Below are 52,181 nucleotides of genomic sequence, written 5' to 3'. Positions count from 1 at the left end.
TAAGACCCCTTAAAGATGATAAGGTTGATAGGTCCGGTGTGGAAGTACCGTAAGGTATGGAGCTGACGGATACTAATCGGTCGAGGGCTTAACCTAATTGCTTTTCTTGCTGCTAGTTTTGAAGGTACAAAGATTCCTTCAAAATCTTAATATAAAGTAGGCATGTTTAAAGAAGTTCGACTAAAATCCGTCACGTCCATGTGACAACGTCGAATGACTTGCATCCTGCAAGCCTGGTGATGACGGCGGAGGGGATACACTCGTTCCCATCCCGAACACGATCGTTAAGCCCTCCAGCGCCGATGGTACTTGGACCGAAGGGTCCTGGGAGAGTAGGACGTTGCCAGGCAATAAAAAAAGCTAACCACATGGTTAGCTTTTTTTATTGGCTTTGTTAAAAGATAAGAAAGAGTAACTTTCTTGCACTTCTCATTTAAGGGTTTGTATATTCCATAAACAGCGACCTTCAGAAGTGCCCTTCTCTCCGTAATCTTTATTCATAGAAGGGCACGGATGACGGAGCGCGATGAAATATTCAAACCTTTTCTTAAATTTTAATGTTCACTTCATTTTAACGAATGGATTTGTTACTTAAAGGGGGAGGAATTTCTTATCTACTCATAGAATAATATATTTAGAAGATCGAAATATTTCAACAAGGGGGAAGAGAAATGATTGCAATTGTAAATGCTACAATTAACACCATTACACAAGGAATCGTTGATCAAGGAGGAATAATATTAATAGAAGAAGGGAAAATAAAGGCTATTGGTCAAGGTATTGAGATACCAAAAGATGCTCAAGTTATAGATGCACAAGGTCAATGGGTAACACCAGGTTTGATTGATGCACATACGCATTTAGGGGTATATGAAGAAACAATTGGATGGGCTGGAGCCGATGTCAATGAAATGACAGATCCTGCCACTCCCCATGTTCGTGCATTGGATGCAATTAATCCATTAGAGCAAGGTTTTAAGGATGCCATTCAAGGTGGTGTTACTACTGTTCAAATTATGCCTGGTAGTGCAAATGTGATTGGTGGAGAAATGTCAATTGTAAAAACCTATGGTCGTATCGTTGATGAAATGATAGTCAAGAAAACCTCAGGTCTTAAAATTGCTTTTGGTGAGAATCCAAAAAGGGTGTACGGAGAGAAAAAACAAATACCATCCACAAGAATGGGCACAGCAGCAGTATTAAGAGATCATCTAATAAAGGCAAAAAATTATTTAAAAAAAATTGAACTAGGTATGGAAGACTCCTCAAAAGCACCTGATATCGATCTTAAAATGGAAACCTTAGTTAAAGTATTAAAGAAAGAGATTCCTGTTAGAGCCCATGCTCACCGTGCAGATGATATCATGACAGCAATTCGCATTTCCAAGGAATTTAATATAAATCTAACATTAGAACATTGCACAGAAGGTCATAAAATTGCAGACATCATAGCTGAAAATGGATATAAAGCTGCGGTAGGTCCAACACTTAGCAACCGTTCTAAGATTGAATTAGGAGATAAAGGCTGGCACACATTAGTCTCATTAGACAAAGCCGGTGTTCCTGTTTCTATAATTACCGATCACCCCGTCATTCCAATAGAATATCTCATCGTTAGCGCTGCCATCGCTGTGAGAGAAGGATTAAATGAAGAAACAGCTTGGAAGGCAATTACTATTAATCCTGCAAAACATATGGGTATTGAGGATCGAGTAGGTTCCCTGGAAGTCGGAAAAGACGCAGATATAGTTCTCTGGTCAGGTAACCCTTTTGATTATCGGACAAAAGTATTGATGACTATAATAGATGGAAGAATTGTTTATCAACACGAATAAGAAATGATACACAGGAGGACTACATATGGAATATGTCAATCTAGGAAGAGCAGGTGTAAAAGTGTCACGCCTTGCTCTAGGTACAATGGTATATGGTGATTGGGGAATTGGAGAAAATGAATCGATTGAGCTGATCCACAAAGCGATGGATGCTGGAATTAACTTTATTGATACAGCAGATATTTATGGAGGAGGAACATCAGAAGAAATCGTTGGTAAAGCCATTCGCCATAAAAGAGATGAAGTGATTTTAGCGACAAAATTTAAAATTAGAACAGATGAAGGTCCAAATGGACAAGGGGCAAGTCGTTTTCGAATTATGAAACAAGTAGAGCTAAGCCTAAAACGACTTGGTACAGATTATATAGATTTATATCAAATTCATCGTCCTGATCCAACGACACCAATCGATGAGACCTTACGCGCTTTAGATGATTTAGTTCGTCAAGGAAAAGTCCGTTATATTGGTTGTTCCAATTTTGATGCATGGCGAATCGTAGAAAGTTTATGGGTTAGTGACAAAATGAATCTAGAAAGGTTTGTTTCCAATCAACCTTCTTATAGTTTGCTTGATCGATACATCGAACAGGAGATTTTGCCTGTCAGTGAAAAATATGGACTAGCCACATTATGTTATTCTCCACTAGCAGGAGGATGGCTTACTGGAAAATATGCAAAAGGGAACCATTTACCAGAGGATAGTCGTGGTGCTAAACATCAATGGAATTTAGAGTCTAAGGAAAACAAAGAGAAATTAGAAAAAGTAGAAAAGCTAAGTTTCATTGCAAACAAAGAAAATATTTCTTTAACTCAACTAGCCATTGCTTGGTTATTACATCAGGGACCATCAGTTATCCCGATTATTGGAGCAAAAACATCAGAACAACTAAGAGAGAATATTAGTGCTCTTGAAGTCAAATTGTCAGAGGATACACTAAAGGAAATTGATCAAGTCGTTCCATCCCCCTATTTCGACTTTTCTAAATAATAAATAAGCAAAGTAATAAAGTTGGCATGTAATTGATTCTCTTTAACCCGAATGAGTGATGTTCGGGTTTTTTTCTTTCAAATCAGATTCGCTGAAAAGATAGAAAAATGCTATAGTAATTTTTGTGCAATTTATTTAAAAATTTTTTATAGAGGTGAGTTTTATGAGAATTGGTTGGATTGGCTTAGGAAATATGGGAGTTCCTATGGCGACAAATCTTAAGAAGGCTGGATATGAACTATTCGTGTATAATCGTAGTAAAGAAAAAGCACAACCACTTTTAGAAATGGGAGCGACTTTTAAAGAAAGTCCTAAAGAAATCGCTGCTTCAGTGGATGTTTTAATCACGATGGTTGCGGATGATGAAGCTGTGAAAGATGTGTATACGCGAGAAGATGGAGTGTTGGCTGGTTTAAAAGAGGGGCAAATTGCCATAGATATGAGTACGATTTCACCTGAAACTTCAAAAACAATTGCCGCTTTGTGTAAGGAAAAAGGGGTAGAAATGCTTGATGCTCCAGTTTCAGGTAGTGTTGCACCGGCAAAAGAAGGGACACTTGTGGTACTTGTAGGCGGAGATGCTGAAACGTATGAAAAAGTGAAACCTATTTTTGATATTGTAGGAAAGGCTTCTTTCCTTTTGGGAGGGAATGGGGCTGGAAGTAACGCAAAACTAGCGATCAATAGTATGTTAGGAATCTATATTCAAGGACTTGCCGAAACCGTTTTATTTGCGGAAAAGGCGGGGATTCCAAGGGAAACGATGCTTGAAATTGTAAAATTAAGTGCTGTAGGTTCCCCAATTGTAAATATTAAAACACCAAGTATTATCCAAGATTATTATCCAGCAGCTTTTGCCTTAAAACATGCCACAAAAGATTTACGACTCGCAATGGATCGAGCAAAAGAGATGGATCTTTCTTTCCCACTCATTGAAAAGGCAGCCAATACATATGAGGATGCCCTAAATGCAGGAAATGGTGAACTTGATTTAATGGCTATACTTTCCTACCTTGCAAAAAAATAATAACATATCCAAATTAGAGCTTAACTATATTTGAACAGGAATATGGTTAAGCTTTTTTAATGAAATAAAAATCGAACAATAACTATTAAATTATATTTAATGTTCGTTTTTATCTTGACGAATGATGTATTGATTGTTAAACTAAATATCAACAGAATATAACTCGTATAATATCAGGAATATGGCCCGAAAGTCTCTACCTAGTAACCGTAAATTACTAGACTACGAGTGAAAGTGAACCTAGGGATCTGCATTTAGAAATGTAAAGACCGAGTGGTTCAAACATGTCTTATGACCATGTTACACCGAAGGGATAAAAGCCCAGGCGGGTAGGTTTCTCTCGTTTTTATTTTGGAAATCTACCCATTTGGGCTTTTTTCTGTTAAAAAAGTTGTAAATGTAAACATGTAACTAGGAAATTAATTAATAATAGTAAATAAAATTAATATGAATGAAAGGATGGCACGAAAAATGGATTTAAATCCACAGGTTGGAATAATAATGGGTAGTCGTTCTGATTGGGACACAATGATTAACACAGCTCAAATTTTGGAAGAATTTGGGGTATCTTATGAGAAAAAGATAGTTTCAGCCCATCGGACTCCAGATCGCCTCTATAAATATGCAGAAGAGGCTGAAAAAAGGGGGTTAAAGGTAATTATTGCAGGAGCAGGTGGAGCTGCTCATTTACCTGGAATGGTAGCAGCAAAGACAATAGTTCCAGTTTTAGGAGTGCCTGTTAAAACTTCAACTTTAAACGGACTCGATTCACTTCTTTCAATAGTTCAAATGCCAGGCGGTATTCCGGTTGGTACACTAGCAATTGGTCAAGCTGGAGCTAAAAATGCTGGTTTACTAGCAGTTTCAATGTTAGCTGTTTATGATAAATCCCTGTCAGAAAAACTGCATAAATTTAGACAAAAACAAGCGGAGGAGGCAATAGTTGAACCGTGGGAAGCTTAGTTCTACCGGGAGCATCAATTGGTATCATTGGTGGGGGTCAATTGGGGAAAATGCTTTCCATTGCTGCTCAATCTTTGGGTTATAAAGTAACAATTTGGAGTGAGGAAGAGGATTGTCCTGCCTGTCGAGTAACAACTTCTGCTGTTATTGGGAAATACACGGATAAAAAAAAGCTATTACAATTTATTGAATTAGTAGATATAGCTACAGTTGAAACAGAACATATACCACTTGACACACTACAAGAAGTTGAAAAAAGTATTCCATTATACCCCAATTCTAATATTATCGGAACTGCCCAAAATCGTAAAAAAGAAAAACTGTGGTTGAAAAATAAGGAATTTCCAGTAGCACCATTTCAATTAATAACTTCAATTGATGATGTAATTGAATTCAAACAAAAACACAATGAGGATATTGTTGTTAAAACAATTACAGGTGGATATGATGGTAAGGGGCAGTTACTGATTACGGGCAATGTATTGAAAGAAATAGAAATAGAACAAATTAAAAAATGGCTTTCTTCAGGGAATGATCTTATTGCAGAGGTTTGGCTTCCTATCAAGGCTGAATTATCCGTAATTGCTGCTAGAAATAAGAATGGTTTTATTCCTTTTCCTGTTGTAGAAAACCAACATCGGCATCACATATTGCATCGTACAATAGCTCCTGCAAGACTTGAAAAAGAGGTAACTTCAGAAGCCATTAAATTAACAGAACAGGTTATGGAACAAATGGATTATAGAGGATTATTATGTGTTGAATTTTTTTATGACAAGAATGGTCATCTATATATAAATGAATTGGCACCACGTCCCCATAATTCTGGACATCATACATTAGAGGCTACTATAACGAGTCAATTTGAACAAACAATCCGTGCTATTTGCGGATTACCTTTAGGAGATACCAGACTAATAACACCTTGCGTTATGACAAATCTGTTGGGAGATTTATGGCATGATCATTTTAAGATAGAGAACATATTAAAAGAACCTTCTACCAAATTGCATTTATATGGAAAAAAAGAAGCACGGCTTAAAAGAAAAATGGGGCATTATACTACTTTGGCTGATACACTTGATGAAGCTTTAGCAATAGCAGAAAAAATATATCTCTCTCTTACAGACTAACAAAGAAAAAATGGCTTAATTTAAAATAAAAGATATTTTTGGAGGGTAAGTATGATTGAACGTTATTCAAGACCGGAAATGCAGGCAATATGGACTGAAGAAAATAAGTATCGCGCTTGGTTAGAAGTTGAAATTTTAGCCGCAGAAGCTTGGGCTGAGTTAGGAGAAATCCCAAAAGAAGATGTTATCAAAATCCGTAAAAATGCCAAAATCAATATCGATCGAATTCATGAAATTGAAATGGATACCAAACATGATGTTGTGGCATTTACAAGAGCAGTCGCTGAAACATTAGGCCCTGAATCAAAATGGGTTCATTATGGCTTAACTTCAACCGATGTCGTTGATACTGCGTTAGGATATTTGCTTAAACAAGCCAACCAAATCTTATTAAAAGACATAGAAAATTTTCTGCAAGTGTTAAAAGAAAAAGCGATAGAACATAAATATACCGTCATGATGGGGCGAACCCATGGCGTTCATGCTGAACCAACAACCTTTGGACTTAAGATGGCCCTATGGTATAGTGAAATGAAGCGAAACTTGGAACGGTTTAAACAGGCAATGGATGAGGTTGGTTATGGGAAAATTTCTGGCGCAGTGGGTACATTTGCGAATATCCCTCCTTTTATTGAGGAGTATGTGTGTAAAAAATTAGGCTTGAAACCTGCACCGATTTCGACCCAAACCTTGCAGCGTGATCGTCATGCGGAATATATGGCGACACTAGCTTTGATTGCTACATCATTAGAGAAGTTCGCTACGGAAATCAGAGGATTACAAAAGTCAGAGACAAGGGAAGTAGAGGAATTCTTTAGCAAAGGACAAAAAGGATCATCGGCAATGCCGCATAAACGAAATCCGGTTGGTTCAGAGAATATCAGCGGGTTAGCACGGGTTTTACGAGGCTATATGGTTTCCGCTTATGAAAATGTCTCATTATGGCATGAACGTGATATATCCCATTCATCGGTCGAACGAATTATTCTTCCCGACGCGACAACATTGTTAAATTATATGCTTCGCCGTTTTAGCAATATCGTGAAAAATCTCACTGTTTTCCCTGAGAATATGAAACGAAACATGGAAAGAACTTTTGGTTTGATCTATTCACAACGGGTTTTACTTAGCTTAATCAATAAAGGATTAAAAAGAGAAGAAGCTTATGATCTCGTACAAAGAAAGGCGATGCAATCCTGGGAAGAACAAAAATCTTTTAAAGAATTACTGAAAGAGGAAAAAAACATCCAAAATCTTTTAACAGAAGAAGAACTGAATGAATGCTTCGACTATCATTACCATCTGAAAAATGTAGACTTCCTTTTTAAACGTGTTGGTATAGGAGAATAGATTGTTCTTAAAAAGAGGGAAGCGATTTAGGGGAGAAACTCTGATCGTTCTCCTCTTTCAAATAAAAAAATGTGAGAGGAGAATTTATATGGAGAAGAAAGAATTGGTCTATGAGGGAAAAGCAAAAAAAATTTTTTATACGGATCACGAAAACTACTATTGGGTTGAATATAAAGATGATGCAACTGCTTTTAATGGTGAAAAACGGGGAACTATTGTAGGAAAAGGAGAGCTAAACAATCGAATTAGTTCCATCTTTTTCACACTATTAGCAGAACAAGGGATTGAAAACCATTTTGTAAAGTTATTGTCTCCTACAGAGCAATTAGTAAGGAAGGTAAGGATCATTCCTATCGAAGTTGTCATCCGCAATCTTGCCGCTGGCTCCCTTGCCAAACGTCTTGGTTTGGAAGAAGGAACACCACTCCGTCACCCAGTTATTGAATTTTATTATAAAGATGATGAGCTAGGAGATCCAATGATCAACTCCTCCCATATCTCTGTCCTTCAACTTGCTACGCAAGAACAATTAGAAGAAATGAAAACGATCAGTCTTCGTGTCAACCAAATCTTAACCCGCTATCTAGAAAAAAGAGAAGTCCTTCTTGTCGATTTCAAATTGGAGTATGGCATAACACCAGATGCAAAGTTATTACTAGCCGATGAAATCTCTCCTGATACCTGTCGTTTCTGGGATGCAAACTCCAAAGAAAAGCTGGATAAAGATCGATTCCGTCGTGATTTAGGGAATGTCGAAGAAGCTTATCAAGAAATTTTAAAACGATTAGGGGGAGAGGTTCATGTTTAATGCCAAAGTGTACATTACCTTAAAAAACGGAATTTTAGATCCCCAAGGGAAGGCGGTAAAAGGTGCATTACAATCATTAGGTTATGATGAAGTGAATGATGTCCGTATCGGTAAATTTATTGAATTACAGTTGAATACAGGTCAGAGAGAAGTTGCCGAGGAACGAATCAAAGAAATGTGTGAGAAACTATTAGCCAATCTAGTGATTGAAGATTACCAATATCAACTAGAAGAGGTGGCCGTATGAAGTTTGCAGTGGTTGTCTTTCCTGGCTCTAATTGTGATATTGATTGTTACCATGCCATTGAAGATGTGATCGACGGTGAAGTAGATTATATCTGGCATCAACAAGTAGACTTAAGTGGTTATGATTGTATTGTTCTACCAGGTGGTTTTTCTTATGGGGATTATCTAAGGTCTGGAGCCATTGCTAGATTTGCACCAATCATGAAACATGTAGAGAAAGCGGCAGCAGAAGGCAAATTAGTCATTGGGATTTGTAATGGATTTCAAATCTTACTTGAAGCAGGATTACTTCCAGGTGCGATGAAAAAGAATGAAAATCTACAATTTATTTGCTCGATAGAGACGATTACTGTTGAAAACAATCAAACACCTTTCACCTTAGAATACCACTTAGGAGAAGAGATCAAGATTCCAATTGCCCATGGGGAAGGAAACTATTATTGTGATCAACAAACGTTAAAAGAATTACAAGAGAATAATCAAATTGTCTTTCGCTATAAAGATAATCCTAACGGCTCTATTGATGATATTGCGGGGATTTGCAACAAACAAGGCAATGTTTTGGGGATGATGCCTCATCCTGAACGGGCTGTCTCTAAACTTCTTGGTTCTGAAGATGGAAAGAGATTATTCCAATCTATTCTTAGCTATTGGAGGGAGAAAAAGAGTGAATCAAGAACCTACAGCAGTGCAAGTATTTAACGAAAAAGTTTACCTTGAATTAGGATTGTCGGATAGGGAATATGAGAGAATAGTTCAGTTAATAGGTAGAAAACCTAATTTTCTTGAAACAGGATTATTTAGTGTAATGTGGTCAGAACATTGTAGTTATAAAACTTCTAAACCTGTGTTAAAAAAGTTTCCAACCCAAGGGAAACATGTACTTCAAGGTCCTGGGGAAGGGGCAGGAATTATTGATATTGGCGACCAACAAGCAGTGGTCTTTAAAATAGAAAGTCATAACCATCCATCTGCCATTGAACCTTACCAAGGGGCGGCAACAGGAGTGGGTGGAATCATCCGTGATGTTTTTTCGATGGGAGCAAGACCGATTGCCTTATTAAATTCATTGCGTTTTGGACCTTTGGAGGATGAAAAAGTAAAATATTTATTTCGACAAGTCGTTGCAGGAATAGCGAATTATGGCAATAGCATGGGGATTCCTACCGTTGGTGGAGAAGTTGTTTTTGAAGAAGCATATCAAGGGAATCCACTGGTCAATGCCATGTGTGTTGGTTTGTTAAATCATAATCAAATTAAAAAAGGTGTAGCTACAGGAATCGGTAATTCTGTGATGTATGTTGGCGCAAGTACAGGCAGGGATGGAATTCATGGCGCTACATTTGCATCTGTTGAGTTAAGTGAACAATCTGAATCCAAGAAGTCCTCTGTTCAAGTAGGCGACCCTTTTATGGAAAAGCTTCTATTAGAAGCGACTTTAGAACTAATAGATTTAGATATTATAGAAGGAATTCAAGATATGGGAGCTGCTGGACTCACAAGTTCTAGTACAGAAATGGCCAGTAAAGCTGGAAATGGAATGGAACTAGATCTTTCAAAGGTACCAAGGCGAGAACCAAATATGACTCCTTATGAGATTATGCTTTCTGAATCCCAAGAAAGGATGCTAGTCGTTGTAAAGAAAGGAAAAGAGGAAGAGGTAAAAAAAGTATTCGCAAAATGGGGATTGCACTCTGTTGTAATAGGTAAAGTTACAAATGATGGGATGTACCGTATTTTTGACCAAGGTGAGGTTGTCGCAGAACTTCCTGTAAAAGCTCTTGTAGATGAAGCTCCAGTCTATCATATGCCGTCAGAAGAACCAGCCTATTATCGTCGCTTTCAAAGTATGGGTAATGGAATGGATTTAACGCAATACGAATATCTTCCTGATACTCAACAAATTTTACTAGATTTATTAGCAAATCCAACTATTGCTGATAAAGAATGGGTTTATCGCCAATATGATCATATGGTAAGAACCAGTACGGCTGTTACTCCAGGGAGCGATGCAGCCGTGATTACGATCAGAGGAACGAAAAAGGCCTTAGCTATCACAACTGATGGAAATGGTAGATATATCTATTTAGATCCTAAGGTAGGAGGGGCAATTGCAGTTGCTGAAGCTGCAAGAAATCTTGTTTGTTCTGGGGCAGAGCCTTTAGCAATTACAGATGGTCTTAATTTTGGCAATCCAGAAAAGCCAGAAATCTTTTGGCAATTTGAACAAGCGGCAAAAGGAATGAGTGAAGCTTGTCAAATCTTAAATACTCCAGTTATTGGTGGGAATGTGAGCTTTTATAATGAACGGAATGGGAAAGCAATATACCCTACACCTATTATTGGCATGGTAGGACTTATTCGTGATACAGATTATATTACAACTCAAGGTTTTAAGCAAATAGGCGACCAAATTTTATTGCTCGGTGATACCTATGATGAGTTGATGGGGACAGAGTTTCAAAAGTTAATCTCAGGCAAAGTAGAAGGAAGGCCGCCAACCATCGATTTAGAAAAAGAAAAAAAGGTGCATGAAGTTGTACTTCGAGCGATTCGCGAGGGAGTCGTTCATTCTGCTCATGATGTAAGTGATGGGGGGCTAGCAGTGGCATTAGCTGAATCTTCTATTTCAGGAAACCTTGGTGCCTCCATTACTTTAACGGATGAATTAGGGCCGACTTCCTTTTTATTTAGTGAGAGCCAATCTCGCGTTATTTTGTCGGTTTCGTCGAATGATGTGGAAAAGGTAAGAAATATTGCCCTGGAAATAGGCGTTTCTTGTCAGTTGATTGGTGAAGTTGTCTTAAACCAATTTGAAGTATCCTATAACGACAAGAAGATCATCTCTTTATCGACAGCAGAGATAAAAAAAGTATGGAAGGAGGCCATTCCGTGTTTGATGAAACCCTCCTCGACAAAATGAGTGAAGAATGTGGCGTTTTTGGAGTTTACCATCATACAGAAACACCTCAATTGATTTATTATGGCTTACAAGCACTACAACATCGTGGCCAAGAAAGTGCAGGAATTGTGAGCTCTAACCATGAGTTTTTTACCTATCACCATGGTATGGGGTTAGTGACCGAAGTTTTTCATCAGCAAGAGATAAATCGTTTGAATGGAATGATGGGAATAGGTCATGTGCGTTATTCGACAACAGGGGAAAGCAAGCTGCAAAATGCTCAGCCCCTAGTATTTAAATATCGAAATGGGGAAATAGCGATTGCAACGAATGGCAATCTAACCAATGCCATGCAAATTCGAAACCAATTAGAAAGACAAGGTTCCATTTTCCAGACAACAAGTGATACAGAAGTGATTGCCCATTTAATCGCAAAATCAATGTATGACGATATTGAACAAGCGGTTAAGGAAGCTTTAAGCGTTATTAAAGGGGCGTATGCTTTACTGATTATGACGAACGATAAACTAATCGCTGCCCTTGATTCGAATGGATTAAGACCTCTTTCGTTAGGAAAATTAGAGCATAGCTATCTATTATCTTCAGAAACCTGTGCTTTTGATACAATAGGTGCAACAACGATACGAGATATTGAACCAGGAGAAATGCTGGTATTTGACAAAAACGGGATTCGTTCGGAACATTTTACTGTTCAAACGAGAAGAGCGATTTGTAGCTTTGAATATATTTATTTTGCTCGTCCTGATAGCGATATTGGTGGAATCAACGTTCATTTAGCAAGAAAAAGATTGGGGAAAAAGTTAGCAGAAGAACATCCTGTTGAAGCAGATGTGGTAACGGGTGTTCCTGATTCTAGTATTTCCGCAGCGATCGGTTATGCAGAAGCTTCTGGTATTCCTTACGAATTAGGCTTAATTAAAAATCGCTATATTGCTAGAACATTTATTCAACCAAGTCAAGAATTACGAGAAAAAGGAGTAAAGATGAAGCTTAGTGCTGTTCGTAAGGTAGTCGATGGGAAAAGAGTCGTGATGATTGACGATTCTATCGTTCGTGGTACGACAAGTAAACGAATTGTTCAATTGTTAAAAGAAGCTGGGGCCAAAGAGGTACATGTCCGAATTAGTTCACCTCCTGTTAAAAACCCTTGTTATTATGGTATTGATACTTCCTCTCGTGAAGAGTTGATTGCTGCAGCAAAAACCATTGAAGAAATGAAGGACTTCATCGGTGCAGATTCTCTCGCCTTTTTAAGTATGTCTGGCATGCTTGAAGCGATTGGTAGACAAGGAGACGACGTGAACCATGGCTATTGTGTCGCTTGTTTTAATGCTGAGTACCCAACAGAAGTCTATCAAAGTCAGCAAAGTAAAACGGATAAAGTGAGATGGGGGATAGAAGATGAACCAATCTTATAAAAAAGCCGGGGTAGATATTGAGGCAGGGAATGAAACGGTAGAAAGAATTAAGTATCATGCAAAAAGAACATTTCGCCCTGAAGTGATATCTGGTATTGGAGGATTTGCTGGGCTTTTTGAATTGCAACATCGATATAAAAACCCTGTTTTGGTTTCAGGTGCTGATGGGGTAGGAACCAAGTTGAAGATTGCCTTTACAATGGAGCGTCATGATACGATTGGAATTGATTTAGTTGCCATGTGTGTGAACGATATTCTTGTACAAGGAGCTGAGCCTTTATTCTTTCTTGATTATCTAGCAACGGCAAAACTTGAACCTAAAAAAGCTGAGGAGATTATCAAAGGGATTTCAATAGGTTGTCTAGAGGCAGGTTGCGCATTACTAGGAGGAGAAACAGCGGAAATGCCTGGAATGTATCAACAAGAGGAATATGATTTAGCAGGTTTTGCTGTTGGTGTGGTCGAAAAGGACAAAATCATCGATGGTTCTAAAATTGAAGAGGGTGATGTGATCATTGGTTTTGCATCTAATGGTCTGCATAGTAATGGGTTCTCTCTTGTTCGTTATTTATTTTTTGAACAATATCATTTTCACTTAGATGAGATGATCTCTGAACTTGGTTGTTCCTTAGGAGATGAATTATTAAAACCAACGCGTATCTATGTTCAATCAGTATTACAAATCATGAAACAAGTTCAAATTAAGGGTATGGCCCATATTACTGGTGGAGGATTGTTGGAGAATGTTCCTCGGGTCTTACCAGCTGGATTACAGGCAAATCTGCAACTGAAGAGTTGGCCAATTCTACCGATTTTTACTCTCTTACAAAAACTGGGTGAACTTGATCATCAGGAATCATTTCGCACCTTTAATATGGGGATTGGTTTTGTATTGATTATAGACCAGAAGGATAAAGAAAAAGTCTTAGATCTAGCAAAACAATATGGGGAAACAGCTTATGTAATCGGGGAGATCACGAAAGGGGATCAAGGAGTTGTCTTATTGGAGGAAGGGCGATGAGCACAAAAAAGATAGCTGTCTTTGCTTCAGGGAATGGTTCCAATTTTCAAAGCTTAGTTGATGCAGAAAAAAAAGGGAAACTAGCTGGCCGTATTCAACTATTAGTGTCTGATAAACCAGAAGCTTATGTAATAAAAAGGGCAAAAGATGAAGGAATTCCGGTTTTTGCTTTTCAACCAAAAGATTATGAGAATAAGCAAGCCTTTGAGACTGTCCTTGTGGAAATCCTTAAGGGATTGGAAATTAATTTAATTGTCTTAGCAGGTTATATGAGGCTGATTGGACCAACTTTACTGCAAGCTTTTCCCAACCAAATCATCAATCTCCATCCTTCCCTTTTACCATCGTTTCCAGGTAAGGCAGCGATCGAACAAGCCTTTCATTATGGAGTAAAATATACAGGAGTAACGATCCACTTTGTTGATGAAGGAATGGACACAGGACCAATTATTCAGCAACAGATCGTTCCGATTGAGGAAAAAGATACAATCGAAACCTTAACAGAAAAAATCCATCAAATAGAACATGTGTTATTGCTGCAAACGGTTAACTTGATTTTAAAGGAACAAGTGGTATGGAAGAAAAAGAGTATGAAAGAGAAAGGAGTAAAGAAAGATAATGAGTCAGAAAAGAGCCATCCTTAGTGTGTCAGATAAAACAGGAATCATAGAATTTGCGAAGGGTTTAATCGAGTTAGGTTATGAAATCATTTCAACAGGAGGGACCAAAAAAGTTCTTGAGCAAGAGGGCATTTCCGTCATTTCCATTTCAGAGATCACTGGATTTCCTGAAATTCTTGATGGGCGTGTAAAAACTTTACATCCGAACGTTTTTGCAGGACTATTAGCGATAAGAGCAAATGAAGATCACCTCAAACAACTACAAGAGCAACATGTAGACCTGATCGATCTTGTTGTTGTAAATCTTTATCCGTTCAAAGAAACTATTTCCAAACCTGGTGTTACATTTGAAGAAGCGATCGAAAACATTGATATAGGTGGACCTTCTATGCTTCGTGCTGCAGCAAAAAATTATCAAGATGTTGCAGTGATCGTCGACCCTGCTGATTATCAAGCAGTAATTGAAGAATTAAAACAGGAGCAAATGTTATCTTTGGCGGCAAAAAAGAAGTTAGCTGCCAAAGTGTTTAGGCATACAGCAGCATATGATGCGTTAATTGCCCAATATTGGAATGATCAATTGGAAGAGGTTTTCCCAGAAAAGCTAACTCTAACCTATGAAAAGGTTCAAGAGCTTCGTTATGGGGAAAATCCTCATCAAAAAGCCAGCTTTTATCGGGAAGCTATATCTAAACAAGGACTCGCTTATGCAAAACAATTACATGGAAAAGAGCTCTCTTACAATAATATCCAAGATACGAATGCAGCATGGGAGATCATTAAAGAGTTTAAACAGCCTGCAGTGGTTGCTGTTAAACACATGAATCCCTGTGGCGTAGGAGTTGGAAAAAACTTATCTGAAGCTTTTACAAGAGCCTATGAAGCGGATCCTGTTTCAATTTTTGGTGGGATTGTCGCAACAAATCAGATGGTTGATGAGGATACAGCAAGTCGTCTTAAAGAAATTTTCCTCGAAGTGATTATTGCGCCTGGCTTTACTGAACAGGCTCTCGAACTACTAACGAAAAAGAAAAACATTCGCCTATTAGAGCTTGTAGAAGGAGAAGGTGCATCTTCTAAAAAGGTAGTATCAGTTTTAGGTGGTTTATTAGTACAGGATCAAGATAAAAAACAAATAAATGCTGAAGAATTAAAAGTAGTAACAAAAAGAAAACCAACTACTGAGGAGCTTGAGCAGCTACAATTTGCTTGGAAGGTTGTAAAGCATGTTAAATCAAATGCAATTGTCCTAGCAAATGGTCAACAGACAGTAGGTATCGGAGCAGGGCAAATGAATCGTGTTGGTGCAGCAAAAATTGCAATTGAACAAGCTGGTGAACTAGCAAAGGGAGCAGTAATGGCTTCTGATGCCTTTTTCCCAATGCCAGATACAGTAGAAGAGGCAGCAAAAGCGGGAATTACAGCAATTATTCAACCAGGTGGCTCTATTCGTGATGAAGATTCGATTATTGAAGCAGATAAACATGGCATTGCGATGGTCTTTACTAGTATTCGCCATTTCAAGCATTAAGAAAAGGGGAATATGGATATGAATATTTTAGTAGTAGGCCAAGGGGGAAGAGAACACGCAATTGTTAAATCCCTAAAAAAAAGTCCAAAAGTTAATCAAGTGTATTGTGCTCCGGGTAATGGTGGAATTGCACAAGATGCAATTTGCTTACCGATTGCTGAAAATGATTTTGAAAAATTAATAACGGCAGTTAGAGAGTATAAGATTGATCTAACAGTTGTAGGACCTGAGCAGCCTTTAATTGAAGGAATCGTCGACGTATTTCAAGAACAAGGCCTCCCGATCATTGGTCCAACTAAAGCAGCAGCTCAAATTGAGGGAAGCAAATCGTTCGCAAAGCAATTAATGGGAAAATATCGAATTCCTACTGGTAATTATCAAGTATTCTATACATCAAAAGAGGCAATCGATTATGTAAAACAACAGGGAGTGCCAGTAGTGATTAAAGCAGATGGGATTGCAGCAGGAAAAGGAGTAGTTGTGGCCCATCAATTAGAAGAGGCGATATCAGCTATTAATAGTATCATGGAAGATAAAATTTTTGGTGATGCTGGTCAATCAGTTGTGATTGAAGAGTTTCTATCAGGAGAAGAATTAACCGTTATGGCCTTTGTAGATGCTAACAGTATCGCTGTAATGGAGCCTGCTCAAGATCATAAGCCTGTTTATGATGAAGACAAAGGTCCAAATACTGGTGGAATGGGTGCTTATTCACCTGTTCCTCATATGAAGGAATCCTTGTTAAACGAAGTATATGATCAAATTTTATTACCAACTGTCGAAGCTATGAAACAAGAAGGAATACCTTTTACAGGTATTTTGTATGCTGGATTAATGATCACAAATGAAGGTCCAATGGTTATAGAATTTAATGCAAGGTTTGGTGATCCTGAAACACAGGTTGTTCTACCTAGATTAGAAACCGATTTAGTTGAAGTTCTATTAGCGATAAGAGATAAACGGTTAAATGAAATGCACTTAGAATGGAAAAAAGAAGCAGCGGTTAGTGTTGTAATGGTTTCAGCAGGTTATCCAAAGGAATATAAAAAAGGTATGCCAATAATAGAGCATGCTATGCCATCAAAAACACAGGTTTTTTATGCAGGTGCTAAGCTCCTAGAGGAACAATTAGTTACAGCTGGAGGTAGAGTTCTTGCCGTAACTGGATTAGGTACAACAATAGAAGAAGCACAAAGAAGAGCTTATCAGGGAGTTAACAACATTAACTTTGAAGGTGCACATTATAGAAGAGATATTGCAAATAAAACAATTAATCGAATAGCTAATTCGTAGCTAAATTATAAATTGTTTATTAGTCAGAAAAAAATAAGTACAATTTGCGGGTGTCAATGAATTAGTTCAATTGACACCCTTTTTCGCTAGCATTACATAAATATAGTCATAATTTTCAGTTAATATCTTTTCGTAAATTTGAGCTAAAAAGTTTTTAAGGTTGTGACTTTTTTCACAGAAATAATGTTGTAAACAAGGTATAGTAATAACTGCAGGGTAAAAGAAATGTACACAATGTTAATGCAGGGAGATGAAAAGAAAATGAGTATGTTTTGTTATCAATGTCAAGAGACATCTAAGAATGTAGGCTGTACAGTTGTTGGTGTCTGTGGTAAGACACCTGAAGTTACTAACCTTCAAGACTTATTAATTTATGTATTAAAAGGAATCTCTATTTATGCAGAAAAAGCTAAGCAAGTAGGTATAAATGATGCAGAGACAGGTTTATTTATTGCTAAAAATCTATTTTCAACCATTACAAACGTAAACTTTGATCCAGTTTACTTTGAAACTAAGATCAAGGAAGCATTAGCTCTTCGTGAAAAAGTTAAAACAAGCTTCTTAGCAGCATATAAAGAGAAGTATGGAACGGAATTTAATGAAGAATTACCTGAAATGGCTACATGGTATAGTGACAATGTAGAGGATTTCTACAAAAAGGGAGAAGTAGTAGGGGTACTAGCAACAGCAAACGAAGATATACGTTCATTAAGAGAATTATTAATATATGGATTAAAAGGTATTTCAGCATATATAGAACACGCTTTTGTTTTAGATGAACAAAATGATGAAATATTTAGCTTCTTACATAAAGGTTTAGCTGCAACAACAGATGATAGTCTTTCAGCTGACGATTTAGTTGGCATTATTATGGATGCTGGTGCTACTGCAGTTAAAGCTATGGAAATGCTTGATAGAGCTAATACAGGCACATATGGCCATCCAGAACCAACCCAGATTAATATCGGTGTTAGAAATCGTCCTGGTATTCTAATCAGTGGACATGACTTAAAAGATTTAGAAGAATTATTAGAGCAATCTAAGGATAAAGGTATAGACGTATATACTCATGGTGAAATGCTACCTGCTAATGCTTATCCTTTCTTCAAAAAATATGATCACTTTGTTGGAAACTACGGTAATTCCTGGTGGGAGCAAAACCGTGAATTTGAATCCTTCAATGGACCTATTCTAATGACTACAAACTGTTTAGTTCCACCAAAAGCTTCTTACCAAGACAGAGTTTATACAACAGGAGTAGTTGGATTCCCAGGCTTAAATCATATTGAAGATCGTAAACCTGGTGAGCAAAAGGACTTCTCAAAAATTATTGAGCATGCTCTAAAATGTGAGCCTCCAACTGAAATTGAAAATGGTACAATTCCTGGTGGATTTGCACGTAATGCTGTCCTAAGTGTAGCAGATAAAGTAGTAGACGCTGTACAATCAGGTGCTATTAATCGATTCGTTGTTATGGCTGGTTGTGAAGGAAGACATAAAACAAGGGATTACTACAAGGATATGGCAAGAGAATTACCAAATGATACGGTCATATTAACAGCTGGTTGTGCAAAATATCGCTACAATAAATTAGATCTTGGCGATATTGGTGGCATTCCAAGAATATTAGATGCTGGTCAATGTAATGACTCCTATTCCTTAGTAGTTATTGCACAAAAATTAGTAGAAGCTCTTGGTGTTGAAGATATTAATGACCTTCCATTATCATATACCATCGCTTGGTATGAGCAAAAAGCTGTTGCTGTATTATTAGCATTATTATACTTAGGAGTAAAAGGAATTCGCTTAGGGCCAACATTACCAGCATTCATTTCTCCTAATGTATTAAAAGTATTAGTAGAAAAATTTGACATCAAACCAATTGGAACTGTTAAGGATGACTTAGAGGCAATTCTAGCTGGTAAATAATAAAATATGTAAAGTATAAAAGACGAAGGGGTATTGCAGATTTACTGCTAATACACCTTCTTTTTTTGTGAAATTTAATTTACATAAAATAGATCATCTGTTTTTCAATTAAATATTGGAGGAAAATAATTTAAAAAATAGAAATAGGTAAAGGATAAATATAAGTGAAAAAGTAAAAAGGGTGATCAGATGAAAAGATTCACGGCAATAATAGTGCTATTAATGTTTGTAGTTCAGATTGTAGGGTGTAGTAATCAGGCAACAGTTAAAGTAATAAATGAAGAAAAACAGATAGAAAATAAAACAAAGTCTACAGAAATAGAAAAAGAAGAAGTATGGGCATCTAAATATACTGCACCATTAACTGGGTTACATGTTGACAATGAAGTTAAAGAAAGAATTATTGGTGTTATGGTAAATAATCATCCAAAAGCAAGACCACAAAGTGGTTTGATAGAAGCAGATATGGTATATGAGATCCTTGCTGAAGGAATGATTACCCGGTTTGTAGCATTTTATCAAAGCAAGGCACCAAAAGTAGTTGGTCCTGTAAGAAGTATACGTCCCTATTATATCGATTTAATCAATGGCTTTGATGGTTTAATCGTACATGCTGGAGCAAGTGAAGCCGCTTATGCGATTCTACAAAGGGATAACCTACCTGATTTAGATGAAATTAAAAACTCAGGTCCTGCCTTTTGGAGAGTCGATTTTAGGAAAATGCCCCACAACTTATATACAAGTATAGATAAAATTAGAACTTTTGCAGAAAAGAAAGGATACCGTTCGGAAGGATACATTCCAACCATTCCATTTCTAAAGGAAGATGAAATCGTAACAGGTACGCCTGCAAAAGAAATTAATATTGAATACTATTCAAAATATATCGTTGGTTATCAATATGATGAAACAAAAAAACAATATAACCGTTATATAAATGGACAACCACATACAGATTTAGAAACAGAAGAACAATTAACAGCAAAGAATTTATTAGTGATACGAGCAGAACATAAAATTTTAGATAATGAAGGTAGAAGAAGTATTAACTTATATGGACCAGGTAAAGGGTATTTGTTTCAAAATGGTGCTATGAAAGAAATCACTTGGGAAAGAAAAGATGGTGTTATTAGGGCTTATGTTGATGGAAAGGAACAAGGATTACTTCCTGGTCAAACCTGGACGATTGTTGTACAGAACAGCACTCCTGTCTCTTACCAGTAGACATTTCATCGTTTTAACGCGAAAATACAAGACTTGGTACGTCTAACATGTATCCGATTACATTTTTTTGTTTAATGCAAAAAAGTCTACTGGTATGACTATATTTTTTTAAATAAATATGGTACTCTATTGACGAGAGGTGAGAAAAAGTGCCATTTGAAAAATTAAAGGATAAAACGGTAGATCAACTATTTAAATCGATACTAGCGCTTGAAACTTTAGAAGAAGCATATAAATTCTTTGATGATTTATGTACAGTAAATGAAATCCAATCTTTAGCACAGCGTTTAGAAGTGGCTCGCATGTTAACAAGAAGTTATACGTATAACCAAATTGAGGCAGAAACAGGGGCGAGTACAGCGACCATTTCAAGGGTAAAAAGATGCCTTAATTATGGAAATGATGGTTACCGTCTAGCTCTTGATCGAATTTCCAATGACGAAACAAATACTGAAAAGTAAGTCATTACATGGTAAAGTAAAGGGGAGTAGTTAAGCTACTTCCCTTTTTAGATGGAAAAGAAAGTTAAACTTTTCTTTGATACTGAATGTTGGAGGATTGTATGAGTGGCCAATGGTTATCATCACTTAAACATATGTTTAAATTAGATCCAAATCGGCCAATTACAGAAGAGCAAGTCAAACAACTTTGTGAATCAGGGACAGATGCAATTCTGATTGGTGGCACTTTAGGAATCACTTATGACGATACGGCTCAGTTACTACGATGGGTACGAAAATATTCTGCTACAGTTCTTCAGGAAGTATCTGATTTAAAAGCGATTGTTCCAGGATTTGATTATTATTTTATTCCCTTTGTAGTCAACGCTCAAAACCCAGATTGGATCTTAAATATCCATCAAAAAGCTTTGAAGATGTATGGAGAGTTAATCAATTGGAATCAAGTGTTTGTAGAAGGATATGTGGTTTTAAATCAGCAATCTTCAGTTGCAAAGTTGACCGAAAGTAGAACAGATTTGGATTTAGAAGATGTTTTGGCGTATGCTAGAATCGTAGACCAAATGTTGAAGTTACCAATCCTTTATATTGAATATAGTGGAGCATATGGAAATCCTGATTGGCTCAAAGAAATAAAAAATATCGTTCAGCAGTCTAAGATCTTCTATGGTGGGGGAATTGATTCAATTGAAAAATCAGTAGAGATGAGCCAATATGCAGATACAATTATAATTGGCAATTTAATCTATGAAGACTTTGAATTGGCTATGAAGACAGTGAAAAACATTAATGAAGTATAAAAATAAATTGACAAAATCATGTATATCAGATATTTTTACATTATAAACTGAATATGCGGGAGCTTGGGGAACTGGGCTGAGAGGATAACTATTCCGTTATCGACCGTTGAACCTGAACTGGATAATGCCAGCGGAGGAATGGACGTACGTATAACATGTACAATTACTAGGCCGCCTATTTATCTAGGTGGCCTTTTTACATGTTTTCCCTTCGCCTTATTAGAAAAGGTTCGAATTAGTAGATAAGAACTTTTCAAAGAGGAGGTACAAATATGTCAAGTAATACAAACCAGCAAATTTCTGTTTCTATGTCTTCTTTTCCAGGGAGTAAAAAAGTCTATGTTCAAGGCTCTAGACCTGATATTAGGGTTCCTATGCGGCAAATAGAATTATCCCCTTCATCAGAGTCGTATGGTAAAGAAAAAAACCTTCCTGTCCGTGTATATGACACAAGTGGTCCTTACACTGATCCATCATTTGTAGTAGATATTCAACAAGGGTTACCTAAAGTTCGTCGTCAATGGATTTTAGAACGCGGTGATGTGGAAGAATACGAAGATCGCAACCATTTGCGTGCAAAACCAGGAAGGAACGTTACTCAATTGCATTATGCTCGTCAGGGAGTGATTACCCCAGAAATGGAATTTGTTTCGATTCGTGAAAATGTTTCACCTGAATTTGTACGGCAAGAAGTTGCAAGTGGACGTGCCATTATTCCTGCAAATATTAACCACCCAGAAAGTGAACCGATGATCATTGGCCGTAATTTCCATGTAAAAATCAATGCGAATATTGGCAACTCTGCTGTCTCATCTTCCATCAAAGAAGAAGTAGAAAAAATGACATGGGCAATCCATTGGGGAGCAGATACGGTGATGGATCTCTCCACAGGTCAAAATATTCATGAGACGCGTGAGTGGATTCTTCGTAATTCCCCAGTTCCTATTGGGACTGTTCCTATCTACCAAGCACTTGAAAAAGTGAATGGAAAAGCTGAAGACTTAACTTGGGAAATATTTCGAGAGACATTAATTGAGCAAGCAGAACAAGGAGTAGATTATTTCACCATTCATGCAGGCGTTTTGTTACGTTATATTCCTATGACAGCAAAACGTGTAACAGGGATTGTTTCTCGGGGTGGATCGATCATGGCTGCTTGGTGTCTTGCCCACCATGAAGAAAATTTTCTCTATACTCATTTTGAAGAGATTTGTAAAATAGTGAAAACTTATGATGTAGCCTTATCCCTTGGTGATGGTTTACGTCCAGGCTCAATTGCAGACGCTAATGATGAAGCTCAATTTGCTGAGTTACAAACCCTTGGTGAACTGACAAAGATTGCTTGGGAGCATGATGTTCAAGTGATGATCGAAGGACCGGGACATGTTCCTATGCATAAAATTAAAGAAAATGTAGAACGTCAGCTTGAAGTTTGTCACGAAGCTCCATTTTATACATTAGGACCACTTACAACTGATATTGCACCAGGTTATGATCATATTACTTCAGCTATTGGCGCAGCTATGATCGCTTGGTTTGGTACAGCCATGCTTTGCTATGTTACACCAAAAGAACACCTTGGGCTGCCTAACAAACAAGATGTACGAGAAGGGGTTATTGCATATAAGATCGCTGCTCATGCAGCAGATTTAGCAAAAGGACACCCGGGTGCACAAATAAGAGATGATGCACTTTCCAAAGCACGTTTTGAATTCCGTTGGTATGATCAGTTTAATCTATCCCTTGATCCGGAACGGGCAATGGAATATCATGACGAAACCCTTCCTGCTGAATCAGCAAAAACAGTACATTTTTGCTCGATGTGTGGACCAAAATTCTGTAGTATGCGAATTACCCAGGACATTCGAGAATACGCAAAAAATAAAGATCTCTCATTAGAAAAGGCGATTGATGAAGGATTAAAAGAAAAAGCAGAAGAATTTAGAGAAAATGGAAAGAAGATTTATTTATAAATTGGATCAACCAACTGTCTATAGTAAAAAAGAAGGTGCCCTATACAAAAATGGCATCTTCTTTTTCGTTTTTTAACGTCAATGTAAAGATTGTTGAACGACTTCGACTTGATGAGTCATGTTTATAGTCTTATCTGTTCGATCATCAATACTCATATTGGTGATAACACGACTTACTCCATTGGAAAGTGCATCTTGATGAATTTCTTTTGCGATCTCCATTAATTGGTTTAGATCTCCTTCAATAATCGTTGCTGTAGGCATAACCTGATACTTTAATCCTTTCTGTTCAATGAGTTGAACAGCATGAGAAACGTGAGAACTAAAACTAGGTGTATTTGTACCAACAGGAACTACACTAATTTCAAGTAAAGGCACGTATGATCACTCCTTAACTAAGATTAGGGATACATCCATAGAATGTTTATAAAAACAAAATTTATACAAAAAATTTTATTTTTGTGTAGCAATTTTCTTTAAAGATCATGTGTTATAATTTCTTTATGTAAAATGATTGATTATATTTAGGCAGATAATTAAAAATAATAGGAGTGTATCAGATGTCTTATAAAATCGTATTTTTTGATATAGACGGAACATTAGTGAATGAAGAAAAGCAGATTCCAAACGATACCAAAGAGGCGATTAAGCGTTTAAAAGAACGAGGAATCGAAGTGGCCATTGCGACAGGTAGAGCGCCATTTCATTTTACAAAGATAAGAGAAGAACTAGGAATCGATTCATTTGTCTCTTTTAATGGTTCTTACGTGGTATATAAAGGGGAAGTCATCTATCATCATCCATTTCGCCAAGAAGACCTAGCCTTGCTTGAACAGGAGGCAAAACGTAGAAAGCATACGATGGTTTTTCTAAGTCACAAGGATTTTTTTGCGAATGTGGATCAAGATCTACATGTGATTCAGTCCTTTCATTCTCTTAAGCTAACCCCGCCAAAATGTCGTCAACAATATTGGCAGGAAGAAACGATTTACCAAGCATTACTTTATTGTGAAGCAGATGAGGAAAAGTACTATCACGATCATTATCCTCATTTTCATTTTGTTCGTTGGCACCAATATTCAATGGATGTGATTCCAAAAGGTGGATCTAAAGCAAAGGGAATTGAGATGTTCCTTCGTCAACTAGACATCAATCCTTCAGAGGCTGTAGCCTTTGGTGATGGTTTGAATGATCGAGAAATGCTGTCCTTCGTAGGAGCAGGTGTGGCCATGGGAAATGCTCATGAAGAAGTAAAACCATTTGCCAAATTCACTACAAAACATGTAGATGAAGGTGGAATCCGCTTTGGCTTAAAGCAATTACAATTGATTTAGTCAGTTATTGATTTTCAGATGAAGATCTTATCATCATTTTCAGCTTGTAGATAAAGTCTTTTATAAGATTAGTCTACAAGCTTTTTTGTTTGATTTTTAAATTTTTAAAAATTTAAGGAACTATTTTTAAATTCGCATCGTCAATATTATTGAAAACAACAGGAGTAACTTCAATGGATACGTAATAGATAAAGAACTCCTATGACTTAATAGGAAATAGCTATTTATTGTGATGAAGTAAAGCATGGGAAATCCCCTGCTTTCTGAAATCATTTTAGACTTAGTTGGGGTGAATATGTTGAAGAGTTTTTATATAGGTCTTTTAATTGTTAGCTGGATTATTTTTTCCTTAATATTCACGAATGATTTTAATCATAAGGAATTTGAACCTAATAAGGAAGAGGTAAAAACCGGAGAAATAAAAGAAGTAACAAGATTAAATGAAAATGGTGAAAAGATCAATATACCCGTAGCAGATTTTATGAGAATTCTAGAAGAAAGCAGAATAAAACAAGTAGAAGCAGAAAAACAAAAAATTAAAATAAATGATAACAAATAAGTCTTTTGTGTTTGTATATTTTTTGAAGATGCTTGAACGAATTAAAAAATAAGGAACTTTACGTATATCCCCATATAAATTTATTTAGATGTCTCTATTAGCCCTGTAGAACTTATATACACAGGGCTAAAATACTACTTAATCAACTGTTCTGTCTAAATTCCTCAAAAATATGGGTCTTTCCTCTTAATTTCAAAAAAATTTAATTTTTTTCGCAACGATTATCAAGTTTGTTGAGTCTATATTATAAAAAGAGTCTCCAAACTTTTCCATGGATAGTGGAAAAAGCTAAATAATATGAAATATTTTGTTATATAGTTGTTTCGTGTTGGGGAGAGAAGGCCAAAGTGTTAAAATCTGTAATGGCAAAAATTCAGAAGAATGATGAAGAGACTAAACGTATTTTATTTGAAAAGTTTCATGACCAAGTGTATCGTAAAGCATATTTCATTACCAAAGATCACTATCTCGCTCAGGATGTCTTGCAAGAAACTTTTCTTAAAGCATATAACCATATGGATCAACTCAAGAATGATGAAAGTATCGGTGCATGGTTATCTGTAATTGCTACACGAACTGCTGTTGATTTGATTCGTAAGCAAAAAAGATCAAGCGGAATTCCAATGGAGAATTCCTTGTTAGAAGATGAAATTTTCCAACAAACTTCATCTAGTTCTGTTGAATCTGAGATGGAGCAGGAATGGTTAAAAGAAAATCTTCGATCCGTTATTAACGAGTTACCGACTAATTTTCGTGCAGTCATTATTTTAAAATATGGACATGATTTAAAAGAGCAAGAAATTGCGAAAATACTTGGAGAGAATATTGGTACGGTTAAATCTAGAATCTACCGGGCAAAAAACAAATTAAAATCTCTTTTGTTAAGCTCAGATACCATGGATGGTGATTCCTTATGAAGAAAAAAGACATAAATATTGATCACTTAATAAAGGAAATCCTTGAGGAGGAATTAGAAAAAAGTCCGCCACCCCTGGTTTCAAAAGAAGAAACATGGGAAAACATACGCCATATGCTGTATTCTCAAAATAGCAATTCCTTAAAGTTTCAGAAACGAATGAAGCGTATTAGTGTTGTAATTATTAGTGTTTTTATACTTGTTGTGTTCTTTTATCAATCTCCGAATGCATCGGCATTTGATTGGATTTCAAAATTCTTTTTAAAGGCTCAAGGTACGATTACCGATTTAACAGGGAAAATTGGGCAGCCAATTTCCTCAAACAGTAATGGACCGAAGCCAGAGGCTCAGGTTTTAAATAAACAAATAAAAGTGGAAGATATGAGTCTAACAGAAGCACAAAAAATGATTGATGGTTTCACAATCAATGTTCCTAAAAAAGTTCCCCCCGGATTTGAACTTAGCTATGTTTCTGTGATCAGAGTGGGTGATCGAAAAAGCAATGAGATCAAACTTCATTATAAAAATGAACAACAAACATTTTCTATACAGGAAATTTTCGTTAAAGACCAAATGGGTTATTCATTTGGAGTAGATAATGAAGACACTGTTATAAAAGAGGTTAATATCAATGGAATAAAGGGAACAATGTTTACATTTAAAGATGGGACAAAAAAAATAATTTGGGTTTATCAAGACGTTCAATTTTTAATAGAAAGTCAATTATCAGATCATGAAATGTTAGAAATAGCTAAGTCTATCTGAAAGATAGGGTCAAGAAAAAGAGGGCATCAAAAAAATGCCCTCTAGTTATTATTTTAAATAAATGTATGTAGATACTGAACTTGTTTCCTCCACCGTTCCGTTTTCAATAATGTAATGAATTCCTCTTGTTCGGTAATAAAACCCGCTAGAAACTGCTACGTCATCAGTGCCTGCAACATGAGATGTGTTTGATTGTTTAAATTCCCCTACGTGCACTAAGTCAACCCATTTCCCTTGTCCTGAATCCCAATATTGTAAATAAAGGTCAACTGAAATTGTCTCTAATGTTGAGTAAGAATCAGTAAAACCACTAACATTTACGATATTGACAGATAAATTATTAATGTTTGTATTCCAGCTTTTTATATACTGTGTGGACTGAATCTCAATACTTTCTTCCATAGAACCAAAATTAGAATTTTTAGACGGGGTCCCTTCCGTTGGTGCTGAAGGAACCTGGGTTTTATCTGCAGCTAAACTAGTATCAGTAAAAAAAACACCAGAAATCATCCATGCAGTTAGTAATAAAATACCGACTTTTTTTAGTTGTTTCACCTTGTATACCTCCTAGAGATTTTTTCATTAGATAGACGTAATAAAAAGAAAAATCGTTCCCGATTTTTAATAATATTTTTAAAATGGGAACTATTTTTTCATTGTTGACGTCTACCTAGTAAAATCATCACCAAACTAAAAAACAGCTGACAGAGATAAAACAGGAAAAAATGCAAATTGAATCATTAAAAAGCAATGGAAATCTCGTGAAGTTTCCAAATATTATGGGGATTCAAAGGTTTCTGGAGACGTTTCAATACAAGCTGGTTACTATTCAAGACCTGGAATGTTTCTAGTGACGTTAGACACTGCTAGTAGTAGCTCGAGTGCATGGGCTGGTGGTCATGCTGCATGATAAAATTGAAATTAATGATAATAGGGCTACTTATAGTTAGCCTAGGATGTACACAACAGTCCAACAATAACATATTATCATTTAAATATGGAGTAATCTTTACATCTAATCTTTACAATAAAAGTAAAATAGTTCTATTTTCGCAAAATTGGGATGTTGTAGAAGAAATCAATCTCGATATTGGTGGCTTACAAAAAGAAAAGATTTATAAAGAGAATTTATACGTACCTGTTACAGGAATACCATCGGAACCTGGGAATAAAATATTAGAGTTTAACATGAAAACCGGGAATAAACGCTATATAAAAACAAAAAAACTGCCAATTAAGTTGGTTGTAAAAGATAATTTTTTATATGTTATCCATAACACTTCAATAGATTCTGGACTATTAACGAAAATAAATATCAAAAACAATAATATTATTAAAGAAAAACGACTTAGTGGAGTTTTGAGAGAAATTGCTATTGCAAATGATAAGATAAATGTTATTGCTGACTTTTTTGTATTAGATGGAGATGATCTAAATGGGGTCGACACTTCCTACTTGGTTTTGGGTAGTTTACTATAGTTTTATATTGGTCACTTTGATTGTTGCGATTATAACTTTGGTTGAAAGATATTTCGTCCGAATATATACAATATTTACATTCATTGTTCTACCTGCTTTTGTAATTTTAGTTCTATTAGGAAGTCTTGGAAGGCAAGGAACGACAGAATTAGAAAATTGGTTCATTGACTATTGTAAATAACATTTAAAATAATATTTCTATGGTTTTAATTGTTTTCATTGTTTTCACGAATATCAGGATTTCTTATTTTACCACCTTCTTTTGCTTCCAGGTTAAAAGAGATGTGGCCACACCGACTGCCATGATCGTAATAAAGGAGAGAATTAAGGTTTCCTTCGAAATCAAAACCCCGCCTAAGTAGATCACGATCGCATCAATCATAAAAATGATCAAGCCAACGTTAATAGGAAGAATTGTAGACAAATATTGGGCTAATAGATCTGTGCCGCCTGTACTTGTTTTAAATCGGAGCATGATGCCAATTCCCGTTCCGACAAAGAGCCCACCTATAATCGAACTGCTTAATGGATCAAGTTCTATATAATACAAAAAATAGTATTGATACGGACGTAAAACATCGATAAATAAAGAAGAGATGAGCATCCCATGAATACTATGATAGAAAAATGATCGATATTTAAACCAAGCCAATAGATATATTGGAATGCTTAATAAAATAATAGTTAAGCCCACCTTCACTCCTGACAAATAATTGACAATCAATGCAATCCCAATCATTCCCCCATCTAATAAATGAAAAGGAACAAGGAAAAAGTTGATTCCTACCGCAAGGATCAAACTACCTAATAGGATCGCAATTGCTTTAGAAAAGAGCTGCACTTTATTCATCCCCTATTTTGTCCATCTCTTTATGTATATTTTTGTATGCTTGTTAAAATTCATAGAAACGAAAAACCATTGTCCCACTCTGAAAAAAACTTTCTGAATCCTGCCTTCTTATTGAATCAAGGGGACGGATTCGATATAATTTGGTAGAGAAACCGGAAAACGAACAAACGTGCGATAAAGGGTGGAGAAAATGGAACAAATGATAGGTAATGATATTTTTAAAGGGTTAAATCCACAACAACAAAAAGCGGTTGAAACAATCAATGGACCATTATTGATCCTAGCTGGAGCAGGAAGTGGCAAAACAAAGGTTTTGACCCATCGTATTGCTCATTTACTATATAAAGGGATTGCACCATGGAGTATCTTAGCGATTACCTTTACCAATAAAGCTGCAAGAGAAATGAAGGATCGCGTTGCACGATTAGTGGGACCACAGGCAGAAGACATTTGGATCTCTACCTTCCATTCGATGTGTGTCCGTATTTTACGTAAAGATATTCAACGACTTGGCTATTCTAATAATTTCTCGATTTTAGATGCATCAGATCAGTTGAACGTGATCAAACAGATTATGAATGAACTGAATATCGATAACAAAAAGTTTGAACCAAAGGCGATTCAAGCCACCATTAGTCAAGCGAAGAATGAACTGAAATCACCAGAGGCTTTTGCCAAAATAGCGAACGACTTTTTTATGCAAAAGGTACTTGCCGTTTATGAGAAGTATCAAGCAAGGCTAAAGGCGAATCACTCTTTAGATTTTGATGATTTGATCATGGTAACGGTTCAATTATTTCAACAAGTACCGGAAGTATTAGCTTTTTATCAAAATAAATTTAAATATATTCATATTGATGAGTATCAAGATACAAACCGTGCACAATACCTATTAGTACAAATGTTAGCAGACCATTATCAAAATATCTGTGTCGTTGGAGATACAGACCAATCGATTTACAAATGGCGTGGAGCAGATATTCAAAATATCCTAAACTTTGAAAAGGATTTTCCTAATGCTCAAGTGATAAAACTGGAACAAAATTACCGTTCAACGAAGAATATTCTGCGTGCAGCCAATGAGGTCATTAAAAATAATTTTCAGCGTAAAGAGAAAAATCTTTGGACAGAGAACCCTCAAGGAGAAAAAATTACGCTTTACGAAGCGATGAATGAACATGATGAAGCCTATTTTATTGCCAAAGTGATTCAAGATGGTATTGACAAAGGAAAACAGTATCATGATTTTGCTGTCCTATATCGGACAAATGCCCAAACTCGTGTGATTGAGGAAATTTTTATCAAATCGAATATTCCTTATAAAATGGTTGGCGGTACCAAGTTCTATGATCGCAAAGAAATCAAGGATATCATGGCGTATCTTCGCTTAATCGTCAATCCAGATGATGATATTAGTTTACGTAGAGTGATCAATGTCCCTAAACGGGGGATTGGAGCTGCAACAGTAGATAAAATTGCAGAATATGCTGCATCTCAAGGCATATCGATGTTTGCTGCTATTCAAGTTGTCGATTTTATCGGTTTAAGTGCAAAAGCAGCCAATAAGGTGAGCGAATTTGCAGGGATCATTTCTCAATTTAGTCAAATGGTAGATTATCTTGGGGTCTCAGAATTAACAGAACAGGTGATTGAGAAAACAGGCTACCGTGAAGAATTAAAGAAAGAAAAAACTCTGGAAGCAGAAAGTCGCTTGGAAAATATTGAAGAATTACTCTCTGTCACATTAGAATTTGAAAATAAAAGTGAAGATAAATCATTAGTGACCTTCTTAACAGAAATTGCACTTGTGAGTGATGTAGATCAAATGGATGAAGCTGAAGCAGAGAAAGGTGTTACGATGATGACCCTTCATAGTGCGAAGGGACTTGAATTTCCTGTTGTCTTCTTGGCAGGAATGGAAGAAGGCATTTTCCCTCATAATCGGGCGTTAATGGAAGAGGACGAAATGGAAGAAGAGCGAAGACTAGCCTATGTTGGAATTACACGGGCAGAACAAGAATTATATCTGACCCATGCTGGTTCACGGATGCTATTTGGTAGAACACAAATAAATCCACCTTCACGTTTTATTAAAGAGATACCTGAGGACGTCTTAGAGGATTTACGCGAAAGGTCACAACCTACCCGACCTATGCAAAGGGCGACTATGCCCGAGATGCAAAAAAGACCTGAACCTCGTTCGGATTGGCAAGTAGGGGATAAAGTGAAACATACTAAGTGGGGGATTGGAACAGTTGTTACGGTAAAAGGGGAACGTGAAGATTTGGAATTGCAAATTGCTTTTCCAACCCCAATCGGTATTAAAAAGCTGTTAGCCAGGTTTGCACCTATTGAAAAAGTGGAGTAGGAAGGAAGAATTAAAGATGGACAAGCAGCAAGCAAACAAACGAATCGAGGAATTACGCAAAACGATCAATGAACATAGTTATCGTTACTATGTCCAAGATCAGCCTACAATTACAGACCAAGAGTATGATCAATTGATGCAGGAATTGATCGCCATTGAAGCAGAGTATCCAGATTTGATCACCCCTGATTCACCTACACAAAGAGTAGGGGGAGTACCACTTGATCAATTTCAAAAGGTTGAACATCGCATTCCATTGTTATCTTTAGGTAATGCTTTTAATGAACAAGACCTTTATGAATTTGATCGTCGTGTACGCCAAGCAGTAGGTGGAGAGCAAGTGAATTACATGGTTGAGCTTAAAATTGATGGCCTTGCTGTTTCTCTAACCTATGAAAATGGCTTGTTTGTGCGTGGAGCAACACGAGGAGACGGTACGATTGGTGAGGATATTACACAAAACTTAAAAACGATTCGCTCCTTACCTTTAAGATTAAAGGATCCCGTTACCATCGAAGTAAGAGGAGAAGCGTATCTACCAAAAAAAGAATTTCAACGAATCAACAAGCAACGGGAACAAACTGGCGAGCCTCTTTTTGCTAATCCTCGGAATGCCGCAGCGGGTTCTTTAAGACAATTAGATCCTAAAGTAGCTGCAGAAAGAGCATTAGATCTTTTTCTTTACGGAATTGGGTCGATCGAAGGAATCGAATTAAAATCCCATAGTGAAGGATTAAATTTTTTAGAACAGCTTGGTTTAAAAGTGAACCCCGAACGACGCCTATTTTCTACGATGGAGGAGGTTATCCAGTTTATTCAGGGTTGGACCGAAAAAAGGCCACATCTTCCCTATGAAATAGACGGAATGGTGATTAAGGTGGATTCTTATGAATTGCAACAACGCCTTGGTTTTACCGCCAAAAGTCCAAGATGGGCGATAGCTTATAAGTTTCCTGCGGAAGAAGTGGTTACCGTACTAGAAGCGATAGAAGTGAGTGTTGGAAGAACAGGAGTCATTACGCCTACTGCGATATTAAAGCCGGTAAACGTTGCTGGAACCACTGTGAAAAGAGCATCCTTGCATAATGAAGATATGATACGCGAAAAGGGGATCATGCTTGGCGATCATGTCATTGTGAAAAAGGCAGGAGATATCATTCCTGAAGTTGTAGCCGTTCTCCCTGAAAGGCGAACAGGTAAAGAACAACCTTATCATATGCCAACCCAGTGTCCAGCTTGTGAAAGTGACTTGATACGCCTAGAAGGAGAAGTTGCTTTAAGGTGTATCAACCCAAAATGTCCTGCGCAAATTCTAGAAGGAATTATTCATTTTGTTTCTAGAGATGCAATGAATATTGAAGGATTAGGAGAAAAAGTAGTTGCTCAACTATTTGAACAGGGACTGGTTCACAGTGTGGCAGATTTATATACGCTTAAAAAAGAAGATTTACTCCCATTAGAAAGAATGGGTGAAAAGTCTGTGCAGAATCTGCTAGAAGCGATTGAAAAAAGTAAAGAAAACTCATTAGAGAAGCTTTTATTTGGTTTAGGCATCCGGTTAGTAGGGGCAAAAGCGGCAAAGGTTTTGGCGCAAAAATATGGAACGATGGATGATTTAGCTAAGGCATCTGAAGAAGAACTAATGGCTATTGATGAAATAGGCCCTAAAATGGCAGATAGTATCGTAACCTTCTTCCGCTCTGCTGAAGTACAAGAAACGATCCAACGTTTAAAAGAACAAGGTTTGAATATGACATATAAAGGCCCAAGATTAGAAGAATCTACAGCGACAACAGATTCTATTTTCTACGGCAAAACGGTTGTCCTTACAGGTACTTTAGAACAAATGACGAGACAAGAAGCAGCTGAAAAGTTAGAAGCTCTTGGGGCAAAAGTGACAAATAGTGTGACGAAGAAGACAGACTTCGTGATCGCAGGTGAAAAAGCAGGTTCAAAGCTGACAAAAGCCCAAGAGTTAGGAATAACAGTATTAACAGAAGAAGACCTATTATTTCATTTACAGAAAGGCACGGATGATGGGGCAGCATTGTAAAAAACAACTGATCAAAACAATTTTTCAAAATAGCGGAATATAGAACTATCGAGGTGTAAACATGGAGCAATTATGGGATTGGATCATCATCATTTTTCGTACCATTGGAATCCCTGGATTAGGGGTAGGGCTATTTCTTGAGGGGATGGGAGTTCCCTTTCCGGGAGAAACCACAATGGCCTTTTTTGGTTTTTTATCCCAACGGGGTGATTATCCCTTCCTGCTCCTTGTGGCTACTGCTTCACTTGGTTCATGGATAGGTTCCTGGATCGCTTTTTATTTAGGGAGGACATATGGTATCGGCCTATTGTTCCGATATGGGAAATATCTTTTCCTAAAAAGGCGTCATATCAAAATGACGATGAGATTATCTAGACGTTTTGGTGTCTGGGTACTGGTCTTAGGCAGACATCTCCCAGGAGTTCGGACCATTTCCTCCTATATGGCGGGAATTGGTCGAATGAGCTGGCCAGTATTCTTCGTCTATAGTTTGTTAGGCTTTGTTTTTTGGACGACGACATGGTTAGCTTTTGGCTATATAGTAGCGAATCGTTGGGAGCAAATGGTTCAAGTGTTTAGCTCATGGGTAGCTATCATTTTTCTAATTCTTTTCATAGGTATTGGTTTAATCTATTATGTTAAAAGATATAGAAAACAAGGAAAAGTAAATTAGAGTATAAAAGGGTTTGAATATTCCATAAGCTGCGACATAGCGTGACTAGCAGCTTTAGCTGTGTAGCACGACTTGTACACTTTGTGTGCCTTCAGAAGTGCCCTTCTCTCCGTAATCTTTATTCATAGAAGGGCACGGATGACGGAGCGCGATGGAATATACAAACCTTTTTTATTTATGAGTCCCCTTATGGGTATTGTTATATTTTAAGCCGATAACGAATCACTTTTGCTTTGACTAATGCCTTATAAAGAATCAACAATAATGGACCTAGGAAAACACCAAGGATACCTAGTACTTTAAATCCTACCCAAATACTAATTAATGTGGTTAATGGATCCAATCCAATTCTTTCTCCTAATATTTTTGGTTCGATTACTCGTCGTACCACAGTAATCACGATAAAGAGAACAATTAATCCGATTCCTAAAAGGGTATTTCCTTTTGTAATTGAAAAAATAGCCCATGGCATAAGTACAGAACCAGTACCTAGAATCGGTAAAATATCGACCACAACAATCAACAAAGCGATCGCAGAAGCGTAGCCTACATTTAATAGAACTAATCCAATTAAGCTGATGATATAAGTAATCGAACTAAGAATGACTTGTGCATGTAAGAAACCAAAGGTTGCAACTCGGATATCTTTTAAAATAATCTCTAACTTTGCTTTTGATTCTTTTTTAAAATAGCTAAAAAACTTCCGATTTATATAAGGAAGATTTAAACTAATTAAGAAGAGAGAAACAAAAAAGAGAATCAGTGTAATAAAGTAGTTTGGTATCGCTGTTGTAATATTATAGGTTTGAGTTCCTATCGTAGATAATAGGTCCATGTTGGCTAAATCGTTGATAAATTGAGTAAAAGATTGGTTAATCTGCGTTGATACTTCAGTAGGGAGCATCTGAATCACATCTTGCGTTTGTCGATATATATGGAAGAACCAAAGCTGGATATTCGGAATATTCTTTTGGATATATTGAATCAAATTCACCATTTCAATGCTGATCCGTGTAACAATCATATAAACTAACCAGGAAAAAGTACCCAAAAAGAGGAAATAAGTAATGTTAACAGCAATGCTTCGTTTTAGTTTTGTCATTTTCATTAACCAGAGGTTAATGGGTTCTAACATCAATGCAAATAGATAAGCAAAGATAAACGGAATAAAATGTGGAAAAACATAATAAAAGACCAAAGGTATCAATAAAATACCAATAATGATACCGATTGTAATTAGAACTTTTACCGCATAATGCTTCATGAACAATCCCTTTCTCTATCCCTTTGAGATTCATTGTATAGAAAAATTTTGATAGATGCAAACACTTGTTATCAGTGATAAAATGGACAAAGGTAGTCTGCAACATAGATAAGGAGGCTTTTTCATGCGATTTAAGAGGAAAAGGTTATTTATCCTTTTATTTTCTTTTACGTTTATCTTTAGCGGTTGTTCCATTTGGCAACCACTTGAAAATAGTCAAAAACAGAATGAAGCGATGGAACCTACTTCTATTATTGCGCCAGACGTAAAGGTAAACGAAGAATATTACCGTGGTGTTTTGCCATATAAGCCAAGTCCAATTGCTGGAATGTTAAAGGAACTTCCTAGACGTCTAGATTCCAACAAATTCGAACTAGGTTTAATTGAAATAGCAAAAAATGAATACGATCCTAGCGAATTTGTTTTTCAAGAAGGACAAGTTTTAACGATGAATGAGATTGAACCGATTCTAGATCAATACCAAGATTTTCTTTATTCTGTCGTTGAACATGATTACTTACATGAAGATGGAACTTATGGCGGGGTTGTGGTTGGATTATTCGTGTCCTCTGTTTATCAGGAAGGAGAAACGATAAAGTCCTATACCGATGATCAGATTAGAGAGAGATCGAAAGAAATTGCAAATAAAATCTTGTCCATGGTACGGAAGAAAGTAACAGATCCTTCTATTTTGTTTGGGATTGTGAAAGCTGAAGAATTTGATATGAAACTCCCTGGAACTTTTATCTTAAAAGGAGAAGTAAAAGAAAAGGAAAATAGTATAGATGATTGGACAAATATAGAAGAGTCTTATCTTTTCCTACCTGCAAAAGGAAGTTCATATAATGGTAGTGAAGGCGATATATCTCTTGGCTTTAACCAGTTAAAAGATCAGTTAAATGAGTATCTCCCAGGATTTGCAGGGCTAACTGGCTTGGCCAGATTTGTAAATGGTAACTTAATTGAATTGACAATCAATGTAAATACTGAGTTTGACTCTACCGTTGAAGTGATTCAATTTACCCAATTTGCAATTGCATTGATTTCTAAATATTTCCCCACAGACAGTCAAATCAACCTTTATGTTCAAACGATCGACCAACCAAAGGCGATTTATATTAGGCAAGCAAATGGTGATGACTTTGTCCATATTTATAGGGATTAATCCTACAAAATAATGAATAACAAAAAGAACGTATCCTTAAAAAATAAGGTACGTTCTTTTTTGCACGACTATCATTTCAAAGTAAGGAACCCCGCAAAAGTCTTCCTCTTAAGTATTTGGTGGATTTTTATATTTCATAAGTAACGACTTTTGGGAGTGTATTTCTTACCTAATGTTTTATTCAAAGAAATGCACGGACAACGGAGTGCGTTGGAATATACAATTCTTTATGATTTAAACAAACTTTTTAGAATGAATAGCCCATTAGCAGGTCTTTCGGCAATACGTCTTGAGAAGTAAGGATACCAATGCTTTCCATAAGGGGTATATACTCTTACTTTATACCCTTCTTTTACTAATTCACGTTGTAACCCATTACGAACCCCATATAACATTTGAAATTCAAATTGATCATTGGAAATGTTATTTTCTTTGACAAAGCGTTTTGTCTCCTGAATAATTTTTTCATCATGAGTAGCAACAGCTGTATAATGGCCATTTTTTAAATGGAGGGCCACGATTTTATTATAATTGGCATCTACGTCTCTCTTTAGCGGGAAAGCAACTTCCTTAGGTTCCTTATAGGCGCCTTTAACGATGCGAAGGCTTGCCCCTAATTTTCCTAGCCCTTCTACGTCTTTTTCTGTTCGATAAAGGTAAGATTGAACGACTAAGCCTACATGTTCCTTGCCGTATTTGGCTAATACACGTTTAAAAATATCTATCGTAATGTCAACGACTGGAGAGTCTTCGATATCGATTCTGACAAAATTGTTACGTTCTTTAGCTGCGGCTACAATTCGGTCCATATTTTGATAACAAAAATCATGGTCAATACTTAACCCAAGCTGGGTGAGTTTGACAGAAACATTGGATTGTAATTGATGTTGTTCGATCATTTCAAAAATTCGGATCGCCTCATCGGTTGCTTGTATCGCTTCATCCTTTGTGGATACGCTTTCTCCCACATGGTCTAAGGTAACTAGAAGTCCTTCCTTATTTAACTGTTTGACCATTTCTACAGCTTGCTCTAAGCTCTCTCCAGCGATAAAGCGCTTTGCCCCCATTCTCATACCATGCTTTGTAACCACATTGGTGACTGCTTTATTGCTTGCTATCCCTAAAACAACTTTACGACCTAATTGTTCAAAGGCCATATTCCTCTACCTCACTTTTTTTTACGATTTTTCTTTCTATGCGGCTAAAAATGATTTAACTATTCAATAAGCAATTTTTAAGCAATTTTTATGCCAATTTTCCAAAGAGAATAAAAATAATCAATAGACAAAATTTTTTGTATAAGTGTCTAGTCGATTTTTACAATATTGTTTAAAATATAAATAATATTAACAAAATTGTATAACGGGAGTGGGAGTCATGCTTCAGCAAGTGTTAAAGCTAAAAGATATCGCAGAACCATGGGATAAAACAAAAAAGATGAAAAACTTGAATCTTTTTCCCTACGAGGCAACTCTAGCAGATTTAAATCAGCTAGAAGAGGGAAAAGATATTGGCTTAGAGCAAGATGGGGAAATCATTGCTTGGATTCCTTTTCAACGCTTGGTTTTAACACTTTTTCAAGCTTGGAAGATGACCCTAGCCTATTATGAAGCACTGCTTTTATCGATTAGTGATGCGGTTACAGGGGTAAATGCTAATGGGGATATTGTTACCTGGAATACAGCCTCTGAGCAGTTTTATGGTTTTAAAACACAGGAGGTTTTAGGACAGCCAATTACGAAGTTTTTCCAAGAAGATGCAGTTGTTTTAAAGCAAACCCTCAATAAGGGTTTAAAAATCAAGCACAAATATAACCAGCCTATTCCCAATGTTCATGTTCTAATCAATGCTACCCCTGTTTATATGGAAGGTAGGTTAATAGGCGGAATATCGGTAGAACGGGACATTAGTGATGTCGTACGCTTAAACGAGGAGTTGTCAACGACTAAAGCATATATTCATGATTTAGAAAATAAATATGAAAAGAATTACTCAGTCGATCCGTTTGGAAAGATTAAAGGGAAAAGCCATGTGATTAAAGAAACCATTGCTATAGCAAAAAAAGTAGCAAAAACAGATGCCACTGTATTGATCACTGGAGAAAGTGGAGTAGGAAAGGAGTTATTTGCTGAAGCGATTCATAAAGGAAGTAGGCGAGCAGACCTTCCTTTCGTAGCCATAAACTGTGGGGCAATCCCAGCTTCACTATTTGAAAGTGAGCTGTTTGGCTATGAAAAAGGTGCCTTTACAGGGGCAATAAAGGAAGGCAAAAAAGGGAAAATTGACCTTGCCAAAGGAGGAACGCTATTTTTAGATGAGGTTGGGGAGTTACCACTAGATTTACAGGTTAAGCTTTTACGTGTTTTACAAGAAAAACAATTTTACCGTCTAGGTGGAAATACAGCAATCCCTGTAGATGTGCGGATTATCACTGCAACCAATCGCAATTTGGAGGAAATGGTAGCTACAGGTAAGTTTAGGGAGGATTTATATTATCGTTTAAATGTCATTTCATTATATATCCCACCATTACGGGAAAGAGCAGAGGACATCCCTGATCTATTAACACTCTTTTTAAAGGAATTTTCCTTTAAATATGATACCAATGTACCTAAAATCTCCGCAAAGGTAATGTCGATCTTTTTACATGATGAATGGCGCGGGAATATTCGACAGCTTCGGAATGTTGCAGAGCGTTTAATTATTTTAGCGGGTGAAGAGGAGAGAATTGAACCTTACCATTTACATCATATTCTTAAAAAAGGGGTTTCCGTTACTAAAAAGCAATTACTAGATTCAACACTAGATGAAGCAAAACAGGAAGAATGGAAAATACGCCAAGCCTTACAAACGACCTATCGTAACAAAAGTGCAGCTGCTAAGATGTTAGGGATTTCACGCGCAACCCTATACAATAAAATGAAAAAGTATGGGATTGATTAAACTTGGCATTATTTTTGCATATAAAATATATGAGAAAATATGATTTTTAATGAAAAGGGGGGAGTGAGAATCTAATCAAATTTGTGAAAAACATTTCTTCCAAAATTCTAAAGAAAAATAAAAGGAGCTGATTGTATGATTAAAGAGTTTACGCCAGAACCACTTACAGATTTTTCAAAAGAGGAAAATCGAAAAGCTTTTGAGGCTGCATTAGAACTTGTGAAGTCACAATTAGGAAAAGAATATCCTTTAATTATAAATGGAGAAAAAATCTTTACCGAGAAAAAAATCGTATCCTATAACCCTGCAAAAAAAGATGAAGTCATTGGTGTGGTTTCCAAAGCAAATCAAGAATTAGCCGAAAAAGCGATTCAAGAGGCAGCGAAAAAGTTTGAAGAATGGAAAAGGTTCCCTGCAGAAGGCCGAGCTCGGTTACTATTCAAGGCAGCAGCGATTCTTCGTCGACGTAAACACGAATTCTCTGCTACAATGGTTTATGAAGCTGGGAAGAGTTGGGCTGAAGCAGACGCAGACACAGCAGAAGCAATTGATTTCATGGAATACTATGGCCGTGAAATGGTTCGTTTAGCAGGGCCACAAAAGGTTACTCCACTAGATGGTGAAACAAATGACCTTGTTTATATACCATTAGGAGTAGGAATCATTATACCACCATGGAACTTTCCGTTAGCGATCTTGGTTGGGATGACAACAGGTGCGGTTGTATCAGGAAATACCGTTATTTTAAAACCAGCGAGTGCAACCCCAGTTATTGCAGCTAAATTTGCTGAACTTCTTGAGGAGGCGGGCATTCCTGCTGGAGTGGTTAACTATCTACCTGGAAGTGGTGGCGAAGTAGGAGATTATTTAGTAGAGCATCCATTAACTAGATTTATTAGCTTTACCGGTTCTCGTGAAATTGGTTTACGCATTACTGAAAAGGCAGCAAAGATTAGCCCTGGTCAAAAATGGATCAAACGTGTCATTGCTGAAATGGGTGGTAAAGATGCAATTTTAGTCGATCATGATGCTGATTTAAATGATGCCGCTAATGCAATCGTTGCATCTGCCTATGGGTTCCAAGGGCAAAAATGTTCTGCATGTTCTAGGGCTATTGTCCATAAAGACGTATACGATGAGGTATTAAACTTAGTTACTGAGAAAGCAAAGGCTCTTTCTATCGGTGACCCAGTCAATGTAAAAAATAATTTTGGCCCTGTGATAGATAAAGCTGCTTTTGATAGTATCAACCGTTACATTGAAATAGGTAAAAAAGAAGGACGTCTTGTTTTGGGTGGAAATAGTGATGACTCAGTTGGCTACTTTATTGAACCAACGATTATTGCTGACGTTGATTCCAAAGCAGTGATTGGTCAAGAAGAAATTTTTGGCCCTGTGTTAGCAGTAATTAAGGCAGAAGATTTTGAGGATGGGGTACGGATTTTTAATGACACAGAATATGGTTTAACTGGTTCACTCTTTGCAAGAAGCAGAGAAACGATTGAAAAAGGTCGTGAAGAATTACATTGTGGTAACCTCTACTTCAACCGTAAATCGACAGGAGCTATTGTAGGCGCTCATCCATTTGGTGGCTTTAATATGTCTGGTACAGATTCAAAAACAGGTGGGCAAGACTATCTCTTACTCTTTATGCAACTAAAATCGATCTCCGAAAAACTATAAGTTGATTTAAATAATATGACCTTGCGAAAAAGAGATGCTAGAAAAATAGCATCTCTTATCGTTTGCAATCGTCTTATTTGGGGGTATAATAGGATGAACTTATTTTTGCAAAGTTAAAAGGACGGATCTTATTTATGACGATGTTACAAGACTTAATCATTGTTAGTTCATTGACCATTATTATCCATATGATTGATACCTTCTCCTATTCGGTGCGCTTGGCAGGAGTTCGAACGAGAAGGTTAGCTTTGGCTTTGTCCTTGTTCAATATTCTCGTACTTATTTCTAGAACATCCAATATGGTTCAAGGACCATTAGCTGGAGGTTTCGTGGATTATGGCGCACAAACTGGAGATTTGGGTTGGGTTGAGACAAGATTTCGCTTGATTATTCTTTCTGCAACAATCGGAAGCTTCTTAGGGGCGCTATTAATTCCAACGTTTATTCGTATCTTTTCAAAGGCGATTGTGAAGCTTGAATTGTATGGATCGATTCCTCATCTTTTGAGAAGAACCTTAACGATTGGGAAAATCAGAAGGATAGGGAAAGAGTTTTCCCCACCTCGTGTTAATATACATCGGTTCCGAATTGCAGGTGTACCAAAAAGGCTGATTATCTTGCAAATCGCAATAACAGCCATCTATACGGTAGGGGTCTTGGCTGCCATGTTTGCCTCCTTGCTTGTACCTGAGCATGCAACAAGAGCGGTCATGTCTTCCGGGATTATTAACGGAATCGCAACCATTCTTTATACCGTTTTCGTTGACCCTCAAGTTGCACTTTTAACAGATGAAGTGATCCATGACAAAAAAAGTTACTTAAATATCTCTAACATGGTAGGGGTACTCATTATGGGGAAAATTGTCGGAACATTGATTGGACAATTGATCTTTATACCTAGTGCCAAAATCATTGCTTATTTCACCATTTTTATCTCATAAGGAATCTTTTTGATTAGGTATCATAAGAGAACGCTTGGAAGTAAAGACTAGAAGGTAAAAAGATAATGGGGGCTTTGCGATGAAAAGTTATCTCCTTCCATTCATTTTTGCCTTTTTTTCTGTTCTGATCTTAGTTCCTATTTTACGTATCATTGCTTTTAGATATCATTTTGTGGATATTCCGAATCAAAGGAAAATTCATCGAGAGCCTATTCCTCTTCTTGGAGGGATCGCCATTTTTATAGGGTATATCTTATCCTCTTGGATCTGGATTAAACCCTTAAATTTACGCCTAGCTATTTTTATTGCTGGCCTGCTTATCGTGGGAATAGGCCTTCTTGATGATTATTACAAAACAAGGAATAAGGATTTATCTGCTTTTCCTAAGTTTTTGATTCATTTTTTGATCGGATTACTGTTATTTGCTTTGGATATACGGATTGAGGGCATCACTTCACCTTTACAGGATCAATTTATTCCTTTTCCTCCTGGGTTATCTTTATTTGTCACTTTACTGTGGGTAATCGGTTTAATGAACATGATGAATTTTCTCGATGGGGCAGATGGGTTAGCAAGCGGCATTACCTTAATCTCGTCGATGACGTTATTTCTTATTGCTTTTGTAAAAGGACAGGAGGTAACTCCACTTTTATCTGCTATTTTAATGGGATCTAGCTTAGGTTTTCTAAGGCATAATTTTTACCCTGCAAAAATTTTTATGGGAGATGCCGGCTCTGCCTTTCTGGGCATGGTATTAGCTATTATTTCCATCGAAGGAGCTTTAAAAAGTGCTACACTAATATCCATTGTGATGGTTATTTTAGCACTAGGGGTTCCTATTTTGGATACGATCCTTGTATTATTTAAACGAATAAGACAAAGCAAGCCTTTGTATATCGCCGATCAAAACCATGCTCATCATCGCTTAATTCGAATGGGTTATACCCAAAAACAAGCTGTCACCTTGATCTATGTTATCGGCATTCTTTTTTCAATGATTGCAATCCTTGTTTTGTACTTGTACTATCAGAAAGTATAAAAGATTATAAGTAGATCATATAAGTGCAGCATAGGCTTCTGCTTACGCTAAAGGCTTGGCACAAGTCAAGTTTTCTTTATTGGTTCTTTAGTTAAAAAGTATTATAATGAGAAGGATATTTACTGTACGTTTTGGAGGTCACAGAATGAATCAACGATTGCAACTTAATCCACCTCAAATCCTTGTATTAGGTTTTTTAAGCACGATCCTAATCGGAAGTCTACTATTGTATCTGCCGTTTACCCATGAACCAGGCATTGAACTTAATTACATTGAAGCTTTATTTACCGCCACATCGGCGGTAACTGTGACTGGACTGAATGTCATTGATCCAGGGACAACCTTTAATCTGTTTGGTGAACTCATTATTATGCTTTTAATTCAAGTAGGCGGATTAGGTTTTATGTCTTTTGCGATTACGATCTTTGTCTTGTTAGGGAAAAAAATTGGTTTAAAACAAAGATTATTGATGCAAGAGGGTAGTAATCAGATTCACATGGCGGGTATTGTAAATCTTGCTCTACATCTTCTTCGCATTACATTACTCTTTGAACTTATCGGTTCTATTTTTCTAACTTATAGTTGGCATGAACGACTAGGATGGGCAAAAGCAGCCTACTATGGTGCTTTTCATGCTGTATCTGCTTTTAATAATGCAGGATTTAGTCTGTTTGCTACAGGTTTAGTTGAGGATGTCAACCATCCCATTGTCAATCTTGTAGTCGCTACTCTGATTATTTTAGGAGGATTAGGTTTTGTTGTACTTTTAGAAGTATGGAATAAAAAATTCCATGTTCGAAAGCTCTCTTTACATAGTAAGGTTACGTTAACGGTCAGTTTATTTTTAATCTTATTAGGTACTTTGCTGATATTCCTATTAGAATTTGGGAATCCCCATTCCTTAGCTCAACTGCCTTTTGGGACAAAAGTGATGGCTTCTTTTTTCCAATCTGTAGTAACTAGAACAGCTGGCTTTAACACCTTAGATATTGGCTCTTTAAAGCAAGCTACTTTATTTATTATGACCTTATTTATGTTTATTGGTGCTGCACCTGGTTCTACAGGTGGTGGAATTAAAATTACCACAATAACGATTCTTTTAAGTACGGCAAAATCTCTACTACTCGGGAAACAAGATGTGATCCTTTTTGAAAGAAGGTTACCGATCGATCATATTTTTCGTGCTTTGACGATTATTATTTTGGCCCTTGGTATCGTGATTGTGATGACATTAGTCTTAGATATCACAGAACATGGAGTACCTTTTCTAACGATCCTATTTGAAGTGGTATCTGCATTTGGTACAGTTGGCTTAAGTATGGGACTTACCCCTAATTTAACAACAATTGGCCGCTTTATCATTATGTTAACGATGTTTATAGGGAAATTAGGACCATTAACGATTGGATATGCGTTAGCAAAAAGAAGTGGAAAAGAATATTTCAAATATCCTGAGGAAAAGATGATGATTGGTTAAAATGATGATATAATTCTTTTAATCGTGTAAATATTTAAAGTCTAAGGGGGGTGTTCATATTGAGTATTTCAACACAAGAAGTTCAACATGTTGCCAATCTTGCTAGATTATCATTAACCGAAAAAGAAGTAGATATATATACAGAACATTTAAACTCTATTTTGGAATTTGCCCAAAAGTTAAATGAACTAGATACAGAACATGTGAAACCTACAAGTCATGCATTAGATCTTAGCAATGTGTTAAGAGAAGATGAAAAAAGAGATTCAATTCCTAGAGAGGTCGCTTTAAAGAATGCTCCAGACCACAGAAATGGACAATTTAAGGTACCTGCTGTGATGGAAGGATAAGAAAAGGAGGGGGCAGTTTGTCTTTATTTGATTTATCGATGACAGAAATACATACTCGTTTAAAAAATAGAGATTTGACTTCTACAGATTTAGTAGAGGAGTCTTTTAAAAGAATTAAAGAGGTAGAAAAAGAGGTACAAGCCTTTTTACTAATTGATGAAGAAAGTGCTAGAAATAAGGCAAAGCAAATCGATGAAGAGATTAAACAATCAGAAGAGCTTGGAATCCTAGCTGGATTACCTGCTGGGGTCAAAGACAATATTGTCACTGAAGGGGTTACAACCACTTGTGCAAGTAAAATTTTGGCCAATTACCAGCCAATCTATAGCGCAACCGTATATAAGAAAATATTAGCAGAGCAATCGATCATGGTGGGCAAAACCAATATGGATGAATTTGCAATGGGCTCTTCTACAGAACATTCGGCGTTTCATCCAACCTATAATCCTTGGCAGTTAGACCATGTTCCTGGCGGTTCAAGTGGAGGGTCAGCAGCCGCAGTCGCAGCAGGAGAAGTCTATTATGCACTTGGCTCTGATACCGGTGGCTCGATTCGTCAACCAGCGTCTTTCACCGGAACAGTAGGTTTGAAGCCTACTTATGGTTTGGTTTCCCGATTTGGTCTTGTTGCTTTTGCTTCCTCTTTGGATCAGATCGGACCAATCACTAAGAATGTAGAAGATGCAGCCTATGTCTTACAAGCGATTGCAGGTTACGATCCATATGATTCCACATCTGCCAATGTACAGATTCCCAATTATCTTTCAGATTTAACAGGGGAGATCAAGGGATTAAAAATGGGTGTACCTAAAGAATATATGGGTGAAGGAATCGAACCAAAAGTAAAGGAAAAGATCCTAGCTGCTATAAAAGTATTTGAAGGCTTAGGTGCTACATGGGAAGAGGTTACTTTACCCCATACTGAATATGCTGTGGCCACTTATTATATTTTAGCACCATCTGAAGCCTCATCCAATTTAGCTCGTTATGATGGTGTTCGTTATGGCGTTCGAGCTGATTCAGCAGAGAATCTAATCGAGATGTATAAGAAAACTCGCAGTGAAGGCTTTGGCTCCGAGGTGAAACGTCGGATTATGTTAGGGACCTATGCTTTAAGTTCAGGTTATTATGATGCCTATTATCTTAAAGCGCAAAAAGTAAGGACTTTAATCAAGCAGGATTTTGAAAAAGTTTTTGAAAAGTATGACCTGATTCTTGGCCCAACTGTGCCAACAACAGCATTTAAAATTGGTGAAAAAATAAGCGATCCGTTAACCATGTATATCAATGATGTATTAACAGTTCCCGTCAATTTAGCTGGATTACCTGCCATTAGTATTCCTGCCGGTTTGGTAGATGGATTGCCTGTTGGCTTGCAGCTTATTGGCAAGCATTTTGATGAATCGACCATATTAAAAGCGGCTTATGCTTTTGAACAACATACAGAACACCATAAATTAAAGGCACAGGTAAGAAGGGGGTAGGAAAATGGGATATGAAACAGTGATTGGCTTAGAGGTTCATGCTGAGTTATCGACAGAATCTAAAATTTTTTGTGGCTGCTCGACAGAATTTGGTGCACCCCCGAATACCCATACCTGCCCGATCTGTTTGGGCCATCCAGGAGTGTTGCCTGTCTTAAATAAACAAGCAGTAGAGTTTGCCATCAAAGCCGCATTGGCATTAAATTGTGAAATATCTAGAGAAACAAAATTTGATCGTAAGAATTACTTTTATCCTGATTTACCAAAGGCTTATCAGATCTCACAATATGATAAACCGATTGGACGTAATGGTTGGATTGAAATCGAGGTGAATGGAGAAAAGAAGAAGATTCGAATCAATCGTCTCCATTTAGAAGAAGATGCCGGAAAATTAACTCATGCAGAAAATGGGGAAGGAACCCTAGTCGATTATAATCGTGTAGGGGTACCATTGATCGAGATTGTATCAGAAGCAGATCTTCGTTCCCCTGAAGAAGCAAGAGCTTATTTGGAAAAATTAAAAAGCATTATTCAATATACAGGCGTCTCTGATGTAAAAATGGAAGAAGGCTCGTTACGCTGTGATGCCAATATCAGCTTACGGCCTGTTGGACAAGAAGAATTTGGCACCAAGACAGAACTAAAAAATATGAACTCCTTCCGCGGGGTACAACGCGCCCTTGAATATGAAGAAAAAAGACAAGCTGAAGTGTTAGATGCAGGGGGCAAAATCATTCAAGAAACGCTTCGCTGGAATGAAGAGCAAGGCGTCACCATTACCATGAGGAGCAAAGAAGAGGCCCATGATTATCGCTATTTCCCTGATCCAGATTTGGTAGATACGATCATTGATGAGGAATGGATCGAGAGGATCAAAAGCGAAATACCTGAGCTTCCTGATGCAAGAAAAGAAAGGTATATCAATCAGTATGGGTTACCTGCTTATGATGCAGAAATCCTCACTTCTTCTAAGGCTTTAGCTAACTTCTTTGAGGAAACCTTGAATTATACGCAGGATGCAAAAGCTGTATCCAACTGGATCATGGGAGAAGTTTTAGGATATCTAAATGCGCAAAACTTAGAGATTCAAGCAAGTAAGCTTACATCTAAAGGCTTAGGTGATATGGTTCAGTTGATCGAAAAGGGTACGATAAGTAATAAAATTGCGAAAACCGTTATAAGGGAAATGTTAGAGACAGGTAAAGCCCCAGAAACGATTGTCAAAGAAAAAGGCCTGATCCAAATTAGCGATGAGGGTGAAATTGCTAAAATCGTTGAACAAGTATTGGCTAAGAATACTCAATCAGTAGAAGATTACCGAAATGGGAAAGAAAAAGCATTAGGCTTCTTAGTTGGGCAAGTGATGAAGGAAAGCCGAGGAAAAGCTAATCCAGCTCTTGTCAACAAGTTGATCTTGGAAAAATTAAATGAACAGAGTTAAACTGAAGATATAATGGAGGAACCATCAAGGGGCCTCCATTTTTATAAGGGGAAAGAGTATATTACAACGAGCTCCGTCATCCATGCCTTTCTTTGAATAAAGAATAACGAAAGAAAGGCATTCCTGAAAGTCGCTTCTTTTGTAATATACTTTCTCATTAGTGATGCGAAAGGGAAAGAGTAAAATGGAGAAAGCTGTATGGGTCATTGCCCACGGATCAAGAAATAAACATTGGGTTGAATTGGTGGATCACGAAATAAGGAAGGTAAAATCTCACTATCCGATTGTGACTTCCTTTTTAGAAAAAGTAGAAGGTCGTTTAATTAATGATGGGATTCACCAACTTCAAGAGTTGAGAGCAAAGGAAGTCTTTGTCATCCCAATGTTTGTTTCATCAGGTAGTACACATATCGAAGAAACTAAAAGCATATTATTTAATCAAAGTAACCGCTTACACTTTCATTTTGGATCATGCATGGATGACCACTTCTATGTGGTTCAGCACATGATTAACCAAGCGATGCAGTTATCTGTAAATCCAGAGGAAGAAGCGCTCCTATTGATTGCCCATGGTAGTGATGAGTCTATCTTTCATGAAAGATGGGAAAGGATCTTAACTAGTTTAGTAAAACAACTTAAAGAACAAACTGACTATGCCCAAGTTCATTATGCTACCTTTCTTCCTCATACTATTGAAAAACAACTTAACCAGCTAAATGGCTTAACAACCATTGTGGTTCCGATGTTTCTAAGTAAAGGATTGTTTACAGATCAGAAGATTCCTAAGGCGATTGAAGGATATCCTGTAAAATATAAGGGTGAAGCCTATCTACCTAGTAGTTGGATAGCAAAATGGATAGAAAGTTTAATCGAGACTTTCCAAAGTGTTTAAAAACGTGTATAGTAAAATAATGGAAGTAATAGATACTATATTCAAAGGATTAGGTGATTCTGTTGAAACGAGCTCGTTTCATTTATAACCCTACTTCTGGAAGGGAAGAAGTCAAGAAGCGATTACCAGAAATATTAGATATCTTAGAAAGCTATGGATTAGAAACCTCGTGTCATCGGACTAAAGGATATGGCGATGCGACAAGAGCGGCAAAAGAAGCGGCAGAAAGAGGATTCGATGTGGTGATTGCTGCAGGTGGCGATGGCACTTTATATGAAGTGATCAATGGGCTAAGTATGTTGGAAAAGCGTCCGCAAATGGGAATTATTCCTGCAGGCACAACCAATGATTTTGCTAGGGCGTTGGGAATTCCTAAGGACTATAGAAAAGCAGCAAAAATTATCGGTCAGCAAAATAGCATGGCTATTGATATTGGGCGATATAATGACAATTACTTTATTAATATTGCTGGTGGCGGAACGTTAACCGAATTAACCTATGAGGTACCGAGTAAATTAAAAACAGTTTTGGGACAACTCGCTTATTATGTTCATGGAATAGAAAAGCTTCCTTTTTTAAAGCCAATTCATGTCACGCTTGAGACAGATGAAAGGGTTATTAGAGAAGAAGTGATGTTATTTTTAATTGCAAACAGTAACTCGGTAGGAGGATTTGAAAAATTGGCACCAACCGCAGATCTAAGCGATGGCTTATTTGACGTCATTGCCATAAAGAAAACAAATCTTCCTGATTTCGTTCGTTTGGCTTCCCTTGCTTTAAAGGGAGAACATTTACATGATGAAAATATTATTCATTTTAAAACCAGTCATTTAAAAGTGTATTCTTATGGACCAGACCCAGTTTTGATAAATTTGGACGGGGAACTAGGGGGTAAACTTCCTGGAGAATTTGAGATACTATCAAAGCATATTGAAGTGTTTATTCCGTAAAGGGATTTATAACGAAGAAGGGGTTACATCTATGGCAACCATGCAATTACCTGTGAAAATAAACCAAACGATTGAAATGGAGTTTACAGGACTTAGTCATAATGGCGAAGGAGTAGGTAAATACAAAGGATATACTCTGTTTGTCTCTGGCGCTCTTCCAGGAGAAATTGCAAAAGTAAAAATAACCAAGACCAATAAAAACTATGGATTTGCCCGTTTACTTCAAGTGATTAAGCCTAGTCCAGATCGTGTGAAACCAATCTGTTCCATTTACGAACAATGTGGGGGCTGCCAATTACAGCACCTTTCTTATAAAGGACAATTGGATCAAAAAAGAAAGATCGTTCAAGATAACCTCGAAAGAATCGGAAAAATAGAGGACGTGACCATTCATCCTACATTAGGTATGGAGAATCCATGGAATTATCGCAATAAATCACAGGTGCCTTTTGCTGAACGGGAAGGTGGCCTTGTTGCAGGATTTTTCGCCAAGGGTACCCATGAAGTGATCGATATGAAGAAGTGTGTGATTCAACAAGAAGCCAATGATCGAATGGTACAAGATGTCCGCAGGATTGCAGAAGAATTAGGCATTTCTGCCTACAATGAAGTGACACATACAGGGATTTTGCGCCATGTGGTGTCAAGGGTTGGAGCAAATACAGGGGAACTGATGCTGATCCTAGTAACGAGCAAAAAGGACTTCCCCAAAAAGGAGCAATTAGTGGAAAAAATTTTGGAGGAAATTCCAGAGTTAACTAGCCTTGTTCAAAATATAAATGAAGAACGAACCAATGTGATTTTAGGACTAAAATCAATTACATTATGGGGAAGAGATGTGATTTACGACACGATAGGTGATATTAAATTTGCAATTTCGCCAAGGTCTTTTTATCAGGTAAACCCAGAGCAAACCAAAGTATTATACGATAAAGCGCTTGAATATGCAGAATTAACCGGTGAAGAAATAGTCATAGACGCATATTGTGGCATTGGAACAATCTCATTATTCTTGGCCCAACGAGCTAAACATGTCTATGGAGTCGAAATCATCCCTGATGCGATTAAAGACGCCAAAAGAAACGCAGAAATCAATGGGATTCAGAATGTCACCTTTGAAGTAGGAGCAGCAGAAAAAGTTATACCTCAATGGGTGGAAAAGGGGATCAAAGCAGATGTCGTCGTGGTAGATCCACCCCGAAAAGGCTGTGATGAATCCTTATTGCAAACGATTATCGAGCTTAAGCCTAAACGGATGGTCTATGTATCTTGTAATCCTAGCACCTTGGCAAGGGATTTAAGAGTGTTAGAAGATGGAGGATTTAAGACGGTTGAGGTCCAGCCGGTTGATATGTTCCCGCAGACACAGCATGTTGAGTGCGTAGTTCTGATGACGAATAGTGGCTTGAAGGGCAAATAAGGCAGATCAACCACTATATGTAGTGGTTTTGGAGCAAAAATTGAGCGAAAAACGGAGTCAAAAAGTGCATTTTTTGACCTCGTTTTTTTGCCCGTTTTATAAATGACATTGAGGATTTTGAATTTGACAGTTATTTTTTTACGGCTAAACAATAATTTACATTATCAAATGCCGACATAATATGTTGTGGATTTGCTCGGTTATATTCAGCAAAGTAATGTTCGGTAATCTCTTTGGGCTCCAGGTGCTCATAAATCAAAAAGCCATAATTCGAAAGCAAGGCTTCCATATCAAAATACGAATAACTTGCCAACATCGCTTCTCCCGCGCCGCCAGCCAGCATTGCCTGTTTTTTTGTGCGTTCCCCGGCTTTATCAGTATAAGTATCCTGGTCAGGATAATCGAATACAATGGTGCTTCCGGTGCAAACCGTATTGGAGATGCCTTTGATCAGGTTTGTAAAATTTTCTTTTGAGAGATAATACGAGATTCCAAGCAGGCTGCAAAATGAAAGCTTTGATCTATCAAACTCAGTGTGTGCAAACAGGTATTCATCAATTGCTGTAACGGCCAAGTCAATAGGCAGGTACGTCAA

The 52,181-nt window shown here is 37.0% G+C and carries 46 protein-coding genes, 2 rRNA genes and 1 riboswitch (1 of these 49 only partly in view); of the genes, 42 read left to right on the top strand and 6 right to left on the bottom strand.

Annotation, left to right across the window (positions count from 1 at the left end):
- The 22 genes from BEN26_RS04145 to thiC form a co-directional block, all read left to right on the top strand.
- Positions 1-96: ribosomal RNA gene (locus tag BEN26_RS04145) — 23S ribosomal RNA — on the top strand; the annotation flags it as partial.
- A 136-nt stretch (positions 97-232) separates the two neighbouring features.
- Positions 233-349, top strand: a 5S ribosomal RNA gene (gene rrf, locus BEN26_RS04140).
- A 322-nt stretch (positions 350-671) separates the two neighbouring features.
- Positions 672-1,835, top strand: a complete 1,164-nt coding sequence (locus BEN26_RS04135) for an amidohydrolase (RefSeq protein ID WP_069798892.1) — start codon at positions 672-674, stop codon at positions 1,833-1,835.
- 25 nt (positions 1,836-1,860) lie between these two features.
- Entirely contained in the window at positions 1,861-2,823 is a 963-nt protein-coding gene (locus BEN26_RS04130; RefSeq protein WP_069798894.1) for an aldo/keto reductase, read from the top strand.
- A 163-nt stretch (positions 2,824-2,986) separates the two neighbouring features.
- Positions 2,987-3,850: an NAD(P)-dependent oxidoreductase gene (locus BEN26_RS04125; RefSeq protein WP_069798896.1), complete on the top strand. Its 864-nt coding sequence runs from the start codon at positions 2,987-2,989 to the stop codon at positions 3,848-3,850.
- Positions 3,851-3,993: 143 nt separating this feature from the next.
- A riboswitch (purine riboswitch) is annotated at positions 3,994-4,095 on the top strand.
- Positions 4,096-4,309: 214 nt separating this feature from the next.
- A complete protein-coding gene (purE, locus tag BEN26_RS04120) occupies positions 4,310-4,813 on the top strand; it encodes a 5-(carboxyamino)imidazole ribonucleotide mutase (protein WP_243643819.1) in 504 nt (167 codons plus the stop codon).
- Positions 4,801-5,946, top strand: a complete 1,146-nt coding sequence (gene purK / locus BEN26_RS04115) for a 5-(carboxyamino)imidazole ribonucleotide synthase (protein ID WP_069798900.1) — start codon at positions 4,801-4,803, stop codon at positions 5,944-5,946. Before purE ends, purK begins: the two co-directional genes overlap by 13 nt.
- Before the next feature lie 51 nt (positions 5,947-5,997).
- The gene (gene purB / locus BEN26_RS04110) at positions 5,998-7,296 is read left to right on the top strand and encodes an adenylosuccinate lyase (RefSeq protein WP_069798902.1); all 1,299 of its coding nucleotides are present in this window, start codon (positions 5,998-6,000) and stop codon (positions 7,294-7,296) included.
- Positions 7,297-7,384: 88 nt separating this feature from the next.
- Entirely contained in the window at positions 7,385-8,104 is a 720-nt protein-coding gene (gene purC / locus BEN26_RS04105; RefSeq protein WP_069798904.1) for a phosphoribosylaminoimidazolesuccinocarboxamide synthase, read from the top strand.
- Positions 8,097-8,351 carry a phosphoribosylformylglycinamidine synthase subunit PurS gene (gene purS, locus BEN26_RS04100; RefSeq protein ID WP_069798906.1) on the top strand — a complete coding sequence of 85 codons (255 nt, stop codon included), beginning with the start codon at positions 8,097-8,099 and terminating at the stop codon, positions 8,349-8,351. Before purC ends, purS begins: the two co-directional genes overlap by 8 nt.
- Positions 8,348-9,052 carry a phosphoribosylformylglycinamidine synthase subunit PurQ gene (purQ, locus tag BEN26_RS04095; protein ID WP_069798908.1) on the top strand — a complete coding sequence of 235 codons (705 nt, stop codon included), beginning with the start codon at positions 8,348-8,350 and terminating at the stop codon, positions 9,050-9,052. The genes purS and purQ overlap by 4 nt, the downstream gene beginning before the upstream one ends.
- Positions 8,967-11,273, top strand: coding sequence for a phosphoribosylformylglycinamidine synthase subunit PurL (purL, locus tag BEN26_RS04090; protein WP_069798910.1), 2,307 nt, complete (start codon positions 8,967-8,969; stop codon positions 11,271-11,273). Before purQ ends, purL begins: the two co-directional genes overlap by 86 nt.
- Positions 11,243-12,691, top strand: a complete 1,449-nt coding sequence (gene purF, locus BEN26_RS04085; RefSeq protein ID WP_084818781.1) for an amidophosphoribosyltransferase — start codon at positions 11,243-11,245, stop codon at positions 12,689-12,691. Before purL ends, purF begins: the two co-directional genes overlap by 31 nt.
- Entirely contained in the window at positions 12,675-13,712 is a 1,038-nt protein-coding gene (gene purM, locus BEN26_RS04080) for a phosphoribosylformylglycinamidine cyclo-ligase (RefSeq protein WP_069798913.1), read from the top strand. The genes purF and purM overlap by 17 nt, the downstream gene beginning before the upstream one ends.
- The gene (gene purN, locus BEN26_RS04075) at positions 13,709-14,356 is read left to right on the top strand and encodes a phosphoribosylglycinamide formyltransferase (protein WP_069798915.1); all 648 of its coding nucleotides are present in this window, start codon (positions 13,709-13,711) and stop codon (positions 14,354-14,356) included. Before purM ends, purN begins: the two co-directional genes overlap by 4 nt.
- Positions 14,331-15,863, top strand: coding sequence for a bifunctional phosphoribosylaminoimidazolecarboxamide formyltransferase/IMP cyclohydrolase (gene purH, locus BEN26_RS04070; protein WP_069798917.1), 1,533 nt, complete (start codon positions 14,331-14,333; stop codon positions 15,861-15,863). Before purN ends, purH begins: the two co-directional genes overlap by 26 nt.
- An 18-nt stretch (positions 15,864-15,881) precedes the next feature.
- A complete protein-coding gene (gene purD, locus BEN26_RS04065; protein WP_069798919.1) occupies positions 15,882-17,156 on the top strand; it encodes a phosphoribosylamine--glycine ligase in 1,275 nt (424 codons plus the stop codon).
- Positions 17,157-17,423: 267 nt separating this feature from the next.
- Positions 17,424-19,085 (top strand): hydroxylamine reductase, encoded by a 1,662-nt coding sequence (gene hcp / locus BEN26_RS04060; protein WP_181482187.1) that lies wholly within the window; start codon positions 17,424-17,426, stop codon positions 19,083-19,085.
- A 189-nt stretch (positions 19,086-19,274) separates the two neighbouring features.
- Entirely contained in the window at positions 19,275-20,309 is a 1,035-nt protein-coding gene (locus BEN26_RS04055) for a DUF3048 domain-containing protein (RefSeq protein WP_069798922.1), read from the top strand.
- A 149-nt stretch (positions 20,310-20,458) separates the two neighbouring features.
- Positions 20,459-20,770 (top strand): YerC/YecD family TrpR-related protein, encoded by a 312-nt coding sequence (locus tag BEN26_RS04050; protein WP_068722250.1) that lies wholly within the window; start codon positions 20,459-20,461, stop codon positions 20,768-20,770.
- Between the two features lie 101 nt (positions 20,771-20,871).
- A complete protein-coding gene (gene pcrB, locus BEN26_RS04045) occupies positions 20,872-21,567 on the top strand; it encodes a heptaprenylglyceryl phosphate synthase (RefSeq protein ID WP_068722253.1) in 696 nt (231 codons plus the stop codon).
- A gap of 272 nt (positions 21,568-21,839) precedes the next feature.
- On the top strand, positions 21,840-23,540 hold the full coding sequence (gene thiC / locus BEN26_RS04040) for a phosphomethylpyrimidine synthase ThiC (protein WP_068722257.1): 1,701 nt from the start codon (positions 21,840-21,842) through the stop codon (positions 23,538-23,540).
- Positions 23,541-23,618: 78 nt separating this feature from the next.
- On the opposite strand, the gene BEN26_RS04035 is transcribed toward thiC, so the two are convergent.
- Positions 23,619-23,918: an MTH1187 family thiamine-binding protein gene (locus tag BEN26_RS04035; RefSeq protein WP_068722258.1), complete on the bottom strand. Its 300-nt coding sequence runs from the start codon at positions 23,916-23,918 to the stop codon at positions 23,619-23,621.
- 182 nt (positions 23,919-24,100) lie between these two features.
- Here BEN26_RS04035 and BEN26_RS04030 point away from each other — a divergent pair, with 182 nt between their 5' ends.
- The 4 genes from BEN26_RS04030 to BEN26_RS04015 all read left to right on the top strand — a co-directional run bounded on the left by BEN26_RS04030 (position 24,101) and on the right by BEN26_RS04015 (position 27,114).
- Complete coding sequence (locus BEN26_RS04030) at positions 24,101-24,874, top strand: Cof-type HAD-IIB family hydrolase (RefSeq protein ID WP_069798924.1); 774 nt, start codon at positions 24,101-24,103, stop codon at positions 24,872-24,874.
- 298 nt (positions 24,875-25,172) lie between these two features.
- Positions 25,173-25,433, top strand: a complete 261-nt coding sequence (locus BEN26_RS04025; RefSeq protein ID WP_181482183.1) for a hypothetical protein — start codon at positions 25,173-25,175, stop codon at positions 25,431-25,433.
- Positions 25,434-25,780: 347 nt separating this feature from the next.
- Positions 25,781-26,350, top strand: coding sequence for an RNA polymerase sigma factor (locus BEN26_RS04020; RefSeq protein ID WP_084818782.1), 570 nt, complete (start codon positions 25,781-25,783; stop codon positions 26,348-26,350).
- Entirely contained in the window at positions 26,347-27,114 is a 768-nt protein-coding gene (locus BEN26_RS04015; RefSeq protein ID WP_069798929.1) for a DUF4367 domain-containing protein, read from the top strand. Before BEN26_RS04020 ends, BEN26_RS04015 begins: the two co-directional genes overlap by 4 nt.
- A gap of 48 nt (positions 27,115-27,162) precedes the next feature.
- Here BEN26_RS04015 and BEN26_RS04010 read toward each other — a convergent pair whose 3' ends face one another.
- Positions 27,163-27,669 carry a DUF6147 family protein gene (locus BEN26_RS04010; RefSeq protein ID WP_069798931.1) on the bottom strand — a complete coding sequence of 169 codons (507 nt, stop codon included), beginning with the start codon at positions 27,667-27,669 and terminating at the stop codon, positions 27,163-27,165.
- Positions 27,670-28,020: 351 nt separating this feature from the next.
- Between BEN26_RS04010 and BEN26_RS04005 the strand changes: the two genes are divergently transcribed.
- A complete protein-coding gene (locus tag BEN26_RS04005) occupies positions 28,021-28,593 on the top strand; it encodes a hypothetical protein (RefSeq protein ID WP_069798933.1) in 573 nt (190 codons plus the stop codon).
- A 244-nt stretch (positions 28,594-28,837) separates the two neighbouring features.
- On the opposite strand, the gene BEN26_RS04000 is transcribed toward BEN26_RS04005, so the two are convergent.
- Entirely contained in the window at positions 28,838-29,434 is a 597-nt protein-coding gene (locus BEN26_RS04000) for a YitT family protein (protein WP_255421852.1), read from the bottom strand.
- Positions 29,435-29,633: 199 nt separating this feature from the next.
- Between BEN26_RS04000 and pcrA the strand changes: the two genes are divergently transcribed.
- The 3 genes from pcrA to BEN26_RS03985 all read left to right on the top strand — a co-directional run bounded on the left by pcrA (position 29,634) and on the right by BEN26_RS03985 (position 34,537).
- Complete coding sequence (gene pcrA / locus BEN26_RS03995; RefSeq protein ID WP_084818783.1) at positions 29,634-31,811, top strand: DNA helicase PcrA; 2,178 nt, start codon at positions 29,634-29,636, stop codon at positions 31,809-31,811.
- A gap of 16 nt (positions 31,812-31,827) precedes the next feature.
- Positions 31,828-33,864, top strand: a complete 2,037-nt coding sequence (ligA, locus tag BEN26_RS03990; RefSeq protein ID WP_069798937.1) for an NAD-dependent DNA ligase LigA — start codon at positions 31,828-31,830, stop codon at positions 33,862-33,864.
- Positions 33,865-33,925: 61 nt separating this feature from the next.
- A complete protein-coding gene (locus BEN26_RS03985; RefSeq protein WP_069798939.1) occupies positions 33,926-34,537 on the top strand; it encodes a DedA family protein in 612 nt (203 codons plus the stop codon).
- Between the two features lie 199 nt (positions 34,538-34,736).
- On the opposite strand, the gene ytvI is transcribed toward BEN26_RS03985, so the two are convergent.
- Positions 34,737-35,801, bottom strand: coding sequence for a sporulation integral membrane protein YtvI (gene ytvI, locus BEN26_RS03980; protein WP_069798941.1), 1,065 nt, complete (start codon positions 35,799-35,801; stop codon positions 34,737-34,739).
- A gap of 124 nt (positions 35,802-35,925) precedes the next feature.
- Between ytvI and BEN26_RS03975 the strand changes: the two genes are divergently transcribed.
- The gene (locus tag BEN26_RS03975) at positions 35,926-36,966 is read left to right on the top strand and encodes a CamS family sex pheromone protein (RefSeq protein WP_069798943.1); all 1,041 of its coding nucleotides are present in this window, start codon (positions 35,926-35,928) and stop codon (positions 36,964-36,966) included.
- A 227-nt stretch (positions 36,967-37,193) separates the two neighbouring features.
- Here the strand turns inward: BEN26_RS03975 and BEN26_RS03970 are convergent, their stop codons facing one another.
- The gene (locus tag BEN26_RS03970; RefSeq protein ID WP_068722280.1) at positions 37,194-38,123 is read right to left on the bottom strand and encodes a proline dehydrogenase family protein; all 930 of its coding nucleotides are present in this window, start codon (positions 38,121-38,123) and stop codon (positions 37,194-37,196) included.
- Between the two features lie 220 nt (positions 38,124-38,343).
- Here BEN26_RS03970 and BEN26_RS03965 point away from each other — a divergent pair, with 220 nt between their 5' ends.
- From BEN26_RS03965 to rlmD, 11 genes are all read left to right on the top strand, one after another.
- Complete coding sequence (locus BEN26_RS03965; RefSeq protein ID WP_069798945.1) at positions 38,344-39,909, top strand: sigma-54 interaction domain-containing protein; 1,566 nt, start codon at positions 38,344-38,346, stop codon at positions 39,907-39,909.
- Positions 39,910-40,044: 135 nt separating this feature from the next.
- Positions 40,045-41,592 carry an L-glutamate gamma-semialdehyde dehydrogenase gene (gene pruA, locus BEN26_RS03960; RefSeq protein WP_069798947.1) on the top strand — a complete coding sequence of 516 codons (1,548 nt, stop codon included), beginning with the start codon at positions 40,045-40,047 and terminating at the stop codon, positions 41,590-41,592.
- A gap of 134 nt (positions 41,593-41,726) precedes the next feature.
- A complete protein-coding gene (locus BEN26_RS03955) occupies positions 41,727-42,533 on the top strand; it encodes a lipid II flippase Amj family protein (RefSeq protein ID WP_084818784.1) in 807 nt (268 codons plus the stop codon).
- 79 nt (positions 42,534-42,612) lie between these two features.
- A complete protein-coding gene (locus BEN26_RS03950; RefSeq protein ID WP_069798949.1) occupies positions 42,613-43,572 on the top strand; it encodes an MraY family glycosyltransferase in 960 nt (319 codons plus the stop codon).
- A gap of 145 nt (positions 43,573-43,717) precedes the next feature.
- Positions 43,718-45,049, top strand: coding sequence for a TrkH family potassium uptake protein (locus BEN26_RS03945; RefSeq protein ID WP_084818785.1), 1,332 nt, complete (start codon positions 43,718-43,720; stop codon positions 45,047-45,049).
- Between the two features lie 56 nt (positions 45,050-45,105).
- Positions 45,106-45,399 (top strand): Asp-tRNA(Asn)/Glu-tRNA(Gln) amidotransferase subunit GatC, encoded by a 294-nt coding sequence (gene gatC / locus BEN26_RS03940; RefSeq protein ID WP_068727302.1) that lies wholly within the window; start codon positions 45,106-45,108, stop codon positions 45,397-45,399.
- Positions 45,400-45,416: 17 nt separating this feature from the next.
- A complete protein-coding gene (gatA, locus tag BEN26_RS03935; protein ID WP_069798953.1) occupies positions 45,417-46,883 on the top strand; it encodes an Asp-tRNA(Asn)/Glu-tRNA(Gln) amidotransferase subunit GatA in 1,467 nt (488 codons plus the stop codon).
- A gap of 4 nt (positions 46,884-46,887) precedes the next feature.
- Positions 46,888-48,324, top strand: a complete 1,437-nt coding sequence (gene gatB / locus BEN26_RS03930; RefSeq protein WP_069798955.1) for an Asp-tRNA(Asn)/Glu-tRNA(Gln) amidotransferase subunit GatB — start codon at positions 46,888-46,890, stop codon at positions 48,322-48,324.
- A 184-nt stretch (positions 48,325-48,508) separates the two neighbouring features.
- The gene (locus BEN26_RS03925) at positions 48,509-49,216 is read left to right on the top strand and encodes a sirohydrochlorin chelatase (RefSeq protein WP_069798957.1); all 708 of its coding nucleotides are present in this window, start codon (positions 48,509-48,511) and stop codon (positions 49,214-49,216) included.
- A gap of 62 nt (positions 49,217-49,278) precedes the next feature.
- Positions 49,279-50,166 carry a diacylglycerol kinase gene (locus BEN26_RS03920; RefSeq protein WP_068722298.1) on the top strand — a complete coding sequence of 296 codons (888 nt, stop codon included), beginning with the start codon at positions 49,279-49,281 and terminating at the stop codon, positions 50,164-50,166.
- 31 nt (positions 50,167-50,197) lie between these two features.
- Positions 50,198-51,586 (top strand): 23S rRNA (uracil(1939)-C(5))-methyltransferase RlmD, encoded by a 1,389-nt coding sequence (gene rlmD / locus BEN26_RS03915; RefSeq protein WP_069798958.1) that lies wholly within the window; start codon positions 50,198-50,200, stop codon positions 51,584-51,586.
- A gap of 130 nt (positions 51,587-51,716) precedes the next feature.
- Here rlmD and BEN26_RS03910 read toward each other — a convergent pair whose 3' ends face one another.
- On the bottom strand, positions 51,717-52,181 hold the 3' portion of the coding sequence (locus BEN26_RS03910; RefSeq protein WP_069798960.1) for a class I SAM-dependent methyltransferase. The gene runs 450 nt beyond the window's last position; only the last 465 of its 915 coding nucleotides appear in the window; its start codon lies off the right edge, out of view; its stop codon occupies positions 51,717-51,719.

The organism is Tepidibacillus sp. HK-1 (assembly GCF_001748485.2).
GTDB classification, from domain to species: Bacteria; Bacillota; Bacilli; order Tepidibacillales; family Tepidibacillaceae; genus Tepidibacillus_B; species Tepidibacillus_B infernus.
The sequence above is the reverse complement of the archived record's forward strand: the minus strand, read 5'-3'. Positions and strand labels throughout refer to the sequence as shown.

What these genes read in the sequence shown, in the direction of transcription:
- BEN26_RS04130 (WP_069798894.1), top strand. Translation starts at nt 1,861, where the DNA reads ATGGAATATGTCAATCTAGGAAGAGCAGGTGTAAAAGTGTCACGCCTT.
- purQ (WP_069798908.1), top strand. Translation starts at nt 8,348, where the DNA reads ATGAAGTTTGCAGTGGTTGTCTTTCCTGGCTCTAATTGTGATATTGAT.
- ligA (WP_069798937.1), top strand. Translation starts at nt 31,828, where the DNA reads ATGGACAAGCAGCAAGCAAACAAACGAATCGAGGAATTACGCAAAACG.
- purM (WP_069798913.1), top strand. Translation starts at nt 12,675, where the DNA reads ATGAACCAATCTTATAAAAAAGCCGGGGTAGATATTGAGGCAGGGAAT.
- BEN26_RS04015 (WP_069798929.1), top strand. Translation starts at nt 26,347, where the DNA reads ATGAAGAAAAAAGACATAAATATTGATCACTTAATAAAGGAAATCCTT.
- purS (WP_069798906.1), top strand. Translation starts at nt 8,097, where the DNA reads ATGTTTAATGCCAAAGTGTACATTACCTTAAAAAACGGAATTTTAGAT.
- purN (WP_069798915.1), top strand. Translation starts at nt 13,709, where the DNA reads ATGAGCACAAAAAAGATAGCTGTCTTTGCTTCAGGGAATGGTTCCAAT.
- BEN26_RS03975 (WP_069798943.1), top strand. Translation starts at nt 35,926, where the DNA reads ATGCGATTTAAGAGGAAAAGGTTATTTATCCTTTTATTTTCTTTTACG.
- BEN26_RS03950 (WP_069798949.1), top strand. Translation starts at nt 42,613, where the DNA reads ATGAAAAGTTATCTCCTTCCATTCATTTTTGCCTTTTTTTCTGTTCTG.
- thiC (WP_068722257.1), top strand. Translation starts at nt 21,840, where the DNA reads ATGTCAAGTAATACAAACCAGCAAATTTCTGTTTCTATGTCTTCTTTT.
- BEN26_RS04055 (WP_069798922.1), top strand. Translation starts at nt 19,275, where the DNA reads ATGAAAAGATTCACGGCAATAATAGTGCTATTAATGTTTGTAGTTCAG.
- BEN26_RS04135 (WP_069798892.1), top strand. Translation starts at nt 672, where the DNA reads ATGATTGCAATTGTAAATGCTACAATTAACACCATTACACAAGGAATC.
- purD (WP_069798919.1), top strand. Translation starts at nt 15,882, where the DNA reads ATGAATATTTTAGTAGTAGGCCAAGGGGGAAGAGAACACGCAATTGTT.
- BEN26_RS04125 (WP_069798896.1), top strand. Translation starts at nt 2,987, where the DNA reads ATGAGAATTGGTTGGATTGGCTTAGGAAATATGGGAGTTCCTATGGCG.
- hcp (WP_181482187.1), top strand. Translation starts at nt 17,424, where the DNA reads ATGTTTTGTTATCAATGTCAAGAGACATCTAAGAATGTAGGCTGTACA.
- BEN26_RS03965 (WP_069798945.1), top strand. Translation starts at nt 38,344, where the DNA reads ATGCTTCAGCAAGTGTTAAAGCTAAAAGATATCGCAGAACCATGGGAT.
- BEN26_RS03945 (WP_084818785.1), top strand. Translation starts at nt 43,718, where the DNA reads ATGAATCAACGATTGCAACTTAATCCACCTCAAATCCTTGTATTAGGT.
- BEN26_RS04030 (WP_069798924.1), top strand. Translation starts at nt 24,101, where the DNA reads ATGTCTTATAAAATCGTATTTTTTGATATAGACGGAACATTAGTGAAT.
- purH (WP_069798917.1), top strand. Translation starts at nt 14,331, where the DNA reads ATGAGTCAGAAAAGAGCCATCCTTAGTGTGTCAGATAAAACAGGAATC.
- pcrA (WP_084818783.1), top strand. Translation starts at nt 29,634, where the DNA reads ATGGAACAAATGATAGGTAATGATATTTTTAAAGGGTTAAATCCACAA.
- gatB (WP_069798955.1), top strand. Translation starts at nt 46,888, where the DNA reads ATGGGATATGAAACAGTGATTGGCTTAGAGGTTCATGCTGAGTTATCG.
- pruA (WP_069798947.1), top strand. Translation starts at nt 40,045, where the DNA reads ATGATTAAAGAGTTTACGCCAGAACCACTTACAGATTTTTCAAAAGAG.
- purE (WP_243643819.1), top strand. Translation starts at nt 4,310, where the DNA reads ATGGCACGAAAAATGGATTTAAATCCACAGGTTGGAATAATAATGGGT.
- BEN26_RS04005 (WP_069798933.1), top strand. Translation starts at nt 28,021, where the DNA reads ATGATAAAATTGAAATTAATGATAATAGGGCTACTTATAGTTAGCCTA.
- purC (WP_069798904.1), top strand. Translation starts at nt 7,385, where the DNA reads ATGGAGAAGAAAGAATTGGTCTATGAGGGAAAAGCAAAAAAAATTTTT.
- BEN26_RS03925 (WP_069798957.1), top strand. Translation starts at nt 48,509, where the DNA reads ATGGAGAAAGCTGTATGGGTCATTGCCCACGGATCAAGAAATAAACAT.
- purB (WP_069798902.1), top strand. Translation starts at nt 5,998, where the DNA reads ATGATTGAACGTTATTCAAGACCGGAAATGCAGGCAATATGGACTGAA.
- BEN26_RS03970 (WP_068722280.1), bottom strand. Translation starts at nt 38,123, where the DNA reads ATGGCCTTTGAACAATTAGGTCGTAAAGTTGTTTTAGGGATAGCAAGC.
- rlmD (WP_069798958.1), top strand. Translation starts at nt 50,198, where the DNA reads ATGGCAACCATGCAATTACCTGTGAAAATAAACCAAACGATTGAAATG.
- purL (WP_069798910.1), top strand. Translation starts at nt 8,967, where the DNA reads ATGGAAAGAGATTATTCCAATCTATTCTTAGCTATTGGAGGGAGAAAA.
- BEN26_RS03955 (WP_084818784.1), top strand. Translation starts at nt 41,727, where the DNA reads ATGACGATGTTACAAGACTTAATCATTGTTAGTTCATTGACCATTATT.
- pcrB (WP_068722253.1), top strand. Translation starts at nt 20,872, where the DNA reads ATGAGTGGCCAATGGTTATCATCACTTAAACATATGTTTAAATTAGAT.
- ytvI (WP_069798941.1), bottom strand. Translation starts at nt 35,801, where the DNA reads ATGAAGCATTATGCGGTAAAAGTTCTAATTACAATCGGTATCATTATT.
- BEN26_RS03985 (WP_069798939.1), top strand. Translation starts at nt 33,926, where the DNA reads ATGGAGCAATTATGGGATTGGATCATCATCATTTTTCGTACCATTGGA.